Here is a 55,880-nt window from a genome sequence, read left to right as displayed (position 1 = left end):
GTCGTGCGGACCACGCCGGCGACCGCGACGAAGATGCCTTCCTCGTCGCCACCTTCCAACTGGGCATTGATGCGCGCGCCAGGAGGCGAGAAGTGTTGCAGTACCGAGAGCGGCGCCATGAGGAGCAGCACGGTGGCAGCCACCAGGACGGCGGCGCGGTAGTCCGCTTCGTTCATCGCTGCCGCCGCGGCAACGCCGAACCAGATATAGAGCAGCCAGAAGCGCAGGCCGATGAGCAGCACGGTCGGAGAACTCTCCCCGCCGACGAGTTGCAGCAAGCCCCACGCGACGACCAGGCACGACCACGCCAGCATCACCAGCGTGACCCGCCTTTGCCTGCGCAGGGCGCCGCTGCTCCACGCGTGGGCGATCACGTAGATCGCGATCAGGTCGCGCAGCAGGATGAGCGGCAGCGTGGCCCCCGATGTCACCCATTTACGGACTGCGCCTTCCAGCACGACGATCAGGAACACCGCAATGAACGCATAGCCGGCACGGCTCAGCGACGTGCGCTGGGCGAACGTCTGCGGGAAATGCGCGGCGGTTGTGCTCATTGCACGAAGTCCTCCAGCAGACGGCCCGCACGGGAGCGGTAGCTGGTCCACGAGAAAGCCTGGCCGGAGCGCATGGCGGCCGGCCGGGCGGCCTGCAGCAGGTCAGGGTTCTCGATGAGCTTGCGCACGGTGGCGTAGAGCGCGTTTGCGTCGGGCTCGACGATCCAGCCGCTGCCCGGGTAGTCCTCGACCATCGCCTTGGCGCCGGTCTGCGTCGACACGATGGCCGGCGTGCCGCAGGCCATGGCTTCGGCAACGACCATGCCGAAGGAGTCAGAGCGCGAGGGCAGCAGCAGGCAGTCGGCTTGGGCCAGCACCGCGTAGAGCTCCTTCTGGGGCGCATTGGCGGTGTGTCGGGCATTGGGCGTCGCCTCGACCGCGCTCAGCAGGCTCTGGTCGCCGACGCCGCCCATGAACTCCAGGTCGTACGACAGGCCGTCCGCATGAAGGCGCCGGAATGCGTCGACGATCAGGTCAACCGATTTGCGGTGGCACAGCGTGCCCGCGAAAACAAACCGCGGGCTGCCTTGCGGCGGCTGCCAGCTCGGGATCTGGGCTGGCGGCTCCGCGCCGAGCAGCAACGGGCGAAGCTTGTCGCGCGGGACGCCGTTGGACACATAGCTCTCGGCAGCCAGCGGCGAACAGGTGAGGATGAGGTCGGCCATCTGCACCTCCTCGTCCTTCCGCCGGTTGATCTCGGGGGTGTAGGGCGTCGCGCCCTGACCGATCAAGTCGGCGGCCGCCTTGTGATGGAAGGCGGCGGCGTCCAGGACGCAGCGCGCACCGACCGCCTTGGCAGCCTTGAAGGTGTGGTACGCCGCGTTCTCGTAGGCGACGACGACCTTCGGCTTGAACTGGAGGATCTGCCGTGCGGCCCAGGCGTCGAACCAGTGGAAGATGCGATGCGTCGTGTCGGAGGTGTTCCGGTTGTGGCTCAACGAAGCCACCACACGCAGCGCGAACTGGAAGCGCGCCGGATGACGGCGCAGCGTCTCGGGGATGTCGACGTGGCGAACCTTCTGGCGATATCTTGCGGGCAGCCACCAGGGTGGGTCCTCGCCATTGGCCGTCACCGGCACGCCAGACCAGAAGGACTGGAGCAGCGACCGCTCGTGAAGGGCCAGCGCGAGCTGGTGCGAGTGCTGGAGCCCGGGGTGGGTGACGAGGACGGATCTCATGGTCTCGGCTCCGCGCCCGCGCCGCCGTGAAGCGGCGGCGTCGTCCCTGCGGGAATCGACTTGTCGTGGCCTGTCCACGCCTCGTAGGCGGGCAGCAGCGAGACAGGGTCGTAGCAGAGATCGGGCGGTCTTGCGTTCAGCCGGATGGTTGCGGGATTGCCCGTCGCCACGGCCAGCGGGGGAACATCCTTCGCGACCACCGCGCCCGCGCCCACGACCGCGCCATAGCCGATCCTCACGCCGGGCAGGATCGTTGCGCCGACGGCGATCCACGCGTAGTCCTCGATGTGGATCGGCTTCTTGAACAGTCTCCAGCCCGGGTCGCCCACATGATGGCTTGCGGTGAGGAGGGTCACCCGGTCGTTGATGACCACCCGTGATCCGATGGTGACGGTGTCGAGCACCACGATTTCGGCCGAACCCGAGATGAAGGTGTGCTCGCCGACACGCAGGTTCGAGGCAGGCCCCTTCAGGTCGAAGCGGTCGAGAATGGACAAGGCACCGACTTCGACGCCCCGCCTGCGAAAGCTGTGGCGCCGCCACAGGATCCTGAGCAGCGCACGGAAGTTCAGCGCGCGCTTGGCCCACACCACGAGCCAGCGCTTCGACCCCAAGGCGGGCCGCTCGCGGGAGGTCCAGAGAAAGCGGATGTCGTTCACTTGCGTGCTTCGGTGATCAGCGCCCGGAGCGCCGAGACATGGGCGCTCACGCTATGCGGTTCGTACCATTGGCGTGCCGCGCGACCGACGGCGCGCGCATCGATGATCGACGAATCCAACGCGGTGAATCCGGCCGCGTAGTGCACGTTGGCCGTCAGGCCGTCGTGCGACCCATAGTCCTGCCAGAGCAATATCGGGCAGATGCCGTGCGCACTGTAGGCGGAAAACACGCTGCTCTTCGACACATAGTCCGGCGGATAGGACAAGGCACCGTACGCCGCGGTGGACAGGGCGTGACTGACGTCCTCCGCCGAGAGCTTGCCGTGCGTGACGACGCCTTCCTGCGCGAGGCGCTGCGCCAGCGTGGTGTCCTGCATCGTCGGTCCAATGTCGTGGATCTCGAGGCCCGCTCGCTTCGCGCAGCGGAATATTTCGCCGTCCGACCAGTTGTACACATTGGCCCGCACGGCGGAACTGCCGAAGACGACCAGGCGCGGTTCCCTGTCCGCGTTGATCGAAGGCGGCTCGCCGACGGTCGAGAACACCGGCAGCACGCGATACGGCGCTGCCTGGCTCTGGTCCTGCAGCCAGCGGCCGGACTCCTCGCGATTGGTGAGCCAGAAATCGGAGAGCATGAGCAGTTGCCTGGCGATGCGCTTCTGGTACCTGTTGAGCCAGAACGCCGATCCCAGCGGCGAACCCGCCGGGGCGAACAGCTCGTGGAACACGATGCCTACGGCCTTGAACTGGGTGCGCAGGCTGCGGACCTTCCGCACCAGCCACATCGGCACGCCGCGCTTCTGAAAGCCGTAGCCACTGAAATGTAGAAGCAGGAAATCCCCCGAGAGCGAGGAGGTGTCGGTCGTGCGCGTCAATTCAAGCAACGGTGTCTCGAGCTGGCCGCCAATGGCGGTCGCGTAGTCCCGCACACCGCCGGTCCCGGGCGGAATGATGGAGATGGAGGCTGCGTGCATGCTTGAAATCCCGACGGAGGGAAGCCCCTCAAGCGACGAGTTCTTCGCTGCAGAAATCTTCGTACGCCAGCGCAATTCCTGCGCGGAGGGAAACCCTCGGCTTCCAGCCGAGTTCGCGAATGCAGGAGATGTCGAGCAGCTTGCGGGGCGCGCCGTCCGGCTTGCTGGTGTCGTAGTGGATCGCGCCGCGATAGCCCACCACGTCGCTCACTGTCTGTGCGAGTTCGGCGATCGACTGGTCTTCACCACTGCCGACGTTGATGTGGCTCGCCATGACGTCGGTGTGGGCGGCGTAGGTCTCGCGGGGGAGGTCCATGACGTGCACGCAGGCCCTCGCCATGTCGTCGACGTAGAGGAACTCCCGCTTCGGCGAACCCGTGCCCCAGATGACCACCGAGGGGGCATCGTTCAGCTTCGCCTCGTGGAAGCGGCGGATCATCGCCGGCAGCACGTGGCTGTTCTCGGGGTGGTAGTTGTCGCCCGGGCCGTAGAGGTTGGTGGGCATCACGCTGCGGAAGTCGCAGCCGTATTGCCGGTTGTAGCTCTCGCAGAGCTTGATGCCTGCGATCTTCGCGACGGCATAGGGCTCGTTGGTTGGCTCGAGCTTGCCGGTCAGCAGCGCGTCCTCGGCCATCGGCTGCGGTGCGAGGCGCGGATAGATGCAGCTCGATCCGAGGAAGAGCAGCTTGCTCACGCCCGTGCGCCAGGATTCGTGGATCAGGTTCGCCTCGACCATCAGGTTCGAATAGATGAATTCGGCCGGATAGCTGTTGTTGGCATGGATGCCGCCCACTTTCGCTGCTGCGACATAGACTTCCTGCGGCCGTTCCGCCGCGAAGAAGGCGCGCACCTGGGCCTGATCGGTCAGGTCCAGCTCCGAGTGGGTCCTGGCGATGATGTTGGTGTAGCCGTTCTCTGTCAGGCTCCGCACGATCGCGCTTCCCACCATGCCGCGGTGGCCCGCCACGAAAATTCGCTTCTGAAACTCGTTCATTGATTTACCGTGTCGGCCTGAGGTTGACGAAATGAGAGTTAAGCGAGCTTTCGCTCGCTCTCGGAGCTTGCGACGACATCCTCGAAACGCACGATGTCGTCTTCGCCGAGGTAGCCGCCGGTCTGCACTTCGATCACCTCGAGCGTGGTCTTGCCGGCATTCTCCAGCCTGTAGACCGCGCCCACGGGGATGTAGATCGACTCATTTTCCTTGACGAGTTGCGCCTTGTCATCACAGACCACCCTCGCTGTTCCCTTGACGACGACCCAGTGTTCGGCGCGATGGTGGTGCATGCGCAGCGCCAGGCGCGCGCCCGGCTTGACCGTGAGGCGCTTGACCGCGAAGCGATCGCCGTCGTCGATGCTGTCGTAGGCGCCCCATGGCCGCGGAATGCGCCGATGCCGCGTGGCCTGGCTGTGCCCGTGCGTGGTCAGCAGGGTGACTACATCCTTGACCTGCTCGGCGAATTCGTTGTGGACGACCAGCAATGCATCAGGCGTGTCGACCACCAGGAGATTCTGGGTGCCCAGCGCCACCACGGGCCTGCCGGGCGCATGGATGAAAGTGTTCCTGGCATTCATCGCGAAGCCGTGGCCGCTGATGCGGTTGCCATTGGCGTCCGCGTCGTGAAGGTCGGCGACGGCATTCCAGTTGCCCACGTCGCTCCAGCGGCCCTGGAAGGGAATGACCGCGACACGGTCGCATTTCTCGAGCACCGCATAGTCGATGCTCTGGCTGCGGCAACGTCCGAAAGCAGCGCCGTCCATCCGAAGGAAGTCGCCGTCGACATCGACCTCGGTGGTGGCGACCCTGCACACGTCGAGGATGTCGCTCGCGTGTTCCTGGAGCGCGGCGATCAGCACCTTGGCCTGAACGAGAAGGATCCCGGCGTTCCAGAGATTGCCGCCTTCGAGCAGCAACTGTTCGGCACGGGCAGCGTCGGGCTTCTCGATGAAGGCAGCGACCGCATGGCCTGCCTCCGCGCCGAGCGAGGCTTCGAGTGGGGCGCCCTGCCGGATATAGCCGTAGGCCGTGCTTGGGAAGCTGGGCTCCACGCCGAAGGTCACCAGGTAGCCCGCGAGCGCCGCAGGCACGCCCTTCAGGATGGTGGCCACGAAGCGCTCCGAATCGGGGATGTGATGGTCCGCCGGCGCGAAGAGCAGCAGGCGTTCCGGGTCCGCGAGCAGCGCGGTGGCGGCCATCGCCGCGGCCGTATTGCGTGCCACCGGTTCGAGCAACTGCTTGCCGGTCACGTGGGCCGCATCGATGCCTTCCTGGACCAGGAAGCGATGCTCTTCCGCCGCAACGCAAGTGACTTCGCTATTGAGCAACCGAAGACGCTCGAGCGTGAGCAGCAGCAGGCTCTTGTTGCCGACCAGCGGCACGAACTGCTTGGGAAGCGTCTTGCGCGACAGTGGCCAAAGTCGGGTGCCGCTGCCGCCGCAAAGGACGACCGGCTGGATCTGTGGCTGTGTCACCGCGAACCCTCCCCGGTGGTGACGGCGCGAACCGTCCGTACCAGGATCTTGAAGTCGAGCCACAGCGACCAGTTGCTCACGTATTCGACGTCGAGTTCGACACGGCGCGCATAGGAGAGTCGATTCCGTCCGCTGACCTGCCACAGACCCGTGATGCCAGGGCGCATGGCGCAGTAGTGCTCCCAGTCCTTGCCGTAGAGGCTGCGCTGGCGCTCCATGCAGGGGCGGGGGCCGACGATGCTCATGTCGCCCTTCAGAACGTTCCAGAACTGGGGAAGTTCGTCGAGGCTCAGCTTGCGGATGAACTGGCCGATCGGTGTAATCCGCGGGTCCTTTTCCAGCTTCTGGAAGGTGTCCCATTCGGTCCGGGCCATGTCGTTGCGGCTGAGGAACTCGTCCAGCACGTCCTCCGAATTCCTGACCATCGACCGGAATTTGTAAAAACGGAAGCGCTGTCCGCGTTCCCCGAGGCGGTTTTGCCAGAAGTGGACCGGACGCCCCATGCTCACCGCAACGCCCAGCGCGACGAGCAGATAGAGGGGCCCGAAGATGGCGAAGAAGACCAGCGCGCCAACGATGTCGAAGGTCCGCTTCGCGGTGCGTTCGAAGAGGCTGAGCTTGCGCGGCTGCGCAAAAACCGGGGGCGATGGAGGCCCACCGCCGTCAGGGGAAAAACGTCGGACCACGTGGCTATGTGCGGTCGAGTCTGAACGAAACATTTGAAAATCCCCCGTAACGGGTGCTGCCTCAAACAAGGAGCGTGGCAGTGTAACGCTTTACTACTATTAGCAAGAATTTGAACATATGCTGCGTCTGCTGTGATGTCAACAAAAGCGGTACATCTTCCGCCAGACGGCCTAGTGTCCCCACTCTGTAAAGAACCGCGGAACCGTCATTGGTGCAGCGCAACATATGAAACTCAAGTGTAGTCCTTTTGTATGACAAGATGTTAATGTGAAATCGGTCTGCGCTGTTGTTTACATACGCCGTTCTGAGACAAATCCCCGCAGAACGGCCGGTTTCGTTTGTGCGGCGCAGCAAAACATGTTGCCCATGAGGCGGCAAGGAGCACGAGGTAGCCGAAGCTAGACCTGAATGTGAGCGACACCCCTCGCTGGCGGTGGCGGCGCTCTTCTCATGTGCTTGTGCGCCGTTTCCTATGCCCGAGCCGGTTCCCGCGACCTCGCGCGGGCGCTTTTTTCCTTCAGGCAAGAAAAAAGGGAGGCCAATGGCCTCCCTTTGTTACTCAAGTCTCGGTGACTTAGTGATGGGCGCTTGCATCCTGGCCCGGTTGCTGCTCGAACGGCAGCACCATCGAGCCCAGGTCGCGACGGGTTTCGACCAGGACCAGCGGGCCTTCGTCGATCACGATCGCCGGCGGCCGCTCGCGCGGCACGTGCACGGGCCTGGGTTCGGCCGCAATGGCGGCGCGAACCTGCGCGACACGTTCGGCGTCCGAATTGACCCAGTGCAGTCCCGAACCTTCCGCCACCTGGGCGAGCTCGTGCAGGGGCAACTCGAACGGCTGAATCTTCGGAAGTGCGCGTGCGGAAGGCGCCTTCGCCTCCACGACGATCGGCGCTGCCACAGGCACTGCGACTCGCTCGGCGCGAACCGGGGCCGGGGTCGCTTCGATCGGGGCGGGCTCGTTCGCGGCAGCGGGTGCGGCGATGGCAGGCTGGCCCGCATCACCTTCCTCGCGGGGACTGCGTTCCCGGCGATCACGGCCGTAGCGGTCGCGCGAACGGCCGCGACGCTCTTCGCCCTCGCGGCGGGGAGCGATGTCTCCCTGGCCTTCGGCGGTCGCATTCGCGTCCATGGGCGCGTCGGCATCCATCGCCTGGGTCAAAGGAGCGGCCTCGTCGGTCCGCGCAGCCCCGTCGTTGCGACGCTCGCGGCGGCCGTCATTGCGGTCGCCTCGGGGGGCGCGCTCTTCGCGGCCATTGCGGGGCGCGCGCTCGGCAGGAGCGCCGTCCTGGGAGGCCTCGACGTTCGCGTCGCGGGCGACGTCGCCGTTGCGTTCGCGCTGGGCGTCGGCGTTGCGGTCACCGCGGTCGCCGCGCTCGCCACGTTCCCGGCGTTCGCCGCGAGCGCGAGGCGCGCGTTCCGGCGTCGGCACTTCTTCCATGCCCGGGCCGTTCTGGGCGACGGCCTGAGCGTCGAACTGGACATCGGCGGCGTCAGCCGGCATCGGACGGGCTTCGCCATCGCGACGCTCGCCGCGGCCGCGACGCTCACCGTCGCGTGGAGGACGGGCCTCGCGTGGCTCGCGCACCTGGCTGTCGTTGCGTGCTTCGTTGCGACCTTCGCGTCCTTCACGGCGTTCGCCCTCGCGGCGCGGCTCGCCGTCGCGGCGCGGCTCGCCATCGCGACGCTCGCCGGAGCGGCCGCCGCGGCGATCGCCGTCACGTCCGCCTCGGCCTTCGCCGCGTCCGCCACGGCGTTGTTCGCCCTCGCGTGCGGTGCGCGCTTCACCGTCACGGCCGCCACGGCCGCCTTCGCGACGCGGCTTTGGTGCTTCCACGGGAATGACGGCCGGCGCCGGCGCAGGCGCGGGGGCTGCGCCAAACAGGCTCTTGATCCAGCCGATGAAGCCGGTTTCCGCGGACTTGCTCGCTGCGGGCACAGGGGCAGCCACAGGTGCCGGCGCAGCCACGGGCGGACGCACCGCCTCGGGCTTCGGCACGGCGATCGGCGCGGGCGCATCAGGCAGCACGCCCTTGATCACCGGCGTCTGCCTGTTGGTCGGCTCCTGCGAACGGCGCGTCACCGAAGTCGGATCCTCGATTTCGTCCGCCATCTTGTAGCTGGCCTCGATGTGATCGAGTCGCGGATCGTCGTGCTTGAGGCGTTCCAGCTTGTAGTTGGGGGTTTCGAGCGTCTTGTTGGGCACCATCAGCACGGTCACGCGCTGCTTGAGTTCGATCTTCGCGATCTCGGGGCGCTTTTCGTTGAGCAGGAAGGAGGCCACTTCCACCGGCACCTGAACGTGCACCGCGGCCGTGTTGTCCTTCATCGACTCTTCCTGAATGATGCGCAGGATCTGCAGCGCGCTCGATTCGGTGTCGCGGATGTGGCCCGAGCCGCCGCAGCGGGGGCAGGGGATGGACGAGCCTTCGCTGAGCGCAGGCTTCAGGCGCTGGCGGCTCATTTCCATCAGGCCGAACTTGCTGATCGAACCGAACTGGACACGTGCCCGGTCCTGGCGCAAGGCATCGCGCAGGCGGCTTTCGACTTCGCGGCGGTTCTTCGACTCGTCCATGTCGATGAAGTCGATGACGATCAGGCCGCCCAGGTCGCGCAGGCGCATCTGGCGCGCCACTTCATCCGCCGCTTCGAGGTTGGTGCGGGTCGCCGTTTCCTCGATGTCGCCGCCCTTGATGGCGCGTGCCGAGTTCACGTCGACGGAGACCAGCGCTTCGGTGTGGTCGATCACGATGGCGCCGCCGCTGGGCAGCTGGACCGTGCGCGCGTAGGCCGATTCGATCTGGTGCTCGATCTGGAAGCGGCTGAACAGCGCGGCGTCGTCCCGGTAGCGCTTCACGCGGGCGGCGTGTTCCGGCATCACGTGCGCCATGAACTGCTGCGCCTGGTCGTAGATGTCGTCGGTGTCGATGAGGATGTCGCCGATGTCGTGATTGAAGTAGTCACGGATCGCGCGGATCACCAGCGAGGACTCCTGGTAGATCAGGAAGGCGCCCTTGCCGCCCTTGGCTGCGCCGTCGATGGCGGTCCAGAGCTTGAGCAGGTAGTTCAGGTCCCATTGCAGTTCGGGCGCCGAACGGCCAATGCCCGCGGTGCGGGCGATGATGCTCATGCCCTTGGGGTATTCGAGCTGGTCCATCGCCTCCTTGAGTTCGGCGCGGTCGTCGCCCTCGATGCGCCGGCTGACGCCGCCGCCGCGCGGGTTGTTGGGCATCAGCACGACATAGCGGCCGGCCAGCGAGATGAAGGTGGTCAGGGCCGCGCCCTTGTTGCCGCGCTCCTCTTTTTCGACTTGGACGACGAGTTCCTGGCCTTCCCTGATCGCGTCCTGGATGCGGGCCTGGCTGGCGGAGACGCCTTCCGCGAAGTACTGCTTGGAGATTTCCTTGAACGGCAGGAAGCCGTGGCGGTCTTCGCCGTAGTCGACGAAGCACGCTTCGAGCGACGGCTCGACGCGGGTCACGACGGCCTTGTAGATATTGCCCTTGCGCTGTTCGCGCCCTTCGATCTCGATTTCGTAGTCGAGGAGCTTTTGCCCGTCGACGATGGCCAGGCGGCGTTCTTCAGCCTGCGTGGCGTTGATCAGCATCCGCTTCATGATGCGTTGTCCTTCTGTTTTCGTATCGTTCTACCGGTCCATGACGGACCTAACGATGCACGGACGACGTCGCGCGAAACGAAGGAATTGCCGCTGTGCCCTGTCTGCCTTGGCCACCGCGCAAGCGCGAACGGCCGCATCGAGTGTCAAGTCGATGGCAGTCGGGGTGGGGGCGCGTGGATGGGCGCGAGCCCGATGTGGTGTTGACTAGCTATATTTTTTATAGCGATTGGCGCAATGGTGGCGCGCTCTACCGGCGATTCAATGCCTGCGGTCGCTGGTGGCAGCCAGCGCAGGAACAGTTGAATCAGTAGCATCAACACAAGGTACTCGCTTCGATCCGCCGGCAGCTTGTAGCCTGCCGGCTGAGGTATTCCGTATCGGTGTTTCGTGGGCGTCGGCTTGACTTGGATGAAATGCCCGCCGCCTTGCGCTCTTGCGCGTGGCTTGCAGACTCGACATCAAAGCGGCATCGACCTCACAGCGCTTCCTGCAGTGCTCTAAACTTCTGATTAATCAAGCACTTACAAGACCGCGCTGGTGAAAAACATTATAGGTGCGAAGCCAGGCCCCGCGGCAGCAGAAGTTCGCTTTCTGACGGTCGACGGGGAATCCGCTGGCCAACGCCTGGACAACTTCCTTTTCCGCCACCTCAAAGGGGTGCCGAAGACCCACGTCTACCGGATCATCCGGTCGGGAGAGGTGCGCATCAACAAGGGACGCGTCCAGGCGGAGACGCGCCTTGCGGAGGGCGATGTGCTGCGGCTGCCTCCCGTGCGCGTGTCGACCCGCTCGGAGGAGGGCGCGTCGCCACCTGCACCGCCACGCGAGTTCCCGCTGCTGCACGAGGACGACGCGCTTCTCGCCGTCAACAAGCCGGCCGGCGTCGCGGTTCATGGCGGCAGCGGCGTGAGCTTCGGCGTCATCGAGCAACTGCGAACCGCGCGACCCGCTGCCCGATTCCTGGAACTGGTGCATCGTCTCGATCGCGAGACCTCGGGGATCCTGCTCGTCGCGAAGAAGCGGAGCGCGCTGACCGCGCTGCAGGATCAGTTTCGCGAGCGGGAAACGGGCAAGACCTATCTGGCGCTGGTGGAGGGCGACTGGCCCGCCAACCGGAAGGTGCTCGACGCGCCGCTTGCCAGATACTTGCTGCCGAGCCAGGCGGGGGCGGCGGAAGGCGAACGGCGTGTGCGCGTCGTTGCCAAGGATCATCCGGACGCCATGCGCGCGGTCACGCTCGTGAAAGTTCTGGCGCGCTTCACGCTACCTGGGGACGCCGCGTCGTTTTCGTTGCTGGCGGTCACCATCAAGACCGGCCGCACCCATCAGATCCGCGTTCACCTCGCCTCGGCCGGCCACCCGATCGCGGGCGACGACAAGTACGGCGGTTTCGAGCGCAACCGCGTCTTGCAGAAAATCGGCCTGAAACGCATGTTCCTGCATGCCTGGCGCCTGCAATTCACCCATCCCGCGAGCGGAGAACGCATGGCGCTCCAGGCGGATCTGCCGCCGGAGCTGCATGCCTTGATGTCCCCTGCCGCGCTCGGCGCGCTCGCTGCCCACCCATTGCCCAAATCTCATGACTGATCTCCACCCCCGCCGTTTCGACCTGATCGCCTTTGATTGGGACGGAACCCTCTACGACTCGACGCGACTCATCGTGCGGTGCATCCAGGCCGCGGTGGTCGACGTCGGCGGTGCCAAGCCCAGCGAGACCGATGCCGCATGGGTCATCGGCCTTGGCCTGGCCGAGGCGCTTGCCCGTGCCGCCCCCGACGTGCCCAAGGAGAAATATGCGGAACTCGGCGCGCGCTATCGCTACCACTTCCTGCAGCACCAGGATGATCTCGTGTTGTTCGACGGTGTTCTCCCGATGCTCGATGCGCTCCGTGCGCGCGGGCACAAGCTGGCGGTCGCCACCGGCAAGTCGCGCCGCGGCCTGAACGAAGCGCTGGCCTCCAATGCGCTGCGTGACCGTTTCGATGCCTCCCGCACCGCAGACGAGACCTTCGGCAAGCCGCACCCGCGCATGCTGCTCGAACTCATGGAAGAACTCGAAGTGCCGGCCGAACGAACCCTGATGGTCGGCGACACCACCCACGATCTTCAACTCGCGATCAACGCCGGATGCGCAAGCGTGGGGGCGTCCTATGGGGCGCACGAACCCGGCAGCTTCGATGAACTGGGCCCGTTGCACGTGGCGCATTCGGTTTCAGGACTGACGGAGTGGCTTCTGGCGAACGCATGAAAATCGGCCCATGAGCGAATGCATTCCGCTGTGCAACGCATCCGACCTGCATGAGGGCGGTCGAGCGGTTCCGTTCGATGTCGTGCATGCGGGGCAGACCTGCCGGGCGTTCGCGATTCGCTTCGAGGGGGTGGCGCATGCCTACCTCAACCGCTGCAGCCACGTGGCGATGGAGCTGGATTTCCAGCCCGACCGTTTCTTCGACGACAGCGGCCAATGGCTCCTGTGTGCCACGCACGGTGCCGTCTACAAGCCAGACACCGGCGAATGCGCGGGCGGCCCATGCCGCGGAGGCCTGGTCAAGATCGGTCTGAGCGAACGCGATGGTGTTGTGCACTGGCATACTGCCTGGAACCTCCAACCCCTCGCCTTTTGAGATGACCGATTCCAACCGCACGGAGCCCGAAGGTTTCGAGCCTTTCGAGCGCGCCGCGCCTAATCCCTCCGCGCAAGGCGGACCCAGAAGCATGTCAAAGAACGATCCGACACAACAGCCAGGCTGGGAGCGCGCGACGCTGGAGAAGCTGGCCTTCGCCTCCTTGCGTGAGCAGCGGGCCACGCGCCGCTGGAAGACTTTCGTGCGCTTGAGCTGGCTGGCGTTCTTCATCTTCCTGGCCTGGCTGGCCATGTCGCGCGGAGCCCCGGCGACCGCCAAGACCACGGCCCACACCGCCGTGATCGAGATCAAGGGCGAAATTGCCAGCGGTGCGGACGCAAGTGCGGAATTCGTGGTTGCCGCCATGAAGACCGCCTTCGAGGACGAGGGCGCCAAGGGCGTCGTGCTGTTGATCAACTCGCCCGGCGGCAGTCCCGTGCAGGCCGGCATCATCAACGACGAGATCAAGCGCTTGCGGGCGAAGTACAACAAGCCGATCTACGCAGTGGTCGAGGAAACCTGCGCATCCGCCGCTTATTACATTGCCGCAGCGACCGACAAGGTCTTCGTGGACAAGGCAAGCATCGTCGGAAGCATCGGCGTGCTGATGGATGGCTTTGGGTTCACCGGCCTCATGGACAAGGTCGGCGTGGAGCGCAGGCTTCTGACGGCCGGGGAGAACAAGGGCTTCCTGGACCCGTTCAGTCCGATGAGCGACACCCAGCGCGCGCATGCGCAGCAGATGCTCGACCAGATACACGCGCAGTTCATCGAGGTGGTCAAGACGGGTCGCGGCGACCGGCTCAAGACCAGCACGCCCGGCCTGTTCAGTGGCCTGTTCTGGAGCGGCCAGCAGGCGGTTGAGCTGGGTCTGGCTGACCAGCTTGGCAATGTCGATTTCGTCGCGCGTGAGGTGATCAAGGCGGAAGAAGTCATCGACTACACGCGGCGCGACAACGTGGCCGAAAAGCTCGCGAAGAAGTTTGGCGCTGCGCTGGGTGACGCTTCGGTGCGCGCGATGCGTACCGCGCCGGCGCTGCATTGATTCAGGCGCCGTCGGCGTAGCGCGCCGACGCCGCCAGTGCCGCCGCGAACGCAACGACGACATACAGCGCGGCGGTCAGCGAACTGAGCTGGGCGAGGAAACCGATCACTGGCGGGCCTGCCATGAAGCCCAGGTAAGCCGCTGCTGACACCGCCGCGATGCCGCGCGCAGGCTCGACACCGGGCACGCGGGCGGACGCGGCGAAGAGAATGGGCACCACGTTGGCAAATCCGACGCCTACGCCGGCAAATCCGATCAATGCAAGCCACGGTGCACTGGTGACCAATACCAGTGTCATCGAGGCGGCCGCCAGCAGGGCACTGCCACGGAGCAGGACGGCCGGCGCGAAGCGTGCCCGCATCGCATCGCCGCCGAAACGTGCCGTCGCCATGGCGGCCGAAAAGCTGGCGTATGCCAGCGCCGCCTGCTGCTGGGGGCTGCCCAGTTCCTGGTGAAGATAGAGCACGCTCCAGTCGTAGATGGCGCCCTCGGCGATCAGTCCCAGGGCGGCCAGCAGGCCGAGCACCGCCAGGGCGCCGCGCGGTAGCCGGAAGCTACCGTCGTCCGAACTGGACGCCGTTGTTTCCTTGGGCAGCATCCAGCGTGCGGAAAGGCCGATCGACAGCGCCATGACGATGGCGACCAGCAACAAATGGTGCTGGGGCGCCATGCCTGCAGCGATGGCTGCGCCACCGGTCGTCGCGCCGATCATCCCGCCCAGGCTGAACATGCCATGCATGCCGCTCATCAGTGGTTTGCCGCCGCGAAGCTCCAGTTGGGCCGCCTCCGTGTTGATGGAGACGTCGAACACGCTCGTCAGGATGCCGAAGACAACCAGCAGGCCGAGCAGGGCCCAGTAGGCAGGCATGACCAGGAGGCCCGCCAGAAGCAAGGCATAGACCGAACCGGAGGCGCCGGCGGTGGCCCGGACGCCGCGCCGGCCGATCCAGCGGCTGGCCTGCGTCAGCCCGAGCAGGGCGCCGACGCCCGCGGCCAGCATCGCCAGTCCGAGTTCAGCTTCATTGACGCCGTAATGCGACTTGACGGTGGGTATGTGCACACCCCAGGTCGCAAAAACGAAGCCGGAACCGAAGAATTGCGCGCGCGAGGCCCAGCGCATGCGTGCGGAGACATCCAGCATCGGATCGCGCAACGCCTAGCGACCGATTGCGAACACGGCAGGCGCACGTTCGTCCGTTGGCGAAGGCCTGGCGCGCCAAGTCTTCACTGTCTCGCTTCTCACCTGGGATGACGCCAGCGTCAGCCCGCGAGCCACCGCAAGCCGGGTATTGTGCTGCAGCGTCTGCGTGAGCGCCTGCAGCAAGGCCGCATTGCGATAGGGCGTTTCGATGAAGAGCTGCGTCTGGCCGGTCTTGAGGGCGAGCGCCTCGAGCTCGCGGATGCGCTGGACCCGCGCGTCGGCATCCTGCGGCAGATAGCCGACGAATGCGAAATTCTGGCCATTGAGTCCGCTTGCCGCCAGCGCCAGCAGGAGCGACACGGGCCCGGTGAGCGGAACCACCGCAATGCCGAGTTCGTGCGCGGCTCTCGCAACCGACGAGCCGGGGTCCGCCACAGCCGGCATGCCCGCCTCGCTGAGCAAGCCGATGTCCTGCCCTTCCAGTGCAGCGGCGAGGAGGGGGCGAGCATCGAATTGCCCCGCGTGATCGCCTTTCTTGTGGACCTCGCGCGGCAGTTCCTGGATCTGTTGTGCCTGAAGCGGTGCGGCAAGTGGTACGACGGCATCGATGCGCTTGAGGTAGGCGCGTGCCGACTTGGCGTTCTCGCAGATCCAGTGCGTGATCCTTGCGGCTGCCTGCAGCGTTCCGAGCGGCAATGCGTCCTGGAGCGGCGCCTGCTCGTCACACCCGAAATCTAGCGGGGCGGGAACGAGGTAGAGCTTGCCTGGGTTCGGCGTGGTCACAGCAGATCGACTCCTGCCGCTCGCAGCATCCTCGCGGTACGAATCAGCGGAAGTCCGACCAGGGCCGTCGGATCATCGCTGTCGATGGCTTCGAGCAGGGCAATGCCGAGGCCTTCGCTCTTCGCGCTGCCGGCGCAGTCGTAGGGTTGCTCGGCGGTCAGGTAGGTCTCGATCGCCGCGTCGCTCAGGTCGCGAAACACCACGCGAACGGGCGCCAGATCGCGCTGGACGAAGCCCGTCGCGTGGCAGACCACAGCGACTGCCGTCTGGAAAATGAGCGTCTGCCCGCGCATGCGCCGCAGTTGGACCGTCGCGCGCGCGCGGTCCCCGGGTTTGCCCAGCGGCTCGCCAGCCAGGTCGGCCACCTGGTCGGAACCGATCACGACCGCCTCGGGAAAACGACGGGCAACCGCGTTCGCCTTTTCCAGTGCGAGGCGCGTTGCGAGTACGTGGGGTGTTTCGCCCTCGTGCGGCGTTTCATCGACTTCAGGCGGGTGTACTTCGAAGGGCAGGCGCAGGCGCGCGAGAAGCTCGCGGCGGTAACGGGAGGTCGAAGCGAGGATCACGGTGCGGTGCATGGACACGATTGTGCGCGAGCGGTTTAGACTGGCGCGAATGACGAGAGAATTTGCTCCACGGCGGCTCGATGTGCCCGGCTTTGCCGAGGCCTCAGCCAGCCTTTCCGGAAGCGATCCGGTCCAGGCGTACGCGCGCCTGAGTGCGGAGTTGGCAGGTCCGGCCACCGACTCGACCGTCGAATGGACGGCTGTCGGCCAGCGCCGCACCGGTGCGGACGGCTCACCGGTGTCGTGGTTGCACCTGAATGCGGAGACCCGCATCCCGTTGACTTGCCAGCGCTGCCTTGCGCCCGTCGATGTCGATCTCGTCGTCGATCGCTGGTTTCGGTTCGCTCCCGACGAGGCCGCAGCGGCCGCCGAGGACGAGGAATCCGAGGAGGATGTTCTGGTTTCGAGCCGAGAATTCGACCTTCACGCCCTCATCGAAGACGAGTTGCTCATGGAGATTCCCGTGACCCCGCGGCATGAAGTCTGCCCAGAGCCCATGAAACTGTCCGCCGTCGACCCTGATTTCGAGTCTGCCGAGAACGCTCGGCCGAACCCCTTCGCCGTCCTTGGCGCCTTGCGTTCGGACAAGCCCAAATAGGCGTCGATCCCTGGACTGGCGTCGCTTGCCACACGTAGGCTATAATCATGGGCTTCGCGCGCGCCGCCGTTGATGCTTCTGAAGCGTTTTCGCCGCCCCGCATGCACACCAACCCACCCGAATACTTTCAGGAGCCAGCATGGCCGTCCAGCAAAACAAGAAGTCGCCGTCGAAGCGCGGCATGCACCGTTCGCACAATGCCCTGGGCGTGCCCGGCATTGCCGTCGAGCCAACCACCGGCGAAACGCATCTGCGCCACCACATCAGCCCGAACGGCTTCTACCGCGGCCGCAAGGTGCTCAAGACCAAGTCTGAAGCCTGATTTTTCATTTCAAGGCCAAGGCCCGAAGCTACTTTTGCCGTAGCGTCGGGCCTTTGTTTTGATGGTCACGCCTTCTTCAACCGATTTCGCGCCTTCTGTGATCACGCTTGCCGTCGATTGCATGGGTGGCGACCATGGGCCTCGCGTCACGCTGGAGGCTTGCCGCGCGTTCCTCGATCGTCATCCCGAGGCCGCTCTTCTTCTCGTCGGCGCGCCGGCCGCCTTGTCCGACTTCGTGCATTCGCGTGCCACGATCGTTGCTGCGAGCGAAGTCGTGGGCATGGACGATCCCATTGAAGTTGCGCTCCGCAAGAAGAAGGACTCGTCCATGCGAGTCGCCATCCAGCAGGTCAAGGATGGCGCCGCCCAGGCGGCCATCTCGGCTGGCAATACAGGCGCCCTGATGGCCATTGCGCGGTACCTGTTGAAAACGCTCGATGGGATTGATCGTCCGGCCATCGCCCCTCAACTGCCGAACAGCAAGGGCGGGGCAACGACGGTGCTCGACCTCGGTGCCAACGTCGATTGTGATGCCGAGGACCTTCTTCAGTTTGCTGTTCTTGGCTCCGCATTGGTATCCGCACTCACTGGGAACGAATCGCCCAGCGTCGGACTGCTCAATGTGGGCGAAGAAGCCATCAAAGGCAGTGAAACGATCAAGAAAGCGAGCCAACTGCTTCGAAAAGCGGCCAACTCGCAAGATCTGAACTTCTACGGCAACGTAGAGGGCAACGATATCTTCAAGGGAACGACCGACATCGTTGTTTGCGACGGTTTTGTTGGGAATGTCACTCTGAAGGCGACGGAGGGAGTGGCGACGATGATTGTTGATTTCCTTCGGATTGAATATTCGAATGGCATCTTCAGTAAATTCGCGGCTATCGTCTCCTATCCGGTCCTAAAGGCGCTTAAGCGTCGGTTGGATCACCGGCGTTACAACGGCGCGGCACTGTTGGGTCTCCGTGGTCTTGTCTTCAAGAGCCACGGGTCTGCAGACCAGGTGGCGTTCGGACACGCCCTGGATCGCGCTTATGATGCCGCTCGCAACAACCTGCTCGAACGCGTGCGGGCTCGCATCGCCCACGCCGCACCTCTGCTTGCGCGGCAAGAATCGGCGACATCGGCCGACACGCCAGCGCTCCACGTTTGATGACTTCTTTTTCTCGCATCACAGGTACCGGCAGCTATTTGCCCACGCGCCGTGTGACCAATGACGATCTCGCCCGGGATCTGGCTGCGCGCGGCATCGAGACCTCCGACCAGTGGATCATCGAGCGCACCGGAATTCGAGCCCGCCATTTCGCAGCGCCCGAGGTGGCCAGCAGCGACCTTGGCCTCGAGGCAGCGCGGCATGCTCTGGAGGCCGCCGGCCGAAGCGCGTCCGACATCGACCTCATCATCGTCGCGACCTCGACGCCCGACATGGTGTTTCCGTCGTCGGCAGCCATCCTCCAGCACAAGCTCGGGATTGCCGGATGCCCGGCGTTCGACGTGCAGGCTGTCTGCAGCGGCTTCGTGTATGCGCTCACGGTGGCTGACGCCATGATCCGAACGGGCAGTGCCAAGTGCGCGCTGGTCGTCGGCGCGGAGGTGTTTTCGCGCATTCTGGACTTCAACGACCGCACAACCTGCGTTCTCTTCGGTGATGGAGCAGGTGCGGTAATCCTGGAGGCCAGTGACGAGCCCGGGATTCTTGCCAGCGACCTGCATGCTGACGGTAAGCACGTGGGCATCCTTTGTGTGCCCGGCCACGTGTCCGGCGGTTCCGTGCTCGGTACGCCTCTTCTTCACATGGATGGGCAAGCAGTCTTCAAGTTGGCGGTCCGCGTGCTGGAAGAAGCTGCGCGCGCCACGCTTCAGAAGGCCGGCAAGACAGAAGCGGACATCGACTGGCTGATTCCGCATCAGGCCAACATCCGCATCATGGAAGGCACGGCGAAGAAGCTGAAGCTCCCCCGCGAAAAGCTGATCGTCACCGTCGACGAGCACGGCAACACGTCGGCAGCCTCTATTCCCTTGGCGCTGGACGACGCCGTCCGCTCGGGCAAGGTGAAAAAGGGCGACACGCTGATGCTCGAAGGTGTCGGCGGCGGCTTCACCTGGGGCGCGGTGCTGCTCAACTACTAATACAGTGCGCTGCTCAAAGGGGCGGCGGCGCGATCGGAGACACACACAATGAAGTCCTTTGCTTTCGTCTTTCCGGGTCAAGGCTCGCAGGCGGTCGGCATGCTCGACGCCTGGGGCGATCACCCCGCGGTGCTCGAGACGCTGCGCGAGGCGTCCGACGCGCTTGATGAAGATGTCGCGCGACTCATCCACGAAGGGCCGAAGGAGGCTCTGGCCCTCACGACCAATACGCAACCCGTGATGCTCGTTGCAGGCGTCGCTGCCTGGCGCGCCTGGCGGGCCGAAGGCGGCGAAGCGCCGTCGGTCGTTGCGGGGCATTCGCTCGGAGAGTATTCCGCGCTGGTCGCTTCCGGCGTCCTGACACTGACTCAGGCCGCGCCGCTCGTGCGTTTCCGGGCCCAGGCGATGCAACAGGCTGTACCCGTCGGAGTGGGCGCCATGGCGGCCATCCTTGGCATGGATGCCGACAAGGTGAAGGCTGGCTGCGCCGAGGTGACTGCCGGATTCGGTCCGGGCAGTGCTGAAGTCGTGGAGGCGGTGAACTTCAACGATCCGATGCAAACCGTGATCGCTGGCAGCAAGGCTGCGGTCGACAAGGCATGCGAAGTGCTCAAGGCAAATGGCGCCAAACGCGCGCTTCCCCTGCCTGTCTCGGCGCCTTTCCATTCGAGCCTCATGAAGCCAGCGGCTGAAGCGCTGCGGGAGCGACTCGCGTCTGTGAGCCTCGCCGCGCCTCGGATTCCCGTCGTGAACAACATCGACGTGGCCGTCCAAACCGACCCAGACCGTATCCGCGATGCCCTGGTGCGCCAGGCCGCCGGGCCGGTGCGCTGGGTCGAAACCGTCCAGGCGCTCAAGTCGCGCGAGATCGCGACCGTGATCGAATGCGGCCCCGGCAAGGTTCTGGCTGGCATGGCCAAGCGCATAGCGCCCGAGCTTGCCGCGGCTTCGATCTACGACCCGGCCACGCTTGCCGAAGCAAGACAACTGCTCGCTGCCTGAGCGCCGAGCCCCAAGGTTCTTTCATGAGTACTCCAAAATTTGAAGGCCAGGTTGCGCTGGTCACGGGCGCTTCCCGCGGCATTGGTGCTGCCATTGCCCTGGAATTGGCCCATCGGGGGCTGACGGTGATCGGCACCGGCACCACGGACGAGGGGGCCGCGAAGATCACTGCCGCCCTGGGCGCCAACGGCGGCCGCGGGTGCGCGCTGAACGTCAATGACGGCGCGGCCGTCGAAGCGCTGATCGACGAGATCGTCAAGGTCTACGGGGCCATCCACATCCTGGTCAACAACGCCGGCATTACCCGGGACACTTTGGCGATGCGTCTCAAGGATGCCGACTGGGACGCGGTACTGGACACCAATCTGAAGGCCGTCTTCCGCCTTTCCCGCGCCGTGATTCGCCCGATGATGAAGCAGCGCTATGGGCGCATCATCAACATTACGAGCGTGGTCGGCGCCTCCGGCAATGCAGGTCAGGCCAACTACGCCGCTGCAAAGGCCGGAGTGGCCGGGATGACGCGTGCGTTGGCGCGTGAACTGGGCAGCCGCAGCATCACCGTCAACTGCGTCGCGCCGGGTTTCATCGAAACCGACATGACCGCCAGTCTGCCCGAAGCGCAGCAGCAGGCACTGCTGGCGCAGATTCCACTGGGCCATCTCGGCAAGCCAGCCGACATCGCACACGCAGTGGCCTTCCTCGCCTCTCCGCAGGCTGCCTATGTCACGGGGCAGGAACTGCACGTGAACGGCGGCATGCATATGTAAGCGTAGCGCGCAATACCTTTCACCTACGGCCGTGCGGCAAATGCCACAATGCGGCCGGCTAAAATCCACCGATTACCTACAACCCTCAGAGGGAACAAAATGAGCGATATCGAAGCACGTGTCAAGAAAATCATTGCCGAACAACTCGGCGTGGAAGAGTCCCAGGTCACCAACGAAAAGGCCTTCGTAGCCGACCTCGGCGCGGACTCGCTCGACACGGTCGAACTCGTGATGGCGCTCGAAGACGAGTTCGGCATCGAGATCCCGGACGAAGATGCCGAGAAGATCACGACGGTCCAGAACGCCGTCGACTACGCCACCAAGAATCAAAAGGCCTGATCGGCCACGCTGAGCCCCCGTTTCTTCGGTCCGCAGCCCTCACGCTCGCGCGCACCGCACAACGGCCTCAGTGCTCCCAGAAAGGTTTGCCGGCATGACCAAACGCCGCGTCGTTGTGACCGGACTCGGTTGCCTCGCTCCTGTCGGAAACACCGTTGCCGAATCCTGGGCCAATTTGCTGGCCGGGAATTCGGGCATCGACACCATCACCAAGTTCGATGTGAGTGGCTTCTCCTGCAAGTTCGCGGGCGAAGTGAAGGGTTTCGACATCAAGGACTACATTCCCGAGAAGGAAGCGCGCCACATGGACCGCTTCATTCATCTCGGCCTCGCTGCCGCGATCCAGGCGGTGCAGGACAGCGGGTTGCCCACGGGCGATGCGCTATCGGAGGAGGAGGCGGTCCGCATCGGATGCAATATCGGCTCCGGCATCGGGGGCTTGCCCCTGATCGAGGATACGCACGCAGAACTGGTTTCTCGTGGCCCGCGGCGTGTCTCGCCGTTTTTCGTGCCCGCCTCGATCATCAACATGATCTCCGGGCACGTCTCCATCAAGTACGGATTCAAGGGTCCAAACATCGCCGTCGTGACGGCATGTACCACTGGCCTGCACGCCATTGGCACATCTGCCCGGATGATCGAATATGGCGACGCCGACGTGATGATTGCAGGCGGCTCGGAATCGACGGTGTCGCCACTCGGCCTGGGTGGTTTTGCCGCGGCACGCGCATTGTCGACCCGCAATGACGATCCGAAGACGGCCTCTCGTCCGTGGGACAAGGACCGCGACGGATTCGTGCTCGGCGAGGGCGCGGGCGTGCTGGTACTCGAAGAGTACGAGCGCGCGAAGGCCCGGGGCGCGAAGATCTATGCGGAGGTCTCGGGCTTCGGCATGAGCGGCGACGCGTTCCACATGACGGCGCCCAACGTGGACGGCCCGCGCCGCTCCATGGCCATGGCGCTGGCCAATGCGGGCGTCAACGCCGATGAAGTCCAGTACGTCAATGCACACGGGACCTCGACGCCGCTGGGCGACTTGAACGAAACCAACGCGATCAAGAACGCTTTTGGCGATCACGCGAGGAAACTCATCGTGAACTCGACTAAGTCGATGACCGGGCATCTGCTTGGCGGCGCAGGCGGCATCGAATCGGTGTTCACCGTGCTGGCCTTGCATCATCAGAAGAGCCCCCCGACGATCAACATCTTCAATCAGGATCCGGAATGCGATCTCGACTACTGTGCCAATGAGGCGCGCGATCTGAAGATCGATGTGGCAGTCAAGAACAACTTCGGGTTCGGAGGCACCAACGGCACGCTGGTGTTCAAGCGCGCTTGATTCTTCCCGCCTCATGCACAGCGCCCCATCGGTAAGCTTTCCGGTGGGGCGTTCTCGTTATGCGGAGCGCCTTTTGCTGGTTCTTTGGCTCCTTGACGTCTGCGGCGTGACTGTTGCTTGCGCCCAGGCCGATGGTTTCGACTGGCGCCACGGGATCCTGGCAGTCAGTGCGGCGGTAGCGGGCATGGCGGCATCGACCGGCGCCCTTCGATGGGCGGATCCCGCCGAGTTGGGTTTCGATGGTCAGGATTGGTCGCTCAGTGGCGGCGTCCCCCTTCGATCGGCGCGGGCCACCACGGCGCTCGACCTTCAATCCCTGCTGCTGGTTTGCCTGACAGAGCCAGGCCGTTCCCGGCACTGGATCTGGGTCGAACGACAGGCCAAGCCGGAAAGCTGGCGCGATTTGCGGCGTGCGCTATATTCGCGCGCGCCTCTGGCCGCGTCGACCGCCCGAAACTCGAACTCGGGCGCTGCCGACGCGCATCATTTCTCCTCATGACAACTTCGTTACCTCCGGTTCCACCGGACGCCGGTCTGACCGACGCGCCCGCCGCGGGACCGAGGCCGGGCGAGGTTGATTTCCAACTTGTCCAGCGCACGGTCGCAGGCGACCAGAAGGCCTTCGAACTTCTTGTCATCAAGTACCAGCGCCGCATCGAACGGCTCATCGGTCGCATGGTTCGGGACGTGAACCTGGTTGAGGACATCGCACAGGAGACCTTCATCCGCGCCTACCGCGCCCTGCACCAGTTTCGTGGCGAGGCGCAGTTCTACACCTGGCTGTACCGGATAGCCGTCAACACCGCCAAGAAGGCGCTGGTCGACATGAAGCGCGACCCGACGGTTTCCGAGAGCGCCTTGCGCTCGTCTTCCGAAGACGAAGATGAAACTTACCGGCCGGGAAACGAACCAATCAGCGACGAGACCCCCGAATCCGTGATGGCTGCCAATGAAATAGCGGCGGCCGTCGAGGCGGCGATGGAAGCGCTGCCTGCCGAACTGAGGCAGGCGGTGACGTTGCGCGAGATCGAGGGCATGAGCTACGAAGAGATCGCCGAGGTCATGAATTGTCCGATCGGCACGGTACGGTCGCGGATTTTCCGTGCCCGCGAAGCCATTTCGGCCAGGGTCAAGCCTTTGCTGGACAACCAGTCGGGCAAGCGTTGGTAAGCAGGTGAATGAAATGAACAACACAAACACGGTCCACGAACAGGTCTCGGCACTCGCCGACGGCCATTTACGCGACGACGAGTTCGCCCACGTCATCGGCAAGGTCAGCGCGGACGATGATCTCCGCGCGACATGGCAGACCTACCACTTGGTGGGGGACGTACTGCGCTCGGGCGTCCACGCGACGTGCAGCGACACATCGCTCTTTCTTTCCCGGCTCCAGGGTCGGCTTGCCGCGGAGCCGATGGTGCCCGCCTTGACGCCGGTGCTTCTGGAGGCGACGCCGGTCCAACGGCGCGTCGAAGCCGCCAATGAACCCGTGTTCCGCTGGAAACTCGTTGCCGGCGCCGCGTCGCTGGCTGCGGCGGCGGCCATTGGCTGGAACTGGGTCGGCACGGGTGGGCCCGGGGCAACGGGCGCTCAGTTGGCCGCCGTTCAGCCAGTGGCGCCAACCGTCGTGGCCACGGCGCTGCAACCGCAGCTGCCCCAGGCACTGACACCGACCAAGGTCATCATCGGCAACGGCAACCCCCAGATCATGCTGCGTGATCCGCGCCTCGACCAACTCCTCGAGGCGCACCAGCAAGCCGGTGGTGCGTCGCAGATGCCTTCGGGTTTCCTGCGCAACGCGACCTTCGAGAGGCCATCGCGCTGATCGCGCAGTTGCAACTGTTTTGATGACCGTTCCGATGCCGATTTCCGTGCGTGGTTTCCTGGCCGTGATGGCGGCCTTCTGCGTGGCTCATGCCGCCATTGCCCAGAGTCGGACAGCTCCGTCACCTTCAAAGACACCCGGTCCTTCCGCAGCGACAAGTGGCGAGGCGCCGACGTTGAGCGTGGTCGAATGGCTTCAGCGCATGCACGCGGCTTCCCGCCAGCGCAGTTACATTGGAACTTTCGTCGTCTCGGCTTCGACGGGCACGCTTTCAAGCGCCCGGATCTGGCACGTGTCCGAAGGCGATCTGCAGATGGAACGCATCGAGGCCTTGTCTGGCCCGCCGCGTTCGACTTTCAGGCGAAACGACAAGGTCGTCACCTTCTTGCCGGAGTCGAAGGTCGTCAAGAGCGAGAAGCGTGAGAACCTGGAGCTGTTTCCCAACCTGCTGGGCAATCCCGACTCCTCCGTCGGCGATCTGTATGGCGTCCGCGTGGTCGGCAAAGACAGGGTTGCCGGATTCGACGCCGACGTGGTGCAGGTCGAACCCCGCGACAGTTTGCGATTCGGCTATCGCGTCTGGAGCGAGCGACGCTCCGGACTGGTTGTCAAGTTGCAGACCATCGACGGCGAAAACAAGGTGATCGAGCAGTCGGCGTTCTCGGAACTGCAACTCGATGCGCCCATCCGGACGCATGCCCTCACGCAGATGATGGCGAGCACCGCAGGCTATCGTGTCGAGAAGTCCGAGCTCGAGCGGACATCGGCCCAGCGCGAGGGATGGGCGCTCAAGTCACCGGTTGCTGGTTTCAAGCCGGTCAATTGCTATCGGCGCCCGATGGGCAACGACGCGCAGGGCCACACGATGCAGTGGACGTTTTCCGATGGACTTGCCTCCGTCTCGCTTTTCGTCGAGCCTTACGATGCGCAGCGCAAGCCCCGTGAAGTCCTCCTTGCATTGGGCGCCACCTACACGCTCACACGTCGCCTTGTCGACAAGGATGGGGATTGGTGGTTGACTGCGGTTGGCGAAGTTCCCGCGCAAACACTCGACGCGTTCGCCCAGAGTCTGGTGCGTGCCCGCTGAGTCGACAGTCCGAAGTTCCCTCGCCCCGCGCGACGCCGGGAGCGTTCACAGAGTGTTTTATTCTGGTTCAAGTCTCAACGAAAGAAGCTGATGATGGTCAAGTTCGAGAGGAACACATTCCGTTCATGTTTCCTGGCCTGCGCTGTGGCGGTCGCTTCGACGGCCGCGCTCGTTCCTGCGACGCCCGCCCATGCGCAAACGCGCGCATTGCCTGATTTCACCGATCTGGTCGATCAGGTCGGCCCTGCCGTGGTCAATATCCGCACTGTAGAGAAAGTGACGCAAGGGAGCGGCAATGGCGAGATGGACGAGGAGATGCAGGACTTCTTCCGTCGATTCTTCGGTCAGCCGATGCCCGGCGTTCCCCGCCAGGGGCCGCGTCCGAACCGGCCGCAGCAACCTCAGGAGGAAGAGCGCCCTCGCGGTGTCGGGTCCGGCTTCATCCTGTCGCCCGACGGCTTCGTCATGACCAATGCGCACGTGGTCGACGGCGCTTCCGAGGTACTGGTGACTTTGCCGGACAAGCGCGAGTTCAAGGCGAAGATCATCGGCGCCGACAAGCGCACGGACGTCGCCGTCGTGAAGATCGACGCGACCGGCCTGCCGGCGGTCAAGGTCGGCGACGTGTCCAAGTTGCGCGTCGGTGAATGGGTGATGGCGATCGGCTCGCCGTTCGGTCTTGAAAACACGGTCACGGCCGGCATTGTGAGCGCCAAGCAGCGCGACACCGGCGACTACCTCCCCTTCATCCAGACGGACGTTGCCATCAATCCCGGCAACTCCGGCGGCCCGCTGATCAACATGCGTGGCGAGGTGGTCGGGATCAACAGCCAGATCTATTCGCGCTCCGGCGGATTCATGGGGATTTCGTTCTCGATCCCGATCGACGAGGCGATTCGCGTGAGCGATCAACTGCGGCAGTACGGGCGCGTGTCCCGCGGACGTATCGGCGTGCAGATCGACCAGGTCACGAAGGACGTGGCCGAATCGATCGGTCTCGGCAAGGCCCAGGGCGCACTCGTGCGCGGCGTCGAGACCGGCTCGCCGGGCGAGAAGGCGGGCATCGAGCCGGGCGACATCATCACCAAGTTCGACGGCAAGTCCATCGAGAAGCCCAGCGACTTGCCGCGCCTTGTCGGCAACACCAAGCCGGGGACAAAGAGCTCGGTCACGGTGTTCCGTCGCGGCAATTCGCGTGATCTCAATGTGACCATCGCCGAGATCGAGCCCGAAAAGCCGGCCAAGCGCACGGCCGATCGGGACGAGCCGGCCAGCAAACCGCCGTCGGCGGCCGCGAAGTCCATGGGACTCGTGCTGAGCGATCTCACTGAACTGCAGAAGAAGGAGTTCAAGGTTAAGGGTGGCGTGAGGATCGATGCGGCCACCGACGCGGCCGCCCGGGCTGGCCTGCGCGAGGGTGATGTCGTCCTCGCGGTCAGCAATACCGAGATCGCCAACGTCAAGGAGTTCGACGCCGCCCTTGCCAAGTCCGACAAGAGCAAGCCCGTCAGCTTGCTGTTCCGACGGGGCGACTGGGCGCAATACGCGCTGATCCGCCCCGCACGCTGAACCGGCGCATGGCGTCAAGTGGCCCCACCCGGCAGTCGGGTTTGGGGCCCGTTTTTTGACCGTTTGTCGCGCCCGGACAGCAATGCGACGAAATTTTTTTGAGGTCTAAGCCCTGTGTTTTTGGTTTGCGTTCACTAACTTGCAAGCCGGCTAATGATGGTTTTCGGTAGAATAGGGCCTCTCTGGGCATCAGTCCGCGCATAAGCAGCTTCAGGATCTTCACGATGCGAGATTCCAGTTGTCCATCCACCGGCGCTCCACAGTTCGCCCACAAGTTGTTAAGGATTCGGTCCACCGTTCTTGTTGATAAGCTGTTCATAAGTGTCATGTTGCTGACCTGCAACGACGATTCCAGGGCTCCGGCCCGGCTGTACGCGCCCCCCTTTTTGCCTACAATGAAGTTCCAACTACTGCAGTTGCCATTGCTTGTTGGTTCAGGGCGCGTCTCTTGTGGACGCGCCCTTTTTTCTTGCCTGTCGCCTTCTGCGCACGAGCCAATTCAAGTACTTAAGCGTTCCCGTTGATGAATCACATCAGAAATTTTTCGATCATTGCGCACATCGATCACGGCAAGTCGACGCTTGCGGATCGCTTGATTCAACGTTGCGGCGGCCTTGCCGAACGCGAGATGGAAGCGCAGGTGCTCGACTCGATGGAGATCGAGAAAGAGCGTGGGATAACCATCAAGGCACAGACCGCCGCGCTGCACTACAAGGCGCGTGATGGGCAGGTCTACAACCTCAATCTGATCGACACGCCGGGCCACGTCGACTTCTCGTACGAAGTGAGTCGCTCCCTCTCCGCATGCGAAGGTGCATTGCTCGTTGTCGATGCAAGCCAGGGCGTCGAAGCGCAGACCGTTGCCAACTGCTATACGGCCCTCGACCTCGGTGTCGAAGTCGTGCCGGTGCTCAACAAGATGGATCTGCCGCAGGCTGATCCCGAGAACGCGAAGGCAGAGATTGAAGATGTGATCGGCATCGATGCGGCTGATGCGATTCCCTGCTCGGCAAAGACGGGCATGGGCATCGACGAGATTCTTGAAGCGATCGTGGCGAAGGTGCCCGCTCCACGCGGCAATCCCGATGCGCCGCTGCGCGCGATGATCGTCGACAGCTGGTTCGACGCCTATGTCGGCGTCGTGATGCTCGTGCGCGTGGTCGATGGCCGCCTCGCAAAGGGCGAGCGCATCAAGATGATGGCTTCGGGCGCGACCTACAACGCCGACAACCTCGGCGTCTTCACGCCGGCCACCGAAGTCCGCCAGTCGCTCGAAGCGGGCGAAGTGGGCTTCATCATCGCGGGCATCAAGGAACTGCAGGCCGCGAAGGTCGGCGACACCGTCACCCTGATCAAGACCGGGACCGGCGGCGCCGCAGCGACCGCGACCGAAGCCTTGCCGGGCTTCAAGGAGATCCAGCCGCAGGTCTTTGCCGGCCTCTATCCGACCGAGGCGAGCGAGTACGACTCGTTGCGCGACGCGCTCGAGAAGCTCAAGCTCAACGACTCGTCCCTGCACTACGAGCCCGAAGTTTCGCAGGCGCTGGGCTTCGGCTTCCGCTGCGGCTTCCTCGGCCTGCTGCACATGGAGATCGTGCAGGAGCGGCTCGAACGCGAGTTCGACCAGGACCTCATCACGACCGCGCCGAGCGTGGTCTACCAGGTCATGAAGAACGACGGCGAGGTGATCATGGTGGAGAACCCCTCCAAGATGCCCGACGTCGGCAAAATGGCCGAGATCCGTGAGCCGATCGTCACGGTGCATCTCTACATGCCGCAGGAATACGTCGGCGCCGTCATGACGCTCGCCAACCAGAAGCGTGGCGTGCAGATGAACATGGCCTACCACGGGCGGCAGGTGATGCTGACCTACGAGATGCCGCTTGGCGAGATCGTGCTGGACTTCTTCGACAAGCTGAAGTCCGTCAGCCGCGGTTATGCGTCGATGGACTACGAATTCAAGGAATACCGCGCGTCGGATGTCGTCAAGGTCGACATCCTGCTGAACGGCGAGAAGGTCGATGCGCTGTCGATCATCGTGCACCGCAGCCAGAGCCAGTACCGCGGCCGGGCGGTGGTTTCCAAGATGCGCGAAATCATTTCCCGCCAGATGTTCGACGTCGCGATCCAGGCCGCGATCGGGGTCAACATCATTGCGCGTGAGACAATCAAAGCCCTTCGCAAGAACGTGCTCGCCAAGTGCTATGGCGGCGATATCACCCGCAAGAAGAAACTGCTCGAAAAGCAGAAGGCGGGCAAAAAACGAATGAAGCAGATCGGCTCGGTCGAGGTCCCGCAAGAGGCCTTCCTCGCCATCCTTCAAGTCGAAGACTAAAAGATGGCATTCCTTACTTCCCTCATCCTCGCGGCCTTTGTCGGCTACATCGGTGCCTGGTATTTCGGCGTTGTCGAAGGCAACTTCGCGCTGCTGTTGTTTCTCGCGACGGTCGTCACCGGCATCTATTGGGTGGCCGAGCGCTTCTATTTCCTGCCGAAGCGCCGGCGTGCTGCCGAAGCGCTCGACGCTTCGCTGGCGCAGCGCCGCGCGGAGCTCGCCAGGCAAGGCATCACGCAAGTCGATACCGTCGACACCAAGGCGCGCGAACGCCTGGTCATGCAGCCCTGGTGGCTGGATTGGACCGCCGGGCTGTTCCCGGTCATCCTGGCCGTGTTCCTGTTGCGCTCGTTCCTGTTCGAGCCTTTCAAGATTCCTTCCGGCTCCATGATGCCGACGCTGCTCACGGGCGACCTGATCCTCGTGAACAAATTCGTCTACGGCCTTCGCTTGCCGGTCATCAATACCAAGATCACCGACGGCCGGCCGCCGGCGCGCGGCGATGTCATGGTGTTCCGTTATCCGCCGAAGCCGAGCATGGATTACATCAAGCGCGTGATTGGCGTGCCCGGCGACGAGGTGGCTTATCTGAACAAGAAACTCACCATCAATGGCCAGCCGGTGAGCAAGGACCAGATCCCCGAGTATTTCGACGAGGAGGCCATGCGCTACCTCAAGCAATACACCGAGAACCTCGGCGGCAAGGAGCACAAGTTGCTCAATGACGACACTCGCCGTGCGGGGTTGTCCGAAGCGGAGATCATGCCGTTCCCTTACCAGGAAAACTGCCGTTACAGTGTTGAAGGCGTGGTGTGCAAGGTGCCCGAAGGTCACTATTTCATGATGGGCGACAACCGGGACAATTCCCTGGATTCGCGCTATTGGGGATTCGTCCCCGACCAGAACATCGTCGGCAAAGCCTTCCTTGTCTGGATGAATTTCGGCAATTTCAAGCGCATCGGCGGCTTCCAATAAGTATTCGGGCTTTTCATTCGAGGGGTAGAGGGCATGACAGCAAAGCAATCAAGACATAAACAGCGTGGCATCTCGTTCGTGGGGCTGCTGTTCGTCGCCATCGTCTTGGCCTGTGTCGGCGTCGTCGTCGCCCAGGTGATTCCGACGTTGATCGAATACCAGGCCATCACCAAGGCGGCCAACAAGGCCAAGGAAGGCACGACGGTGCCTGAAGTCCGCGCGATCTTCGACCGTGCCCAGGCCATCGACGACTTCAAGTCCGTCACCGGCAAGGATCTCGACGTGAAGAAGGACGGTGACAAGGTGGTCGTGTCCTTTGCCTATGACCGCGAGATCCATCTCTTCGGGCCTGCCTTCCTGCTGCTGAAATACCAAGGTCAATCACGGTGATGCACACCCCCAGGCTTGCCCACTTCGTGTGGCCGCCCACCCCCTTGCAGGGGGCAACACCGGCGGACCGGCAGAGCCGGTTCCGCGGTGTTTCTGGAACGGGCCAGCCTTTGGCGGCCTGTGACTTGGCGTTGTGAGCGAGGGGGGGCTTGGTGCGCTGCAGGCGCGCCTCCAGTATTCTTTTGCGGATGTGCGGCTGCTCCAGCTTGCGTTGACGCATCGGAGCTTTTCGGCCGATCACAACGAGCGGCTCGAGTTTCTCGGGGACTCGGTGCTCAACCTGGGTGTGTCCCATCTGCTCTACACGCGACTTTCGGCCTTGCCGGAGGGCGATCTCTCGCGCGTGCGGGCCAATTTGGTCAAGCAGGACACGCTGCATCAGCTGGCGCTCAAGCTGGCGCTCTCGCCGTTGTTGCGCCTGGGTGAAGGCGAGTCGCGCTCGGGTGGCCAGAATCGGCCGTCGATCCTGGCCGATGCACTGGAAGCGGTGATCGGTGCGGTCTACCTCGATGCGGGCTTTGGGGCTGCCGAGGCGCTGGTGCACCGTCTCTACGAATCCGTCGAGATCAACCCGCGCATGGATGCGGTGGCCAAGGATCCGAAAACCGAATTGCAGGAATGGCTTCAGGGCCACAAAATGAAGCTGCCGGTCTACCGCGTGGTTGGTACGCTGGGCGCGGCCCACAAGCAGACTTTCGATGTCGAATGCGAGGTGCCCGAACTGGGGCTTCGCGAGCGCGGCATCGGCGGCTCGCGCCGCGCCGGTGAGCAGGCCGCCGCGGCGGCCATGTTGATCCGGCTCAAGGCGCGCGGCGCGAAGGCATTCCCATGAACGACCCCATCGAATCGAACAATCCGGCGCCTGAAGGGGAGGTCGGAGACCCAGGCGTGCCATCCGGGCAGCGTTGCGGGCTCGTCGCCATCGTCGGCAAGCCCAACGTGGGCAAGTCGACGCTGCTGAACGCCCTTGTCGGCCAGAAGATCAGCATCACCTCGCGCAAGGCGCAGACTACGCGGCACCGCATCACCGGCATGCGGACGCTGGGCGCCACGCAGTTCGTCTTCGTCGACACGCCGGGTTTCCAGACCTTGCACGCCAATGCGCTGAACCGCTCGCTCAACAAGACGGTGGTGGGCGCGGTGTCGGACGTGGACCTGATCCTGTTCGTGGTCGAGGCGGGCAGCTTCACGCCGGCGGACGAGCGGGTGCTGAAGCTGCTGGGTTCGGGCATACCCACGGTGCTGATCGCCAACAAGCTCGACAACGTCCATCGCCGTGGCGACATCGCTCCCTGGCTGCAGACCATGCAGCAGAAGCACGCCTTCGCCGAGTTCGTGCCGATGTCCGCCAAGAACGCGAAGGACATCGAACGCCTGTTCGGCATCTGCGAGAAATACCTGCCGGAGCAGGCCTGGTGGTACGCCGAAGACGAACTCACCGACCGCAGCGAACAATTCCTCGCCAGCGAGATGGTGCGCGAGAAGCTGTTCCGCCTGACCGGCGACGAGCTTCCCTACACCTCGACGGTCATCATCGACAAGTTCGAGGAAGAGCCGCCCGCGCGCAAGGGCCAGAAGCGGCTGCTCAGGATCGCCGCGACGATCGTCGTCGAGCGCGACGGCCACAAGGCGATGGTCATCGGCGACAAGGGCGATCGCATCAAGCGCATCGGCACCGAGACGCGCCAGGAGCTCGAGAAGCTCATGGACGCCAAGGTTTTCATCGAGCTGTGGGTCAAGGTGCGTTCCGGATGGGCCGACGACGAAGCGAGGGTGCGCTCCTTCGGCTATGAATGAGCACGCCCCGGGCGTATGGCCATAAAGCGCGTTTCGCACGAGCCGGCCTATGTGCTTCATCGCTATGACTGGAGCGAATCGAGCCTGATTCTCGAAACCTTCACGCGCCACCACGGCCGCATTGCGCTCGTGGCCAAGGGCGCGAAGCGACCCAGTTCCAACTTCCGGCCGGTGTTGCTGCCCTTGCAGCCGCTTCAGCTGAACTTCAGCGGCGACGCCGAGATCCGCACGCTCAAGGGCGCGGAATGGATGGGCGGCCACGTCATGCCGACAGGCGAGGCGCTGATGTCGGGCTACTACGTCAACGAACTCGTGCTGCGCCTCTTGGCGCGCGACGACCCGCACGAAGCGCTGTTCGACGCCTACGCTGCGGTCGTGCAGGTACTGGCCAGCGAACATGCGGGCGCGCAGGCTGCGACGCAGTCGGCAGCGTTGCGCGCCTTCGAACTGCTGATGCTGCGCGAGGTCGGCTTGCTGCCCACCCTCGACGCCCAGACGGCCACGCTGGCGCCGCTGATCCCCGATGCGCGCTATGCGCTGGTGCCCGAGGCCGGTCTGCGCGAAGCGATCGCCGACGAGCCCGCGCTGAAAGGCGCCGACTGGCAGGCGCTGCAGGCCGCGCTCGACGATCGCGCACCCTTTGCCGCCACCCTGCGCGCCTGCGCCGGGGTCAATGGCGCATTGCGTACCCAACTGCGCACCTTGCTCAACTACCATTGCGGCGTGGCAACGCTGCGTACGCGGCAGATGATGCGAGACCTGCAATCCCTATGAGCCTTCTGAAATCCACCGCGCTGTCGGTCAATCTCAACAAGGTCGCGCTGGTGCGCAATACGCGACCGCTCGGCATCCCGAGCGTGCTGTTCGCCGCCGCCCTGTGCCTGGATGCCGGCGCGCACGGCATCACGGTGCATCCGCGGCCGGACGAGCGCCACATCCGGCCGCAGGATGTCCGGGACCTTTCCGGATTGCTTCGCAAGGATTGGCCGGGGGCCGAGTTCAACATCGAGGGCAATCCCTTCCACAACCTGATGGAGTTCGTGCGCGAACTGCGGCCGCACCAGGCCACCTTCGTGCCCGACAGCGAAACCCAGTCGACCAGCGACCACGGCTGGAGCTTCCCCGAGGACGCCGAGCGCCTGCGGCCGCTGATTGCCGAGACCCGGGCCCTTGGCGTGCGCGTGAGCCTGTTCATGGACCCGAATCCCGACATGATGGCGGCGGCCAAGGCCGTGGGTGCCGATCGCGTCGAGCTCTATACCGAAGGCTATGCAGCGTCCCGCGACACCGCCAAGGCCGACTCGGTCCTGCAGCTCTACGTCGACGCGGCGCGCGCGGCGCATGCGGCGGGGCTCGAGGTCAATGCCGGACACGACCTGAGCCGCGACAACCTGACGGAATTCCTGCGCGCCGTGCCGGCGGTCCGCGAGGTCTCGATCGGCCATGCCTTCGTCGCCGACGCGCTGGAGCTCGGCTACACCGCCGCGACGCGCGAATACCTGCAGCGCATCGCCGAAGCCAAGTGATCTACGGCATCGGCACCGACATCTGCGACATCCGGCGCATTGCCGCGACCTTGGAGCGCCAGGGTGACCGTTTCGCGCACAAGGTCCTCAGCGACGCCGAGTACGCCATCTGGGAGGCCCGTAGCGCCCGCTGGCCCAAGCGCGGCTTGCGCTACCTGGCCACGCGCTTCTCGGCCAAGGAGGCCTTCAGCAAGGCCGTCGGCATGGGCATGCGCATGCCGATGAGCTGGCGCCTTTGCGAGATCGCCAACCTGAAGAGCGGCAAGCCGGTGATCGTGCTGCACGGTGGCCTCAAGGAATGGTTCGACGCGCAGGGCTTGAGCGCCCATGTGACCGTGACCGACGAAACCGACTACGCGGCGAGCTTCGTCGTCGTCGAACGCAAGGAAGAATGAACGACAACGCCCTGCATGCCCCGCTGATCATCGACGTCGCGGGGACCGAACTGACCGCGGCCGATCGCCGGCGGATTGCCAATCCCCTGGTGGGCGGCGTGATCCATTTCGCGCGCAACTGGCGGGACCGCGCCCAAATGAGCGCCCTCAATGCCGAGATCAAGGCGCTGCGGCCCGACCTCCTGATTTGCGTGGACCATGAAGGCGGACGTGTGCAGCGCTTTCGCACCGATGGCTTCACGCGCCTGCCGTCGATGCGCACGCTCGGCGAACACTGGATGAGCGATCCGCTTCGTGCGACCCAGGCCGCCGTGGCGTGCGGCCACGTGCTGGCGGCCGAGCTTCGGGCCTGCGGTGTCGACTTCAGCTTCACGCCGGTGCTCGACCTGGACTACGGTGAAAGCAGCGTCATCGGGGATCGGAGCTTCCACCGCGATCCGCGCGTGGTCGCGGTGCTCGCGAGGAGCCTGATGCATGGCCTGTTGCAGGCCGGCATGGCGAATTGCGGTAAGCACTTTCCGGGGCACGGCTTCGTCAAGGCCGATTCGCACGTGGCCATTCCCGTGGACCGGCGAAGCCTCAAGGCGATCCTTGCGGACGATGCGCGTCCCTACGACTGGCTGACCGGCACGCTCGCTGCCGTGATGCCCGCCCACGTGATCTATCCGAAGGTGGACGACCGGCCCGCCGGTTTCTCATCGAAATGGCTCCAGCAGATCCTGCGCGGCAAGCTCGCATTCGACGGGGCCGTGTTCAGCGACGACCTCAGCATGGAAGCCGCGCGCCGCGTCAAGGGGGAACTCCTGAGCTACACGGACGCCGCGCTCGCCGCACTCGAAGCGGGCTGCGACCTGGCCCTGCTGTGCAATCAGAGCGTGGGCGAGGGCACCGCGCTCGATGAACTCCTTGACGGTTTCGCTGCGGCGCAGCGCAGCGGTCGGTGGACACCGAGCGACGCGAGCGAACTGCGCAGGCGAAGTCTTCTGCCGCGCGCACCCGCGCTGGACTGGGCCGCTTTGATGCAATCGCCCGTCTATCGACGTGCCGTCGAGATGTTGCCGCGGCCCTAGAGCTGGTTCAAGGGGCCGCCGACCAAAGCCGCTCGCCCCCGCCATCGAGGTGCGTCAGGTACAGGCGCAGGTCGAACTCCAACTGGTGGTAGTCCGGCTCCATGTGCGCGCAGAGCTGATAGAAGGCCTTGTCGTGCTCGCGCTCCTTCATGTGCGCGAGTTCGTGCACGACGATCATGCGCAGCCATTCGACGGGCACTTCCTTGAACAGGCTTGCCACGCGGATTTCGCGCTTCGACTTCAGCTTGCTGCCCTGCACCCGCGAGACGGTCGTGTGGGTGCCGAGCGCGTTGCGGATCACATGGAGCTTGTTGTCGAAAGCCACCTTCGAGAGAGGCTCTGCGTTCCGCATGAACTGGCCCTTGAGATCGTTCACGTAGTCGTAGAGTGCGCGATCCGTGCGGATGTCGTGTGTGCTGCCGTACCGCTTCTGCAGCCATTCGCCGAGCCGGCCTTGCACGACAAGCTGCTCGACCTGGGCGCGCAGCGCCGCGGGATACGCGGCGAGGTATTTCATGCGAGCTGCGGCGCGCGCGCGTTGGCGGCGTAGGCGAGACCGGCGGCAACGCCACCGAACAGGTCACCTTCGACCAGCTCCGTGCCAGGAAAGGCAGCGCGCAACGCGCTCTGGAACGGTCGCAGGGCGGACGAGCCCCCGGTGAGATAGATCGCGTCGAGCTTCCCGCCCGTGAGGTCGGCGCGCCGGACGCAATCGCGTGCGCAGGCGACCACGCTGTCGAGCAATGCGACAAGGTGTCGCGCGAGGTCGTCCGCACCCAGCGCTGCGCTCAAGCCCGGTTCGACGCAAGACAGGTCGATCGCAACGCCGCCGTTCGTCATGGAAGAGCGGATCTTGGCCTCCTCGACCTCGCTGGCGATGCGATGCCCTTGCCGTTCGACGAGCACGTTCACCAGGCGATCGTGCAAGCGCGTGTCGAGGTAGTTCGTGCGCACCTCCTGCACCTGCCGGATCGCCTTCGGCGCGTAGAGCCAGTTGATCAGGTGCCAGGACGACAGGTCGAAAAAGGTGCGGCTCGGCACTTCGCGCCCCTGCGGCCCGATGTGCCGGAAGCCCAGGTGCGGCATCGCGCACTCGAGGCTGAGACGCTGGTCGTAGTCGGTGCCGCCGATGTGCACGCCGGTGGTGGCCAGCACGTCGCTTGCGCGGTCGGCATTCGCCGTGCGCTCGGGGCCGAGGCGAACGACGGTGAAGTCGGAGGTGCCGCCGCCGATGTCGACGATCAGGACCAGCGATTCGCGCGTCACGCGCCGCTCGTAGTCGAAGGCTGCCGCGATCGGTTCGTACTGGAATTCGACGTCGCCGAGCCCTGCATTCAGCGCGGCCCGGCGGAGGGTGTCCTCGGCCAATCTGTCGCGCTGCTCGTCGTCGTCGACGAAGCGGACCGGACGGCCGATAACAACCCGGCCGGGCTGCGCGCCCAGTTGCTTGCGCGCGCGCGCACCGATCTCCGACAGGAAAAGCGTGATGATGTCCTCGAAGCTGACGCGCTCGTTGAGAACCTCGGTCTGCTCCTGCATGAGCGAGCTGCCCAGCAGGCTCTTGAGCGACCGCATCAGCCGGCCTTCGGTGCCCGACAGGTACTGGGCAACCGCATCGCGCCCGTAGTGCGTGCTCCGATCCTCGGCGTTGAAGAAGAGGGCCGTCGGGATGGCGGTGGCGGAACCTTCGAGCGACAGCGGGCGCGCGAGCCCGTCGTCGGCCACGAAAGCTGCAGCGGAGTTCGACGTGCCGAAGTCGATCCCGATCGCGGGCCTGTGCGTGTTCAAGATTCCTTGCGCAGCGCGGGGAACAGGATCACGTCGCGGATGCTCGGCGAGTCGGTCAGCAGCATCATGAGGCGATCGATGCCGATGCCGCAGCCGCCCGTCGGCGGCATGCCGTATTCCAGCGCGCGCACGAAGTCGTGGTCGTAGAACATGGCCTCGTCGTCACCGCTGTCCTTGGCCGCGACCTGCGCATTGAAGCGCGCGGCCTGGTCCTCGGCATCGTTGAGTTCGCTGAAGCCGTTGCCGAACTCGCGGCCGGTGATGTAGAGCTCGAAGCGCTCCGTCACTTCCGGGCGCTCGTCGTTGGCGCGTGCCAGCGGCGAGATCTCGGTCGGGTGTTCCATGATGAAGGTCGGCTGCCAGAGCTTCTCTTCGACGGTCTCCTCGAAGTACATGACCTGCAGGCTCGCGAGGCTGCGCTGCGAGAGCTTGTCCTTTTCCTCGCTGAGGCCGATCTTGCGCAGCGCATTGACGAGCCATGCAGCGTCGTCGACGTTGGCGCCGGCATCCGTGTGCTTCAGGATCGCCTCGCGGATCGTCAGCCGCTCAAAAGGCTGGCTCAGGTCGACGGGCTTGCCCTGGTAGGTGAGTTGCTGCGTGCCCACCGCCTTGTCGGCGATCGTGCGGATCAGCGTTTCGGTGAAGTTCATCAGATCGCGGTAGTTCCAGTAGGCCGCGTAGAACTCCATCATGGTGAACTCGGGGTTGTGCCGCACCGAGATGCCTTCGTTGCGGTAGCTCCGGTTGATTTCGAACACGCGTTCGAAGCCGCCGACGATCAGGCGCTTGAGGTAGAGCTCCGGCGCGATCCGCAGGAACATCTCCTGGTCGAGCGCGTTGTGGTGCGTCTTGAACGGCTTGGCGTTCGCACCGCCCGGGATGGGGTGCAGCATGGGCGTCTCGACCTCGAGGAAGTCGTTCTCCACCATGAACGTGCGCAAGGCGCTGACGGCGCGGCTGCGTGCGGCGAAGCGCTCGCGGGCCGTCGAATCCGTGATCAGGTCGACATAGCGCTGGCGGTATTTCTGCTCCTGGTCGGCCATGCCGTGGAACTTGTCGGGCAGCGGGCGCAGGCTCTTGGTCAGCAGGCGGAGCTTCGTGACCTTGACCGAGAGTTCCCCGGTCTTGGTCTTGAAGGCCGATCCCTCGGCGCCGACGATGTCCCCGAGGTCCCAGTGCTTGAACTCGGCATATGCCTCTTCGCCGACCGCGTCGCGGGTGACGTAGAGCTGGATGCGGCCGGTGGCGTCCTGGAGGGTCGCGAAGCTGGCCTTGCCCATCACGCGCTTCAGCATCATCCGGCCCGCCACGCTCACGGCGATGGGGTTCGCTTCGAGGATGTCGGACGGCGTTTCGCCGTGCGTCGCGACCAGTGCGGCGGCGCGGTCGGCAGGCTTGAAGTCGTTCGGAAAGGCGACACCCTTGCCGTCGGCCTGCGCCGCACGGAGCGCCTTGAGCTTTTCACGCCGTTCGGCGATGAGTTGGTTGTCGTCGGTGGCGGCGACCGGCGTGGCGGCGGGAGTGGGGACGGAGGGGATGAGGTGGTCGGACATGGGGAGCAGAATGGGCCGCGGGCGGGGCGCGCGGAACCCGCCATTTTAGCCGCGCAAGCCTCGCCGAAGACCCCGCGGCAGCACTTGCGGATCCTGCATCGGCTGCTATTGAATTGGTAGCAAGCTACTTCGCGATGCCCGTGCGCGCCAGCAGATCGCTCACCAGTTCGAGCCGCATGAGCGGGCTGTCGAGTTCCATCAGCCGCTGCTTGAGCTCCTGCTGCATAGGCAGAAGCTCGCACCAGCGATTCGCGACCCAGCCGCAGTCGTCGAAACGATAGGGCTGTGCGATCGGCAAGCGAACGCTTTCATCGCCCTCCATCCGCCGGCGCTCTTCCAGCGTGTCGACCAGGCGGCGCAAGGCGTCGGCGGCGTGTCGGAGGTCTTCAGGGATGGCCAAGGCGACATCGTCGGCCATCGCCTCGACGTCCGCGGTCCACAACCCGTACTTCTGCAATTCGCTGGAACGGACCCGAAAGCGCTGCGTCCCGATGCATTCGATTTGCAGGAGTCCCGACTGGGGCGCTTCGAACTCGCGAATGACGGCGAGCGTGCCCACTGCCGCGAAGCGTTCGGCCTCCGCTCCCGCCTTGCGGACCTCCGACCCCTGCGTGAGACTGACCACGCCGAAGGGAGCACCGGTCCTGTGGCATCTGCCGATCATGTCGAGGTAGCGCACCTCGAAGATCCTCAACGGCAGGAAGCCGCCAGGAAACAGCACGGTGCCCAGGGGGAAGAGGGGAAGAGAGCTCAGAAGGGGTTGTGTCGTCATCGATGAACCTTGCGTGGCTATCATCGCATTCCGCTCACGACCACGCGCCATGCTCTATCAGATTCCTTCGTTCCTGCTCGACGTGATCGTCGGCCTTCTGGGCGGCGCCTGCCTGCTTCGTCTCTACATGCAATACCACCGCGTGCCCTTCGGGAATCCGCTGGGGCGCTTCGTGTTCGCGATCACCGATTGGATCGTGCTGCCGCTTCGTCGCGTCGTGCCCCCGATCAAGCGCTGGGACCTCGCCAGCGGCGTCGCCGCGTGGCTCCTCGTGCTGGCGAAATTCCTGCTGCTCTGGCTGTTGATGGGCGGACTGGACCGCTGGGCCATACTGCCCCTGATCTCATTCATCGGCCTGCTGCAACTCGCGGTCTCGGGCCTCACCGCCTTGCTGATCGTCTACGCCGTGCTGTCGTGGGTGCCGAATGCCTCATCGATGCTGCATGACCTCATCGCCCGACTGGCGGAGCCCCTGGTTCGCCCCCTGCGGCGATTCATCCCGCTCGTAGGCGGCGTCGACCTCTCGCCCCTTGCCGCCATCGTGCTGCTCCAAGTCGGCGCCATCATCCTCGGCAACGTCATGGCCTCGGCTTTCACCCTGGGCCGATAAGAGGGGTCGACTCAATCCCAGGAATACCGCGAAACCGGCTCCGCCGGGCCGCAGGTATTGCCCCCTGCAAGGGGGTAGGCGGCTACGCGAAGCGAGCGAGCTTGGGGGTGAGTCAGGAATACCGCGGAACCGGCTCCGCCGGGCCGCAGGTATTGCCCCCTGCAAGGGGGTAGGCGAAGCGACACAAAGTGCGCGAAGCCTGGGGGTGGGTCAAACCACCGCGTCCGCCGGCTGACGCAGCAGCATCGCCAGCGTGTTCGCCACCGTCTTGCGCAACTCGCGCCGATCGCAGATGAAGTCGATCGCACCCTTGGTCTGCAGGAACTCCGCCCGCTGGAAGCCTTCGGGCAGCGTCACGCGCACGGTGGACTCGATCACGCGCGGGCCGGCAAAACCGATCAGCGCCTTGGGCTCCGCGATCACCACGTCGCCGACGAACGCGAAGCCAGCACTCACGCCCCCCATCGTCGGATCTGTCAGCACGCTGATGTACGGCAGACCCTTCTTGGCAAGCCGTGTGAGCGCCGCATTGGTCTTCGCCATCTGCATCAGCGACAGCAGGCCTTCCTGCATGCGCGCGCCGCCGGTGGCCGTGAAGCAGATGAAGGGCACCTTCTGCTCGATGGCCGTCTCGACGCCGCGCACGAAGCGCTCGCCGACCACACTGCCCATGCTTCCGCCCATGAAGTCGAACTCGAAGCACGCAACCACCACGTTGATGCTGTGCACTGAGCCGCCCATCACGATGAGCGCGTCGGTTTCGCCGGTGTTCTCCAGCGCTTCCTTGAGGCGCTCCGGGTACTTGCGGCTGTCCTTGAACTTGAGGGCGTCGACCGGCAGGACTTCCTGGCCCACCTCGTAGCGGCCCTCGGAGTCGAGAAAGGCGTCGAGCCGGGCCCGGGCGCCGATCCGATGGTGGTGGCCGCAGCTCGGGCAGACGTTCTGGTTGTGCTCGAGGTCGGTCTTGTAAAGCACGGTCTCGCAACTCGGGCATTTGATCCAGAGGCCTTCGGGCATCTGGCGGCGTTCGCTCGGGTCGGTCGGTGCAATCTTGGGGGGTAGCAGTTTTTCAAGCCAGCTCATGGGGGCTCCTTGTGTTGGCAGGGATTATCGGCCAGCCGCGTTCTTGGGCGTCGCGGCGGGCAGGGCGTCGAGCGCCTGCCGGATGTCGGCCAGGAATTCGCGCACCCGCGGCACCACGGCGTCGCGCGGCTGGTCTTCGATCAGCTGGATGATGCGGGAGCCGATCACGACCGCATCGGCTGTGGAGCCGACGGCCTGCGCGGTCCGTGCGTCGCGGATGCCGAAGCCCACGCCGACCGGCACTTTCACATGCTCTCGAATGCGAGGGATCATCTGGCCGACGGCCTCGGTGTCGAGGTTTCCGGCGCCGGTCACACCCTTGAGCGAGACGTAGTAGACGTAGCCCGTGGCGATGCGGCCGACCTGCGCCATGCGCTCGCTGGTGCTCGTGGGTGCAAGCAGGAAGATCAGGTCGATGTGACGGGCCTGGAGCGCAGCGGCGAAGTCCTCGCATTCCTCGGGCGGGTAGTCGACGATCAGCAGGCCGTCCACGCCGGCCGCGGCCGCGTCGCGGATGAAGGTGCCCTTGCCGTGCACCAGGTCGTAGCGCTCGACCGGATTGGCATAGCCCATCAGCACGACGGGCGTGCTGTCGTCCTTCTGGCGGAAGGCGGTGACCATGGCCAGCACCTGCTTCATGCCGATGCCCAGCGCCAGCGCGGCTTCCCCGGCCCGCTGGATTACCGGGCCGTCGGCCATCGGATCGGAGAACGGAACACCCAGTTCGATCACGTCGGCACCAGCCTCGACCATGCCCTGCATGAGTTCGGGCGTGATGTCCGCGTACGGAAAGCCGGCCGTGACGTACGGGACGAGCGCCTTGCGGCCGTCCTTCCGCAGGGCTTCGAAAGTTGCAGCGATGCGGCTCATGCCCTGCCTCCCTTCACGCTGAGGCCGCGCATCGACGGCCGATCGTAGAAGTCAACGCCCGACAGGTCCGCGACCGTGCCGATGTCCTTGTCGCCGCGGCCCGAGAGGTTGACGAGGATGGATTGGTCCGGCCGCATGGTCTTGGCAAGCTTCATCGCATAGGCCACCGCATGGCTCGATTCAAGCGCCGGAATGATGCCCTCGGTCCGGCACAGGTAGTGGAAGGCCTCCAGCGCTTCGGCATCGGTGATACCGACGTACTCGGCGCGGCCGATATCCGCCAGATAGGCATGCTCGGGGCCCACGCCCGGATAGTCGAGGCCGGCGCTGATGCTGTGCGTTTCCGTGACCTGCCCGTCCTCGTTCTGGAGCAGGTAGGTGCGGTTGCCATGCAACACGCCAGGGCTGCCGCGCAGGATCGAGGCGGAATGCTTGCCGCTGTCCAGGCCTTCGCCCGCCGCCTCGACGCCAATGAGGCGCGTGCCCTCGAACGGAATATAGGGGTGGAAGATGCCCATCGCATTGCTCCCTCCGCCGACACAGGCCACCACCACGTCGGGCTGCTTGCCCTCGGCTTCGCCTGTAATGCCTTGCGCGGCCAGCATGGCCGGCATCTGCTCGATGCACTCGTTGCCGATCACGCTCTGGAAGTCGCGCACCATGGTCGGGTAGGGGTGAGGTCCGGCGACCGTGCCGATGATGTAGAAGGTGTTTTCGACGTTGGTGACCCAGTCGCGCATGGCCTCGTTGAGTGCGTCCTTGAGCGTCTTGCTGCCGGATTCGACCGGCACGACGGTCGCGCCCAGCAGGTTCATGCGATAGACGTTGGGGCTCTGGCGCTGAACGTCCTGGCTGCCCATGTAGACCACGCATTCGAGGCCGTATCGCGCGCAGATGGTGGCGGTCGCCACGCCGTGCTGGCCTGCACCGGTTTCGGCGATCACGCGGGGCTTGCCCATCCGCTTGGCGAGCATCGCCTGGCCGATGGTGTTGTTCACCTTGTGGGCGCCGGTGTGGTTCAGGTCTTCGCGCTTCAGGTAGATCTGCGCGCCGCCCATTTCCCGGCTGGTGCGCGCTGCGTGGTAGATCGGGGAAGGCCGGCCCACGAAATGGGCCAGTTCGTAGTGGAATTCGGCCTGGAATTGCGGGTCGTCCTTGTACTTCGCGTACGCATCACGCAGTTCGTTGATCGCGTGAGTGAGCGTTTCGCTCGCAAAGGTGCCGCCATAGATGCCGAAATGGCCGCTGGCATCGGGTTGCTGGTAGGTGTTCATGGCATGACAACGTAGATGGTCTTCTCGGACTATTTGGGGAGATACGCCGGAACCGGCTTCGCCGGGCCGGTCGTATTGCCCCCGCGAGGGGGTTGGCGAAGCAACACGAAGTGCGCGCAGCCTAGGGGCGGGCGTCAGCTTCGCGGACTGCGGCGACGAATGCGCGAATCTTCTCGGCGTCCTTGATCCCCTTGGAGGCTTCGACGCCGGAGCTCACGTCAACGGACAGCGACTTGCAGCGCGTCCGCAACTGACGAATGCCATCGCCCACGTTTGCAGGTGCGAGCCCACCACTCAAGACGAGGTGAGCGTCGACGGCGGGTGGAAGAAGTGACCAATCGAATGCCTTGCCGCCACCGCCATACGCTTCGACATGGGCGTCGAGCAGGATGGCCTGGGCGCGGGAGTAATCGGACGCGTATTTTACGAGGTCGAAGCCCGCTCCGGCGGCCCCGAGCGGAATGCGGGCCGCGCGCATGAACCGATAGGCGCCCTGACCGCAGCCGTCCCAGCACTGCGATGGCGATTCGTCGCCGTGGAATTGAGCCATCGAACCCGGCACTCTGGCGAGCGCGTCCACGGTCATTTCCGGCGACTCGTTGACGAACAGGAGCACGCGGGTCATGAAAGGCGGCAACCGCTCGGCCAACTCGGCCGCGCGAGCGACCGTTACCGCGCGCGGACTGGCCGAATACAGAACAAAGCCGACAGCATCGGCGCCCGCCTGCACGGCAGCATCCACATCCTGCTCACGTGTGAGACCGCAAATCTTGATTCGCGTGCGGGGTGGGACGAAGGCGGCGCTCATGGCGGGCCATCATACGCAGCGCCCGTGCCTCCCATCGTCGCCTCGGCCGGGAGGCCCCACCCGGCCGCGTATTGCGGGCCCAGAAAATAAAGTCCGTTGGGCGAAAAGGTCGGTGCAGCGACGATGCGGCTGCGCGCATCCAGCACTTCGCGCATCCATTCCGGTCGCTCGTCGCCTCTTCCGATCCGCACGAGGCAACCCATGATGTTGCGGATCATGTGGTGGAGGAAGGCGTCGGCCTCGAACTCGAAGTGCCAGCGGCAGCGCTCGGATTCGCCATGGCGCGTGATCACGATCCGGCGCAGATCCTTGACCGGCGACCGCGCCTGGCAGGCCGAGGCACGGAACGAGCTGAAATCATGCTGGCCGAGCAGCACTTCGGCGCCGGCCCGCATCGCATCGCCATCGAGCGGATGCATCGACCAGCCGACCCGGCCCGCATCGAGGCTCGGCCTGACAGGCGATTGAGACAGCACGTAGAGATAGCGGCGGGTGAGGGCGCTGGCCCGGCAGTGAAACTGGTCCGGGACCGGCTGGGCCCATTGCACCGCGATGTCGCCGGGAAGGAAGCGGTTGGTGCCCCGCATCCAGGAGAAAGGTGCGCGTTCGACGGAGGTGTCGAAGTGGACCACCTGCATCAGGGCATGGACCCCGGTGTCGGTGCGACCCGCGCACAGCGTGGAGATGGGTTGCGCGGCGAACTGCGTGAGGGCCGCTTCCAGCTTGTCCTGGACGGTGCGCCCCGAGAGCTGGCTTTGCCAGCCCTCGTACGCCTGGCCGTTGTAGCGGATGCCGAGGGCCAGCCTCACGACGGGATGAGCGGCCGTGCGGCCACTCAGTGCAACTGGCCGAGCAGTTGCTTGGCCTCGGCCTTGATGTCGCCGTGGCTTTCCGCGGCAACTTCCTCGACCAGCGAACGGGCGCCTTCGACGTCGCCCAGTGCCTTGAGTTCGCGCGCCAGGGAGAGTTTGATCGCGTGCGGGCTTTCGCCGCTTTCCTCGAGCGGCTCGAGGCGACCGCGCTCGGTGTCGGCGGGGGTACGGCCCGACAGGCCGGCCAGCGAGCTCATGTCGAACTCGATGAAGCCGGAATCCGCAGGCAGGCCCGCGCGGAGGGGCGCCGGTTGCGTGCGCTCTTCGCTCGTGAGCGAGGAGGGTGCGCGCGTCATCGGTTCGAGGGCGCCAGGCGCCGTGTCGAAGTCGTTCTCGAGGTCGAGCCTCGCGGTCGGAACCGCTGCGCTGCCGTTGTAGCTGCCGCCATTCATGCCCATGACGGCAGGGATGGCACGCGGGGCTTCACGCATCGTGGTGACGAAAGGCTCCGGTGCCGGGGCGGGCGGGAGGCTCGCGCTCAGCGGGGCGGGTGCCGTTGCGGGCGCGATGGCCGGCTTGGCCAGGTCCAGGTCGAAATCGAGCGGGGCGACCGACGGCACGAAGGCCGGCGGAGGGGCGGCATCTTCGAGCTCTTCGGCATGGCTGGGGGCCGGTGCGGTCGGTGTCAGGGGCGCAGGCGCCGACGCGGCAGCCAGGGTTCCGGCAAAGGCGGCGGCTTCCGCGGCGGAAACACCGCGGCTTCCCGTTTCGTACAGCGGGTTGCCCGGATCGAGGTCCTTGCCGAGCTCGACCACGCGGTTCCACTCGGTGCCGGTGCCGCCCGTCAGCTTGTGCACGTCGGCGGCCAGGGCCTCGTAGGCGCGCAGGTCGCGGCGCTTGGCGTGGATCTCGAGCAGCTTGAGGTGGATCGCGGTGCGTTCCGGATTGACGCGCAAGGCTTCGCGGAGGATTTCCTCGGCTTGCAGGTCGCGGCCGTAGGCGAGGTACACGTCGGCTTCCGCCACGGGATCGACATCGCCGGCATCCAGTTGGCTCGGCGAGTACGAGAGCGAGGACACCACGGAGTTGCCGCGGTTCTTCGTGTCGACCGATTCGCCACCGCTGGCACCGAAGAACGAATCCTTGGGAATGCGGCTTTCGATGAACACGCTGTCCCCGGCGTCCCGACGCTTGCGGCCGAGCACGCGGTACAGCAGGAAGCCGATCAGCAATGCGATCAGCGCAGCGGCGCCGACCATGAGCGGGTTCTCGAGCAGTTCGGCGAAGAAGCTGGGCGCTGGCGGCGGCGGCGGGGGCGGTGCGGTGACCTTGACTGGCTTCGGAACAGCCGGTGCGGCAGCGGGCGCGGGCGCTGGCGGGGTCACTGCAGCCGGTACGGCAGCGGAGTTGGCCGGCGTGCTGGCCGCCGTCGCGGGTGTGCTTGCAGTGGCTGCGGCCGGCGCGGCGGCGACCACGACCGGCGCGGTTGCTGCCGCGGGGGCTGGCGCTGGTGCTGCGACCACTGCGGGTGTTGCAGCCGGGGCTGGCGCGGCTGCCTGGGCAGGAACGGGCGTTGCAGGTGCTGCGGCCGCCGGCGCCGGAGCGGCGACAGGTGCGGCAGGCGTTGCCGGGGCAGGGCTCGCGACGGCCGAAGGCGACTTGGCCGTCTCCGCCTTCAGCTTGTTCATGTCCTCGATGTTCTTGGACAGTTCGGCAACGCGGGCCTTGTTGGCCTGCTCCTGGCGTGCCTGCACCAGTTGTTCCTCGGTCGCGCGGCCGGCGGAGATGCCTTGCGAAATCTTGAGCTTGTCGCTCGGCGCATTGGCCGCATTGCGATCTTCGACATTGGCTTCGACCTTGCCCGAGGCCTGACGGCCGGCATCTGCCACCTGCGAGGCCGGTGCGCTGTCGGCCAGACGGCGGCGGTATTCGCCGAAATCCTGGCTTTGGGCCGTCACCGTGCGGCGCGCTTCGGCCGGCGGCACCGCCGCGGCCTGGGATGCCGCTGGCATCTCCAGCACCGCGCCGGCCTTGATCCGGTTGATGTTGCCGCCAATGAAGGCATTCGGATTGGCGCGCTGCAGGGCCACGAGCATCTGGTCGAGCGACACGTCGGCTGGCTTGTAAGCGCCGGCGATCTTGCTGGCGGTGTCGCCGGGGCGCACGGTGATCTGCTCTCCACCGCCGGCCTTGACCGTGGTATCGGGAGCCTCTGCGGGGGTGACCGGGGTAGGTGCAGGGCGCTGCCTGCGGACTGCGGGCGCCTGCACGACCGCAGGGACCGCGACTTGCGGCGGCATCGGGCTGATCTGCGGCGCGGTGGGCGTGACCGGTGCAGTCCTGGCTGCCTGGCGGGTGGTCGGCGGGTCGAGCAGGACCGTGTAGTCACGAACGATCCGGCCCGAGCCCCAGTTGGCTTCCAGCAGCAGGTCGATGAAGGGCTCGCTGACCAGTCGATTGCTCGACAGGCGAACGACGTAGCGCCCATCCGCCCGCTTCTGCACGCCGACGCGCACGTCCGACAGCGCGGCGTTGTAGGGAACACCGGCCGCGCGGAAGGCTTCGGAGGAAGCGATGCTGACCTTGAGCCCGTCCGCTTCAGCCGGCGTGATCTCGGTGACTTCGATTTCCGCGCGAAGCGGCTCGCCGAGCGCCGACTGGACATTGAGCCGGCCGAGTGCCAATGCGCTGGCGTCGGCACTGAATGCGCCCAAGGCCACGGCAACAGCAGCACTGATGAGGGAAAGCTGGTTCCGACCAGAGATCGTCGGAGTCGGGCGGCGGGCCGCAGGCAACGGATGTCGTGTCATGCTGTTAGGGGGGCAGCTCGGCCCAAAAGTGTAAGGGGACGTTAACATCATCACCCCGCACTGACAAGGCGACAGGCCTTATCTACCCAGTGCGTGCAAACTTCGTCATGCATGCGCCGTTGCGGCGTAGCAACGGGCGAGCGCACGAAAGGGTGCGCTCGCCGCATTTTCACGCTTCGAGAAGGATTCGCAACATCCGGCGCAGCGGTTCCGCGGCGCCCCACAGCAGTTGATCGCCGATGGTGAAGGCGCCGAGGTACTCGGGGCCCATCGCCAGCTTGCGCAGGCGGCCGACGGGAATCGACATGGTGCCGGTCACCGCCACCGGAGTGAGATCCTTGACCGTGGCCTCCCGGGTGTTCGGCACGACCTTGACCCATTCGTTGTCGCCGGCGATCAGCGCTTCGATATCCGCCAGGGGAACGTCCTTCTTGAGCTTGAAGGTCAGTGCCTGGCTGTGGCAGCGCATCGCACCGATGCGCACGCAGAAGCCGTCGACCGGCGTCGCGGCGGTTCCGAAGCCGGGGCCCTGGCCGAGGATCTTGTTGGTCTCGGCGCCGCCCTTCCACTCTTCCTTGCTCATGCCGTCGCCGAGATCCTTGTCGATCCAGGGAATCAGGCTGCCGCCGAGCGGAGCGCCGAAATTGGCCGTTTCAGTGGCGCTGAGCGACTGCTGCTTCGCGAGGACCTTGCGGTCGATTTCCAGGATGGCCGACTTCGGGTCGTCCAGCAGGGAGCGAACTTCGGCGTTGATCGTGCCGAATTGCGTCAGCAGTTCGCGCATGTGCTGGGCACCGCCGCCGGAAGCCGCCTGATAGGTCATGCTGGTCATCCACTCGACCAGGCCGGCCTTGTAGAGGGCGCCCACACCCATCAGCATGCAGCTGACGGTGCAATTGCCGCCGATCCAGTTCTTCCCGCCCTTGGACAGGGCGTTCTGGATGACGGGCAGGTTGACCGGGTCGAGCACGATGATCGCGTCGTCGTTCATGCGCAGCGTGGAGGCCGCGTCGACCCAGTGGCCCTTCCAGCCCGCGGCGCGGAGCTTGGGGAAGACTTCGGTGGTGTAGTCGCCGCCCTGCGCCGTGACGATGATGTCGCACTTCTTCAGTGCATCGATGTCGTGCGCGTCCTTGAGCGTGGTCTCGTTCTTCGCCATCGCCGGGGCCTTGCCACCGGCATTGGAGGTCGAGAAGAAGACCGGCTCGATCAGCCCGAAGTCGCCTTCGGCCTGCATGCGGTCCATGAGAACCGAGCCGACCATGCCGCGCCAGCCAACAAGGCCGACCAGAGGTTGATTTGCGTTCGCCATTTCAGTTTGCCCTTGTGAAAAAAGAAAGTTGTCTTCTCTTTGCGCCCGGCTCGTCAGAGCCGGGGGAGGGCGTGACGAATCGGGCTGCGGTTAGCCGGTAATCGTCTTTTTGGTGATGGCAGCCACCACAGCATCGCCCATCTCGCGGGTGCCGACCTTGGTGGTGCCCGCGGACCAGATGTCTGCCGTGCGGAGTCCCTGCGCCAGCACGTGCTTGACCGCCGACTCGATACGGTCGGCAGCCTCGGGCTGGTTGAGAGAGAAGCGGAGCATCATGGCAGCGGACAGGATTGTAGCCAAAGGGTTGGCAACCCCTTTGCCCGCGATGTCTGGCGCACTGCCGTGACTCGGCTCGTACAGGCCCTGGTTGCTCGAATTGAGCGACGCGGAGGGCAGCATGCCGATCGAGCCGGTGAGCATCGCCGCCTCGTCGGACAGGATGTCGCCGAACATGTTGCCGGTGACGACCACGTCGAACTTCTTCGGCGCCTTCACCAGTTGCATCGCCGCGTTGTCCACGTACATGTGGTCGAGCTCGACGTCGGGGTATTCCTTGCCGACCTCGGTCACGATGTCCTTCCAGAACTGGAAGGTCTCGAGCACGTTGGCCTTGTCGACGCTGGTCACGCGCTTGCTGCGCTTGCGCGCGGCCTGGAACGCGACGTGGGCGATGCGTTCGACTTCGGGACGCGAGTAGCGCATGGTGTCGAAGGCTTCCTCGGCCCCCGGGAAGTGCCCGTCGACCGCGGTGCGGCGGCCGCGCGGCTGGCCGAAGTAGATGTCGCCGGTCAGTTCGCGAATGATGAGGATGTCGAGGCCGGCGATCAGTTCGGGCTTCAGGCTCGATGCATCGACCAGTTGCTCATAGCAGATGGCGGGACGGAAGTTGGCGAACAGGCCGAGGTTCTTGCGCAGGCCCAGGATGGCCTGCTCGGGGCGAAGCGACCGTTCGAGCTTGTCGTACTTCCAGTCGCCCACGGCGCCGAACAGCACGGCGTCGGCTTCCTTGGCGAGCTTGAGCGTGGCGTCGGGCAGCGGGTGGCCGTGCGCCTCGTAGGCCGCACCGCCGACCAGCGCCGTTTCGGTCTCGAAGGAGAGGTCGAGCGTTTCGAGGACACGAAGCGCCTCGGCGACGATTTCGGTGCCGATGCCGTCACCGGGGAGAACTGCGATTTTCATGAGAGTCTGTTCAGAAGGAAGTGGAAAGTCAGGCGATCAACTGGTGCGTGAGCCAGGGCTTCTGCGCCAGGCGCTCGGCCTCGAAGGCCTTGATCTCGTCCTTGTGTCGCAAGGTCAGGCCGATATCGTCCAGTCCGTTGATCAGGCAGAACTTGCGGAAGGCCTGGACTTCGAACGGAAGCTCGACGCCATCCGGCTTGATCACGACCTGGCGTTCGAGGTCGATCGTCAGGCTGTAGCCCGGGAAGGCCAGGGTCTCGTCGAAGAGTTGCGCGACCTGGGTTTCGCTCAGCACGATCGGCAGCAGGCCGTTCTTGAAGCTGTTGTTGAAGAAGATGTCGGCATAGCTCGGCGCGATGATGGCGCGGAAGCCGTATTGGTCGAGCGCCCACGGCGCATGCTCGCGAGAGGATCCGCAGCCGAAGTTCTTGCGCGCCAGGAGAACGGAGGCGCCTGCATAGCGCGGCTGGTTCAGCACGAAATCGGGGTTGGGCTTGCGCGACTTCGGGTCCTGGCCCGGCTCGCCCGGATCCAGGTAGCGCCAGGCGTCGAACAGGTTGGGGCCGAAGCCCGTCTTGCGGATCGACTTCAGGAACTGCTTGGGAATGATCGCGTCGGTGTCGACGTTCTCGCGGTCCATCGGCGCCACGAGGCCCTTGTGCACGGTGAATTTCTGCATGGTGTTCTCACTGTTCCTTGGTGCCACGGTGCGCGGCACTTCTATTCGGGAAATGCCGCGGAACCGGCTTTGCCGGGCCGCTGGCGTTGCCCCCTGCAAGGGGGTGGGCGTCCACACGAAGTGGGTGAGCCTGGGGGTTCATGAAAATTGGCGGACGTCGACAAAGTGGCCGTGCACGGCTGCGGCGGCGGCCATGGCCGGGCTCACGAGGTGGGTGCGCCCACCCGCCCCCTGACGGCCTTCGAAGTTGCGGTTGCTGGTCGATGCGCAGCGCTCGCCCGGCTCCAGCCGATCGGCATTCATCGCGAGGCACATCGAGCAGCCCGGCTCGCGCCATTCGAAGCCCGCGGCCTTGAAGATCTGGTCGAGGCCTTCGCGCTCCGCCTGTTCCTTCACGAGGCCCGAGCCCGGAACGACCATCGCGAGCTTGACGTTCTTGGCGACCTTCTGGCCGAGCTTCTTGACCATGGCGGCGGCTTCGCGCATGTCCTCGATGCGGCTGTTGGTGCAGGAGCCGATGAACACCTTGTCAATCAGGATGTCGTTCATCGCCTTGTTCGGCTCCAGGCCCATGTAGGTGAGCGCGCGCTCGATGGCGCCGCGCTTGTTGGCGTCCTTTTCCTTGTCGGGATCCGGCACGCGGCCATCCACCGCTACGACCATCTCGGGCGAGGTGCCCCAGGTCACCTGCGGCTTGATCTGCGCGGCGTCGAGCTCGACCACGGTGTCGAAGTGCGCGCCCGGGTCCGAATGCAGCGTCTTCCAGTACGCGACGGCCTGGTCCCATTCGACGCCGTTGGGCGAGAGCGGGCGACCCTTGACGTAGGCGATGGTCTTTTCGTCCACGGCCACCAGCCCGGCGCGCGCGCCGGCTTCGATGGCCATGTTGCAGACCGTCATGCGGCCTTCCATGCTCAGGTCGCGAATGGCGGACCCGGCGAATTCGATCGTGTAGCCCGTGCCGCCGGCGGTGCCGATCTTGCCGATGATGGCGAGCACGATGTCCTTGGCCGTGCAGCCCAGCGGCAGCTTGCCTTCGACCTTCACGAGCAGGTTCTTGGCCTTCTTGGCGAGCAGGGTCTGCGTTGCCATCACGTGCTCGACTTCGCTGGTGCCGATGCCATGCGCGAGCGCGCCGAAAGCGCCGTGCGTGGACGTGTGCGAGTCGCCGCACACCACCGTCATGCCCGGCAGCGTGGCGCCCGATTCCGGCCCGATCACGTGCACGATGCCCTGGCGCTTGCTCAGGAACGGAAAGAAGGCCGCGGCGCCGAATTCCTTGATGTTGCTGTCGAGCGTGGTGATCTGCTCCTTGCTGATCGGGTCGGCGATGCCGTCGTAGCCGCGCTCCCAATGCGTGGTCGGCGTGTTGTGGTCGGCCGTCGCGACGACCGAGCTGATGCGCCACAGCTTGCGGCCGGCTTCACGCAGTCCCTCGAAGGCCTGCGGGCTGGTCACTTCATGGACCAGGTGCCGGTCGATGTAGAGGATCGCGGTGCCGTCTTCCTCGGTATGGACGACGTGTTCGTCCCAGAGCTTGTCGTAGAGAGTGCGTGCCATGGTGGTCTCTTTCGTGGGGAAAATTTTCATGCGGCGAGCTGGTCGGGCTTGCCGGCCGGTGCCTGGAGATGCGTGACGAGCATGCGCGCCGCCACGGGGAGTGTCGAGAAGTCGCGGGCGACCAGCCGGATCGCCCGTGCGGCCCAGGGGTCGTTCAGCGTGATGCTCTTGAGGCTGCGGCCGATGCCGCCGCGCATCAGTTCAAAGGCCTTCTGCGGCATCACACCGACACCCAGGCCGTTCTCGATCATGCGGCACATCGCATCGAGGCCGGTCACGTGGATACGCAGGCGGATGGTGCGATTCGCGGCCAATGCAGCCTGGTGCATCGCGACGTAGATCGAGCTGTTGGTGTGGAGGCCGACATGGTCGAAATCAAGCGATGCTGCGAAGTCGATTGAACGGTGCCTCGAAAGGGGGTGACCGCCTGGCACGATCAGCACGAGCGAATCCTCCCGGTAGGGAAGGCTCTGCAACTCGCTCGTGCCTTCCGGCAGATGGCAGATGCCCAGATCCGCCGCGCCCTCGTGGACGGCGCGAACCACTTCGCTGCTGAGATGTTCTTCGAGATCGATCTTGATCGCGTCGTGCTCGCGCGTGAAGGCGCCGAGGTCCTCGGGGAGGAACTGCACGATCGCCGAGATGTTGGCATGGACCCGCACGTGGCCGCGGACGCCGTCCGCGTATTCGCTGAGTTCGCCCTGCATCTTCTCGAGGCTGTACAGCACGGAACGGGCGTGATGCAAGAGGCTTTCGCCCGCAGGCGTCAGATCGACCCCGCGCGCATGGCGATAGAGGAGGGGCGTGCCGAGCGTCGCTTCGAGATCGGAGAGCCGCTTGCTGATCGCCGAAGCGGCGATGAATTCGCGTTCCGCCGCACGCCCGATGCTGCCGAGCTCGCAGACGGCCACGAACAACTGCAGCGACGTGAGGTCGATGCGGCGGGCGAAGCTGCGTTCGGATGAAATCATGGGGCTTGGACATCTCGTTCAGAGATGGAAGCCGCTATTTTCCCTCCGTTTTGGCGTTCAAGCCATCGTGAACGGCGATGGATTCGCTGCCGTGGCGCGATGAGCGCCACGGCAGCCCGGCGTTACTGCTTCTTCTGCGCTGCGTCTTCCATCTTCTGGCCACCCTTCTGGATGTCCTGGCCGGCGCCCTTCACGGTGTTGCAGCCGGCAAGCGGAACGGCGAAGGCAAAGGCGACGGCGACGAGTGCGACAAGCTTCTTCATGATGACTCCTTCAATGGTCCAGACAAAAGGCGAATGGATTCATTCCCCCGGGCCACCAAGGTATTCGCGCCGCCTGACCATCCGTGTCAGCCAAAACGCAAAAAAGCTGCCCGAAGGCAGCTTTCCTGGTTGAGAGCCTTGCGGCAATCAGCGTTGGGCGATGGGCTTCACGTCACGCTTGGCCGAGCCTTCGAACAGCTGACGCGGGCGGCCGATCTTGTACTCGGGGTCACCGATCATTTCGTTGAGCTGGGCGATCCAGCCGACCGTGCGTGCCAGCGCGAAGATCGCGGTGAACAGCGGCACCGGGATGCCGATCGCGCGCTGCACGATGCCCGAGTAGAAATCGACGTTCGGGTAGAGCTTGCGCGACACGAAGTATTCGTCCTCGAGGGCGATCTTCTCGAGCGCCATCGCCAGCTTGAACAGCGGGTCGTTTTCCAGGCCCAGTTCGCCGAGCACTTCCTTGCAGGTTTCCTGCATCAGCTTGGCGCGCGGGTCGTAGTTCTTGTAGACGCGGTGCCCGAAGCCCATCAGCTTGACGTTGGAACTCTTGTCCTTGACCTGCTTGATGAACTCGCCGATTTTCTCGACGCCGCCCGCCTTCTGGATGTCGTATAGCATGTTGAGCGCCGCCTCGTTGGCGCCGCCGTGGGCCGGGCCCCAGAGGCACGCCACGCCGGCCGCAATTGCCGCGAACGGATTGGTGCCCGACGAACCGCACAGGCGCACGGTCGAGGTCGAGGCGTTCTGCTCGTGGTCGGCGTGCAGGATGAAGATGCGGTCGAGCGCGCGTTCGAGGACCGGGCTCACCTTGTACTCTTCGCACGGCGTCGCGAACATCATGTGCAGGAAGTTGCCCGCGTAGCTGAGTTCGTTCTTCGGGTACATGTAGGGCTGGCCCACGGTGTACTTGTAGGCCATGGCGACCAGCGTCGGCATCTTCGCGATCAGGCGGATCGCGGCGATCTCGCGGTGCTTCGGATTGTTGATGTCCGTGCTGTCGTGATAGAAGGCCGACAGCGCGCCGACGAGGCCGGTCATGATGGCCATCGGGTGCGCATCACGGCGGAAGCCGCGCAGGAAGAATTGCATCTGCTCGTTGACCATCGTGTGGTTGGTCACGAGCTTCGTGAAGTTGACCTTCTGGTCCGCGTCGGGCAGTTCACCGTACAGCAGCAGATGGCAGGTTTCGAGGAAGTCGCAGTTGGTCGCGAGCTGCTCGATGGGGTAGCCGCGGTACAGCAGTTCGCCCTTGTCGCCATCGATGTAGGTGATGGCGGACTCGCACGAAGCGGTCGACATGAAGCCCGGGTCGTAGGTGAACATGCCCGTCTGGGCGTAGAGCTTGCGGATGTCGATCACATCGGGGCCCATCGTGCCCTTGTAGATCGGCAACTCGACGTTCTGTCCGCCGTTACTGAACGACAGAGTGGCCTTGGTCTCGGAAGCTTTCATTTCGGGTGTCTTTCAAAGGATTGGTCAGGAGGATAAGGATTGCGCGCCGTCGGTGCGCATCAGCTGCAACAGTGCGATCACCCCGGCCCCGGCCCATTCGGGCTCGGGCTCCTTTCGCCGAAGCAGAAGGTCGAGCAGATCGTTGTCCGACAGATCCATCAATGTCTCCAGTGCCTGTGCCTGCCCGCGGGTCAGGTTTTCTTCGTGCCGTTCGAAAAAACGGGCAATGAACAGGTCATTCTCGAGCAGGCCGCGACGGCAGCGCCATTTCAGCTTGCTCAGCGCGCGTTCGCTGATGGGCTGGTCGAGGTCG

General features: G+C 64.9%; 56 protein-coding genes (2 of these 56 cut by a window edge). 27 read left to right on the top strand and 29 right to left on the bottom strand.

Features of this window, described 5'->3' with window-relative positions; genetic code table 11:
* From ACSFBL_RS11340 to ACSFBL_RS11305, 8 genes are all read right to left on the bottom strand, one after another.
* Window positions 1-554, bottom strand: partial view of a hypothetical protein gene (locus ACSFBL_RS11340; protein WP_435515854.1) — the 5' end (the start) only. It extends 796 nt beyond the left edge of the window; 554 of the gene's 1,350 nt are visible here — the first part of the coding sequence; the start codon lies at window positions 552-554; its stop codon lies off the left edge, out of view.
* On the bottom strand, window positions 551-1,732 hold the full coding sequence (locus ACSFBL_RS11335; RefSeq protein ID WP_435515853.1) for a glycosyltransferase family 4 protein: 1,182 nt from the start codon (window positions 1,730-1,732) through the stop codon (window positions 551-553). Before ACSFBL_RS11335 ends, ACSFBL_RS11340 begins: the two co-directional genes overlap by 4 nt.
* Window positions 1,729-2,391, bottom strand: coding sequence for an LbetaH domain-containing protein (locus tag ACSFBL_RS11330; protein ID WP_435515852.1), 663 nt, complete (start codon window positions 2,389-2,391; stop codon window positions 1,729-1,731). Before ACSFBL_RS11330 ends, ACSFBL_RS11335 begins: the two co-directional genes overlap by 4 nt.
* On the bottom strand, window positions 2,388-3,365 hold the full coding sequence (locus ACSFBL_RS11325; RefSeq protein ID WP_435515851.1) for a hypothetical protein: 978 nt from the start codon (window positions 3,363-3,365) through the stop codon (window positions 2,388-2,390). The genes ACSFBL_RS11330 and ACSFBL_RS11325 overlap by 4 nt, the downstream gene beginning before the upstream one ends.
* 28 nt (window positions 3,366-3,393) lie before the next feature.
* Window positions 3,394-4,359 carry a GDP-L-fucose synthase gene (gene fcl / locus ACSFBL_RS11320; protein WP_435515850.1) on the bottom strand — a complete coding sequence of 322 codons (966 nt, stop codon included), beginning with the start codon at window positions 4,357-4,359 and terminating at the stop codon, window positions 3,394-3,396.
* A gap of 38 nt (window positions 4,360-4,397) precedes the next feature.
* Window positions 4,398-5,837 carry a mannose-1-phosphate guanylyltransferase/mannose-6-phosphate isomerase gene (locus tag ACSFBL_RS11315; protein WP_435515849.1) on the bottom strand — a complete coding sequence of 480 codons (1,440 nt, stop codon included), beginning with the start codon at window positions 5,835-5,837 and terminating at the stop codon, window positions 4,398-4,400.
* Window positions 5,834-6,556 carry a sugar transferase gene (locus tag ACSFBL_RS11310; protein ID WP_435515848.1) on the bottom strand — a complete coding sequence of 241 codons (723 nt, stop codon included), beginning with the start codon at window positions 6,554-6,556 and terminating at the stop codon, window positions 5,834-5,836. The genes ACSFBL_RS11315 and ACSFBL_RS11310 overlap by 4 nt, the downstream gene beginning before the upstream one ends.
* A gap of 542 nt (window positions 6,557-7,098) precedes the next feature.
* Entirely contained in the window at window positions 7,099-10,140 is a 3,042-nt protein-coding gene (locus ACSFBL_RS11305) for an Rne/Rng family ribonuclease (RefSeq protein WP_435515847.1), read from the bottom strand.
* Window positions 10,141-10,680: 540 nt separating this feature from the next.
* Here ACSFBL_RS11305 and ACSFBL_RS11300 point away from each other — a divergent pair.
* Genes ACSFBL_RS11300 through ACSFBL_RS11285 form a run of 4 tightly spaced genes read left to right on the top strand, consistent with a single transcriptional unit; the run spans window position 10,681 to window position 13,812 of the window.
* Window positions 10,681-11,730 carry an RluA family pseudouridine synthase gene (locus tag ACSFBL_RS11300; RefSeq protein WP_435515846.1) on the top strand — a complete coding sequence of 350 codons (1,050 nt, stop codon included), beginning with the start codon at window positions 10,681-10,683 and terminating at the stop codon, window positions 11,728-11,730.
* Window positions 11,723-12,391, top strand: coding sequence for an HAD-IA family hydrolase (locus tag ACSFBL_RS11295; RefSeq protein ID WP_435515845.1), 669 nt, complete (start codon window positions 11,723-11,725; stop codon window positions 12,389-12,391). Before ACSFBL_RS11300 ends, ACSFBL_RS11295 begins: the two co-directional genes overlap by 8 nt.
* A 10-nt stretch (window positions 12,392-12,401) precedes the next feature.
* Window positions 12,402-12,767 carry a Rieske (2Fe-2S) protein gene (locus tag ACSFBL_RS11290; RefSeq protein WP_435515844.1) on the top strand — a complete coding sequence of 122 codons (366 nt, stop codon included), beginning with the start codon at window positions 12,402-12,404 and terminating at the stop codon, window positions 12,765-12,767.
* Window position 12,768: 1 nt separating this feature from the next.
* On the top strand, window positions 12,769-13,812 hold the full coding sequence (locus tag ACSFBL_RS11285) for a S49 family peptidase (protein ID WP_435515843.1): 1,044 nt from the start codon (window positions 12,769-12,771) through the stop codon (window positions 13,810-13,812).
* A 1-nt stretch (window position 13,813) separates the two neighbouring features.
* Here the strand turns inward: ACSFBL_RS11285 and ACSFBL_RS11280 are convergent, their stop codons facing one another.
* Genes ACSFBL_RS11280 through ACSFBL_RS11270 form a run of 3 tightly spaced genes read right to left on the bottom strand, consistent with a single transcriptional unit; the run spans window position 13,814 to window position 16,314 of the window.
* Window positions 13,814-14,953 (bottom strand): MFS transporter, encoded by a 1,140-nt coding sequence (locus tag ACSFBL_RS11280; protein WP_435515842.1) that lies wholly within the window; start codon window positions 14,951-14,953, stop codon window positions 13,814-13,816.
* Between the two features lie 15 nt (window positions 14,954-14,968).
* The gene (locus tag ACSFBL_RS11275; RefSeq protein ID WP_435515841.1) at window positions 14,969-15,736 is read right to left on the bottom strand and encodes an SAM-dependent methyltransferase; all 768 of its coding nucleotides are present in this window, start codon (window positions 15,734-15,736) and stop codon (window positions 14,969-14,971) included.
* Window positions 15,733-16,314: a Maf family protein gene (locus ACSFBL_RS11270; RefSeq protein ID WP_435515840.1), complete on the bottom strand. Its 582-nt coding sequence runs from the start codon at window positions 16,312-16,314 to the stop codon at window positions 15,733-15,735. The genes ACSFBL_RS11275 and ACSFBL_RS11270 overlap by 4 nt, the downstream gene beginning before the upstream one ends.
* Before the next feature lie 37 nt (window positions 16,315-16,351).
* Here ACSFBL_RS11270 and ACSFBL_RS11265 point away from each other — a divergent pair, with 37 nt between their 5' ends.
* From ACSFBL_RS11265 to nagZ, 22 genes are all read left to right on the top strand, one after another.
* Complete coding sequence (locus tag ACSFBL_RS11265; protein ID WP_435515939.1) at window positions 16,352-16,900, top strand: YceD family protein; 549 nt, start codon at window positions 16,352-16,354, stop codon at window positions 16,898-16,900.
* A 139-nt stretch (window positions 16,901-17,039) separates the two neighbouring features.
* Entirely contained in the window at window positions 17,040-17,222 is a 183-nt protein-coding gene (gene rpmF, locus ACSFBL_RS11260; RefSeq protein WP_028248601.1) for a 50S ribosomal protein L32, read from the top strand.
* A 97-nt stretch (window positions 17,223-17,319) separates the two neighbouring features.
* Window positions 17,320-18,372, top strand: coding sequence for a phosphate acyltransferase PlsX (plsX, locus tag ACSFBL_RS11255; RefSeq protein ID WP_435515938.1), 1,053 nt, complete (start codon window positions 17,320-17,322; stop codon window positions 18,370-18,372).
* Window positions 18,372-19,349 carry a beta-ketoacyl-ACP synthase III gene (locus ACSFBL_RS11250; RefSeq protein ID WP_435515937.1) on the top strand — a complete coding sequence of 326 codons (978 nt, stop codon included), beginning with the start codon at window positions 18,372-18,374 and terminating at the stop codon, window positions 19,347-19,349. Before plsX ends, ACSFBL_RS11250 begins: the two co-directional genes overlap by 1 nt.
* A 48-nt stretch (window positions 19,350-19,397) precedes the next feature.
* Entirely contained in the window at window positions 19,398-20,351 is a 954-nt protein-coding gene (gene fabD / locus ACSFBL_RS11245; protein WP_435515839.1) for an ACP S-malonyltransferase, read from the top strand.
* A gap of 23 nt (window positions 20,352-20,374) precedes the next feature.
* Window positions 20,375-21,118, top strand: coding sequence for a 3-oxoacyl-ACP reductase FabG (gene fabG / locus ACSFBL_RS11240; protein ID WP_435515838.1), 744 nt, complete (start codon window positions 20,375-20,377; stop codon window positions 21,116-21,118).
* A gap of 99 nt (window positions 21,119-21,217) precedes the next feature.
* Window positions 21,218-21,457 carry an acyl carrier protein gene (gene acpP, locus ACSFBL_RS11235; RefSeq protein ID WP_007830471.1) on the top strand — a complete coding sequence of 80 codons (240 nt, stop codon included), beginning with the start codon at window positions 21,218-21,220 and terminating at the stop codon, window positions 21,455-21,457.
* 94 nt (window positions 21,458-21,551) lie between these two features.
* Window positions 21,552-22,796, top strand: a complete 1,245-nt coding sequence (gene fabF, locus ACSFBL_RS11230; protein WP_435515837.1) for a beta-ketoacyl-ACP synthase II — start codon at window positions 21,552-21,554, stop codon at window positions 22,794-22,796.
* 73 nt (window positions 22,797-22,869) lie between these two features.
* Window positions 22,870-23,295 carry a hypothetical protein gene (locus ACSFBL_RS11225; protein WP_435515836.1) on the top strand — a complete coding sequence of 142 codons (426 nt, stop codon included), beginning with the start codon at window positions 22,870-22,872 and terminating at the stop codon, window positions 23,293-23,295.
* Complete coding sequence (gene rpoE / locus ACSFBL_RS11220; RefSeq protein WP_435515835.1) at window positions 23,292-23,966, top strand: RNA polymerase sigma factor RpoE; 675 nt, start codon at window positions 23,292-23,294, stop codon at window positions 23,964-23,966. The genes ACSFBL_RS11225 and rpoE overlap by 4 nt, the downstream gene beginning before the upstream one ends.
* Window positions 23,967-23,979: 13 nt before the next feature.
* On the top strand, window positions 23,980-24,621 hold the full coding sequence (locus tag ACSFBL_RS11215; protein WP_435515834.1) for a sigma-E factor negative regulatory protein: 642 nt from the start codon (window positions 23,980-23,982) through the stop codon (window positions 24,619-24,621).
* A 22-nt stretch (window positions 24,622-24,643) separates the two neighbouring features.
* A complete protein-coding gene (locus ACSFBL_RS11210) occupies window positions 24,644-25,708 on the top strand; it encodes a MucB/RseB C-terminal domain-containing protein (protein WP_435515936.1) in 1,065 nt (354 codons plus the stop codon).
* A gap of 90 nt (window positions 25,709-25,798) precedes the next feature.
* Complete coding sequence (locus ACSFBL_RS11205; RefSeq protein ID WP_435515833.1) at window positions 25,799-27,277, top strand: DegQ family serine endoprotease; 1,479 nt, start codon at window positions 25,799-25,801, stop codon at window positions 27,275-27,277.
* 523 nt (window positions 27,278-27,800) lie between these two features.
* A complete protein-coding gene (gene lepA / locus ACSFBL_RS11200) occupies window positions 27,801-29,612 on the top strand; it encodes a translation elongation factor 4 (protein ID WP_435515832.1) in 1,812 nt (603 codons plus the stop codon).
* A 3-nt stretch (window positions 29,613-29,615) separates the two neighbouring features.
* Window positions 29,616-30,587 carry a signal peptidase I gene (gene lepB, locus ACSFBL_RS11195; RefSeq protein ID WP_435515831.1) on the top strand — a complete coding sequence of 324 codons (972 nt, stop codon included), beginning with the start codon at window positions 29,616-29,618 and terminating at the stop codon, window positions 30,585-30,587.
* A 33-nt stretch (window positions 30,588-30,620) separates the two neighbouring features.
* Window positions 30,621-30,977: a DUF4845 domain-containing protein gene (locus tag ACSFBL_RS11190; protein ID WP_435515830.1), complete on the top strand. Its 357-nt coding sequence runs from the start codon at window positions 30,621-30,623 to the stop codon at window positions 30,975-30,977.
* A gap of 133 nt (window positions 30,978-31,110) precedes the next feature.
* A complete protein-coding gene (gene rnc / locus ACSFBL_RS11185; RefSeq protein ID WP_435515829.1) occupies window positions 31,111-31,809 on the top strand; it encodes a ribonuclease III in 699 nt (232 codons plus the stop codon).
* On the top strand, window positions 31,806-32,774 hold the full coding sequence (gene era, locus ACSFBL_RS11180; RefSeq protein ID WP_435515828.1) for a GTPase Era: 969 nt from the start codon (window positions 31,806-31,808) through the stop codon (window positions 32,772-32,774). The genes rnc and era overlap by 4 nt, the downstream gene beginning before the upstream one ends.
* Before the next feature lie 15 nt (window positions 32,775-32,789).
* The gene (gene recO / locus ACSFBL_RS11175; protein WP_435515827.1) at window positions 32,790-33,548 is read left to right on the top strand and encodes a DNA repair protein RecO; all 759 of its coding nucleotides are present in this window, start codon (window positions 32,790-32,792) and stop codon (window positions 33,546-33,548) included.
* Window positions 33,545-34,300: a pyridoxine 5'-phosphate synthase gene (locus tag ACSFBL_RS11170; RefSeq protein WP_435515826.1), complete on the top strand. Its 756-nt coding sequence runs from the start codon at window positions 33,545-33,547 to the stop codon at window positions 34,298-34,300. Before recO ends, ACSFBL_RS11170 begins: the two co-directional genes overlap by 4 nt.
* Window positions 34,297-34,695 carry a holo-ACP synthase gene (gene acpS / locus ACSFBL_RS11165; protein ID WP_435515825.1) on the top strand — a complete coding sequence of 133 codons (399 nt, stop codon included), beginning with the start codon at window positions 34,297-34,299 and terminating at the stop codon, window positions 34,693-34,695. Before ACSFBL_RS11170 ends, acpS begins: the two co-directional genes overlap by 4 nt.
* A complete protein-coding gene (gene nagZ / locus ACSFBL_RS11160) occupies window positions 34,692-35,765 on the top strand; it encodes a beta-N-acetylhexosaminidase (RefSeq protein ID WP_435515824.1) in 1,074 nt (357 codons plus the stop codon). The genes acpS and nagZ overlap by 4 nt, the downstream gene beginning before the upstream one ends.
* A 7-nt stretch (window positions 35,766-35,772) precedes the next feature.
* Here nagZ and ACSFBL_RS11155 read toward each other — a convergent pair whose 3' ends face one another.
* The 4 genes from ACSFBL_RS11155 to ACSFBL_RS11140 all read right to left on the bottom strand — a co-directional run bounded on the left by ACSFBL_RS11155 (window position 35,773) and on the right by ACSFBL_RS11140 (window position 39,878).
* Window positions 35,773-36,282 (bottom strand): M48 metallopeptidase family protein, encoded by a 510-nt coding sequence (locus tag ACSFBL_RS11155; RefSeq protein WP_435515823.1) that lies wholly within the window; start codon window positions 36,280-36,282, stop codon window positions 35,773-35,775.
* A complete protein-coding gene (locus ACSFBL_RS11150) occupies window positions 36,279-37,556 on the bottom strand; it encodes an Hsp70 family protein (RefSeq protein WP_435515935.1) in 1,278 nt (425 codons plus the stop codon). Before ACSFBL_RS11150 ends, ACSFBL_RS11155 begins: the two co-directional genes overlap by 4 nt.
* A complete protein-coding gene (gene lysS / locus ACSFBL_RS11145) occupies window positions 37,550-39,106 on the bottom strand; it encodes a lysine--tRNA ligase (RefSeq protein WP_435515822.1) in 1,557 nt (518 codons plus the stop codon). Before lysS ends, ACSFBL_RS11150 begins: the two co-directional genes overlap by 7 nt.
* 124 nt (window positions 39,107-39,230) lie before the next feature.
* Entirely contained in the window at window positions 39,231-39,878 is a 648-nt protein-coding gene (locus tag ACSFBL_RS11140) for an LON peptidase substrate-binding domain-containing protein (RefSeq protein WP_435515821.1), read from the bottom strand.
* 49 nt (window positions 39,879-39,927) lie between these two features.
* Here ACSFBL_RS11140 and ACSFBL_RS11135 point away from each other — a divergent pair, with 49 nt between their 5' ends.
* Window positions 39,928-40,488 (top strand): YggT family protein, encoded by a 561-nt coding sequence (locus tag ACSFBL_RS11135; protein ID WP_435515820.1) that lies wholly within the window; start codon window positions 39,928-39,930, stop codon window positions 40,486-40,488.
* A 210-nt stretch (window positions 40,489-40,698) separates the two neighbouring features.
* On the opposite strand, the gene accD is transcribed toward ACSFBL_RS11135, so the two are convergent.
* The 14 genes from accD to ACSFBL_RS11065 all read right to left on the bottom strand — a co-directional run.
* Window positions 40,699-41,571 carry an acetyl-CoA carboxylase, carboxyltransferase subunit beta gene (gene accD / locus ACSFBL_RS11130; RefSeq protein ID WP_435515819.1) on the bottom strand — a complete coding sequence of 291 codons (873 nt, stop codon included), beginning with the start codon at window positions 41,569-41,571 and terminating at the stop codon, window positions 40,699-40,701.
* A 24-nt stretch (window positions 41,572-41,595) separates the two neighbouring features.
* The gene (gene trpA / locus ACSFBL_RS11125) at window positions 41,596-42,441 is read right to left on the bottom strand and encodes a tryptophan synthase subunit alpha (protein ID WP_435515818.1); all 846 of its coding nucleotides are present in this window, start codon (window positions 42,439-42,441) and stop codon (window positions 41,596-41,598) included.
* Complete coding sequence (trpB, locus tag ACSFBL_RS11120; protein WP_435515817.1) at window positions 42,438-43,715, bottom strand: tryptophan synthase subunit beta; 1,278 nt, start codon at window positions 43,713-43,715, stop codon at window positions 42,438-42,440. The genes trpA and trpB overlap by 4 nt, the downstream gene beginning before the upstream one ends.
* Window positions 43,716-43,836: 121 nt before the next feature.
* Window positions 43,837-44,523, bottom strand: coding sequence for a phosphoribosylanthranilate isomerase (locus ACSFBL_RS11115; RefSeq protein ID WP_435515816.1), 687 nt, complete (start codon window positions 44,521-44,523; stop codon window positions 43,837-43,839).
* Window positions 44,520-45,332 (bottom strand): tRNA pseudouridine(38-40) synthase TruA, encoded by an 813-nt coding sequence (gene truA, locus ACSFBL_RS11110; protein ID WP_435515815.1) that lies wholly within the window; start codon window positions 45,330-45,332, stop codon window positions 44,520-44,522. Before truA ends, ACSFBL_RS11115 begins: the two co-directional genes overlap by 4 nt.
* A 26-nt stretch (window positions 45,333-45,358) precedes the next feature.
* A complete protein-coding gene (locus tag ACSFBL_RS11105; RefSeq protein ID WP_435515814.1) occupies window positions 45,359-48,055 on the bottom strand; it encodes a motility hub landmark protein FimV in 2,697 nt (898 codons plus the stop codon).
* A gap of 259 nt (window positions 48,056-48,314) precedes the next feature.
* Window positions 48,315-49,457 carry an aspartate-semialdehyde dehydrogenase gene (gene asd, locus ACSFBL_RS11100; protein WP_435515813.1) on the bottom strand — a complete coding sequence of 381 codons (1,143 nt, stop codon included), beginning with the start codon at window positions 49,455-49,457 and terminating at the stop codon, window positions 48,315-48,317.
* Between the two features lie 90 nt (window positions 49,458-49,547).
* Window positions 49,548-50,636: a 3-isopropylmalate dehydrogenase gene (leuB, locus tag ACSFBL_RS11095; protein ID WP_435515812.1), complete on the bottom strand. Its 1,089-nt coding sequence runs from the start codon at window positions 50,634-50,636 to the stop codon at window positions 49,548-49,550.
* A 28-nt stretch (window positions 50,637-50,664) separates the two neighbouring features.
* Window positions 50,665-51,315, bottom strand: coding sequence for a 3-isopropylmalate dehydratase small subunit (gene leuD, locus ACSFBL_RS11090; protein WP_435515811.1), 651 nt, complete (start codon window positions 51,313-51,315; stop codon window positions 50,665-50,667).
* A gap of 138 nt (window positions 51,316-51,453) precedes the next feature.
* The gene (gene leuC, locus ACSFBL_RS11085; RefSeq protein WP_435515810.1) at window positions 51,454-52,875 is read right to left on the bottom strand and encodes a 3-isopropylmalate dehydratase large subunit; all 1,422 of its coding nucleotides are present in this window, start codon (window positions 52,873-52,875) and stop codon (window positions 51,454-51,456) included.
* A 26-nt stretch (window positions 52,876-52,901) separates the two neighbouring features.
* The gene (locus ACSFBL_RS11080) at window positions 52,902-53,846 is read right to left on the bottom strand and encodes a LysR substrate-binding domain-containing protein (RefSeq protein WP_435515809.1); all 945 of its coding nucleotides are present in this window, start codon (window positions 53,844-53,846) and stop codon (window positions 52,902-52,904) included.
* Between the two features lie 122 nt (window positions 53,847-53,968).
* Complete coding sequence (locus ACSFBL_RS11075; protein ID WP_435515808.1) at window positions 53,969-54,109, bottom strand: entericidin A/B family lipoprotein; 141 nt, start codon at window positions 54,107-54,109, stop codon at window positions 53,969-53,971.
* A 147-nt stretch (window positions 54,110-54,256) separates the two neighbouring features.
* The gene (gene gltA / locus ACSFBL_RS11070) at window positions 54,257-55,567 is read right to left on the bottom strand and encodes a citrate synthase (protein WP_435515807.1); all 1,311 of its coding nucleotides are present in this window, start codon (window positions 55,565-55,567) and stop codon (window positions 54,257-54,259) included.
* A gap of 24 nt (window positions 55,568-55,591) precedes the next feature.
* Window positions 55,592-55,880: the 3' portion of an FAD assembly factor SdhE gene (locus ACSFBL_RS11065; protein ID WP_435515806.1), read on the bottom strand. Its footprint extends 14 nt past the window's final position; only the last 289 of its 303 coding nucleotides appear in the window; its start codon lies beyond the right edge, outside the window; the stop codon is at window positions 55,592-55,594.

This window comes from Variovorax glacialis, from assembly GCF_051216375.1.
GTDB lineage: Bacteria > Pseudomonadota > Gammaproteobacteria > Burkholderiales > Burkholderiaceae_C > Variovorax.
The sequence above is the reverse complement of the archived record's forward strand: the minus strand, read 5'-3'. Positions and strand labels throughout refer to the sequence as shown.

Excerpts from the sequence above, each read along its gene's own strand:
- ACSFBL_RS11335 (WP_435515853.1), bottom strand. The coding sequence starts at position 1,732 with ATGAGATCCGTCCTCGTCACCCACCCCGGGCTCCAGCACTCGCACCAG.
- ACSFBL_RS11325 (WP_435515851.1), bottom strand. The coding sequence starts at position 3,365 with ATGCACGCAGCCTCCATCTCCATCATTCCGCCCGGGACCGGCGGTGTG.
- fcl (WP_435515850.1), bottom strand. The coding sequence starts at position 4,359 with ATGAACGAGTTTCAGAAGCGAATTTTCGTGGCGGGCCACCGCGGCATG.
- ACSFBL_RS11310 (WP_435515848.1), bottom strand. The coding sequence starts at position 6,556 with ATGTTTCGTTCAGACTCGACCGCACATAGCCACGTGGTCCGACGTTTT.
- ACSFBL_RS11305 (WP_435515847.1), bottom strand. The coding sequence starts at position 10,140 with ATGAAGCGGATGCTGATCAACGCCACGCAGGCTGAAGAACGCCGCCTG.
- ACSFBL_RS11295 (WP_435515845.1), top strand. The coding sequence starts at position 11,723 with ATGACTGATCTCCACCCCCGCCGTTTCGACCTGATCGCCTTTGATTGG.
- ACSFBL_RS11290 (WP_435515844.1), top strand. The coding sequence starts at position 12,402 with ATGAGCGAATGCATTCCGCTGTGCAACGCATCCGACCTGCATGAGGGC.
- ACSFBL_RS11285 (WP_435515843.1), top strand. The coding sequence starts at position 12,769 with ATGACCGATTCCAACCGCACGGAGCCCGAAGGTTTCGAGCCTTTCGAG.
- ACSFBL_RS11280 (WP_435515842.1), bottom strand. The coding sequence starts at position 14,953 with ATGCTGGATGTCTCCGCACGCATGCGCTGGGCCTCGCGCGCGCAATTC.
- ACSFBL_RS11270 (WP_435515840.1), bottom strand. The coding sequence starts at position 16,314 with ATGCACCGCACCGTGATCCTCGCTTCGACCTCCCGTTACCGCCGCGAG.
- ACSFBL_RS11265 (WP_435515939.1), top strand. The coding sequence starts at position 16,352 with ATGACGAGAGAATTTGCTCCACGGCGGCTCGATGTGCCCGGCTTTGCC.
- rpmF (WP_028248601.1), top strand. The coding sequence starts at position 17,040 with ATGGCCGTCCAGCAAAACAAGAAGTCGCCGTCGAAGCGCGGCATGCAC.
- ACSFBL_RS11250 (WP_435515937.1), top strand. The coding sequence starts at position 18,372 with ATGACTTCTTTTTCTCGCATCACAGGTACCGGCAGCTATTTGCCCACG.
- fabD (WP_435515839.1), top strand. The coding sequence starts at position 19,398 with ATGAAGTCCTTTGCTTTCGTCTTTCCGGGTCAAGGCTCGCAGGCGGTC.
- fabG (WP_435515838.1), top strand. The coding sequence starts at position 20,375 with ATGAGTACTCCAAAATTTGAAGGCCAGGTTGCGCTGGTCACGGGCGCT.
- acpP (WP_007830471.1), top strand. The coding sequence starts at position 21,218 with ATGAGCGATATCGAAGCACGTGTCAAGAAAATCATTGCCGAACAACTC.
- fabF (WP_435515837.1), top strand. The coding sequence starts at position 21,552 with ATGACCAAACGCCGCGTCGTTGTGACCGGACTCGGTTGCCTCGCTCCT.
- rpoE (WP_435515835.1), top strand. The coding sequence starts at position 23,292 with ATGACAACTTCGTTACCTCCGGTTCCACCGGACGCCGGTCTGACCGAC.
- ACSFBL_RS11215 (WP_435515834.1), top strand. The coding sequence starts at position 23,980 with ATGAACAACACAAACACGGTCCACGAACAGGTCTCGGCACTCGCCGAC.
- ACSFBL_RS11210 (WP_435515936.1), top strand. The coding sequence starts at position 24,644 with ATGACCGTTCCGATGCCGATTTCCGTGCGTGGTTTCCTGGCCGTGATG.
- ACSFBL_RS11205 (WP_435515833.1), top strand. The coding sequence starts at position 25,799 with ATGATGGTCAAGTTCGAGAGGAACACATTCCGTTCATGTTTCCTGGCC.
- lepA (WP_435515832.1), top strand. The coding sequence starts at position 27,801 with ATGAATCACATCAGAAATTTTTCGATCATTGCGCACATCGATCACGGC.
- lepB (WP_435515831.1), top strand. The coding sequence starts at position 29,616 with ATGGCATTCCTTACTTCCCTCATCCTCGCGGCCTTTGTCGGCTACATC.
- ACSFBL_RS11190 (WP_435515830.1), top strand. The coding sequence starts at position 30,621 with ATGACAGCAAAGCAATCAAGACATAAACAGCGTGGCATCTCGTTCGTG.
- era (WP_435515828.1), top strand. The coding sequence starts at position 31,806 with ATGAACGACCCCATCGAATCGAACAATCCGGCGCCTGAAGGGGAGGTC.
- recO (WP_435515827.1), top strand. The coding sequence starts at position 32,790 with ATGGCCATAAAGCGCGTTTCGCACGAGCCGGCCTATGTGCTTCATCGC.
- ACSFBL_RS11170 (WP_435515826.1), top strand. The coding sequence starts at position 33,545 with ATGAGCCTTCTGAAATCCACCGCGCTGTCGGTCAATCTCAACAAGGTC.
- nagZ (WP_435515824.1), top strand. The coding sequence starts at position 34,692 with ATGAACGACAACGCCCTGCATGCCCCGCTGATCATCGACGTCGCGGGG.
- ACSFBL_RS11155 (WP_435515823.1), bottom strand. The coding sequence starts at position 36,282 with ATGAAATACCTCGCCGCGTATCCCGCGGCGCTGCGCGCCCAGGTCGAG.
- lysS (WP_435515822.1), bottom strand. The coding sequence starts at position 39,106 with ATGTCCGACCACCTCATCCCCTCCGTCCCCACTCCCGCCGCCACGCCG.
- ACSFBL_RS11140 (WP_435515821.1), bottom strand. The coding sequence starts at position 39,878 with ATGACGACACAACCCCTTCTGAGCTCTCTTCCCCTCTTCCCCCTGGGC.
- ACSFBL_RS11135 (WP_435515820.1), top strand. The coding sequence starts at position 39,928 with ATGCTCTATCAGATTCCTTCGTTCCTGCTCGACGTGATCGTCGGCCTT.
- accD (WP_435515819.1), bottom strand. The coding sequence starts at position 41,571 with ATGAGCTGGCTTGAAAAACTGCTACCCCCCAAGATTGCACCGACCGAC.
- trpA (WP_435515818.1), bottom strand. The coding sequence starts at position 42,441 with ATGAGCCGCATCGCTGCAACTTTCGAAGCCCTGCGGAAGGACGGCCGC.
- trpB (WP_435515817.1), bottom strand. The coding sequence starts at position 43,715 with ATGAACACCTACCAGCAACCCGATGCCAGCGGCCATTTCGGCATCTAT.
- ACSFBL_RS11115 (WP_435515816.1), bottom strand. The coding sequence starts at position 44,523 with ATGAGCGCCGCCTTCGTCCCACCCCGCACGCGAATCAAGATTTGCGGT.
- asd (WP_435515813.1), bottom strand. The coding sequence starts at position 49,457 with ATGGCGAACGCAAATCAACCTCTGGTCGGCCTTGTTGGCTGGCGCGGC.
- leuB (WP_435515812.1), bottom strand. The coding sequence starts at position 50,636 with ATGAAAATCGCAGTTCTCCCCGGTGACGGCATCGGCACCGAAATCGTC.
- leuD (WP_435515811.1), bottom strand. The coding sequence starts at position 51,315 with ATGCAGAAATTCACCGTGCACAAGGGCCTCGTGGCGCCGATGGACCGC.
- leuC (WP_435515810.1), bottom strand. The coding sequence starts at position 52,875 with ATGGCACGCACTCTCTACGACAAGCTCTGGGACGAACACGTCGTCCAT.
- ACSFBL_RS11080 (WP_435515809.1), bottom strand. The coding sequence starts at position 53,846 with ATGATTTCATCCGAACGCAGCTTCGCCCGCCGCATCGACCTCACGTCG.
- ACSFBL_RS11075 (WP_435515808.1), bottom strand. The coding sequence starts at position 54,109 with ATGAAGAAGCTTGTCGCACTCGTCGCCGTCGCCTTTGCCTTCGCCGTT.
- gltA (WP_435515807.1), bottom strand. The coding sequence starts at position 55,567 with ATGAAAGCTTCCGAGACCAAGGCCACTCTGTCGTTCAGTAACGGCGGA.